Origin of the sequence: Micromonospora sp. NPDC047740, assembly GCF_043204735.1 — a bacterium.
Lineage (GTDB): Bacteria > Actinomycetota > Actinomycetes > Mycobacteriales > Micromonosporaceae > Micromonospora.
On sequence record NZ_JBIDCT010000004.1, the window covers coordinates 114915 to 171367 of the forward strand.

Below are 56453 nucleotides of genomic sequence, written 5' to 3' on the forward strand. Positions count from 1 at the left end.
TGGTCGCCGACGGGCGGCAGATCGTCCTGCCGGCCGGCGCCACCCCGGTCGACCTCGCCTACGAGCTAGGCCGGGAGCGGGGCGACCACTGCCTGGCCGCGCGGATCAACGGGCGGCTGGCCCCGCTCTCCTCCGAACTGGAGGAGGGCGACGTCGTGGAGATCTTCACCGAGAGCGACGCGGAGAGCGGCTTCGAGGCCGACGCGGCGCCGCGCGGACCGCGCCGGGAGTGGCTGCGTTTCGTGAAGTCGCCGCACGCGCAGATGCAGATCAACCGCTGGTTCGCCGAGCACACCGAGCCGGGCATCTCGATCGCCGACAAGGTACGCCTCGGCCGGGCCAGCATCGGCCTGGCGCTGCGCAAGCACAACCGGGGCCTGGCCAGCGACCTGCCGCTGCTGCGGCTCTCCGAGGAGCTGGGCTACCCCGACCTGGAGACCCTGCTGGTGGCGGTCTTCGACCGGGCCGTCGAGCCGGACACGGTGGTCCAGCAGCTGATCGATCTCGTCGACCATCGGCAGTAGGTGAACGCCGCTCATCCGGCGGGGCCGTCCGGCCACTAGCCTGAAGGCATGATCCCCCGCGCGCGTGCCACCGGACGGGCCATCGGCTACCAGATCTTCTACCGGCTCCCCGTCCCGCTGCGGCGTCGCCTGGTGCGGCTCGCCGTGCCGAAGTACGTCGTCGGCGCGGTCACCCTGGTCCGGGACGCCGAGGCCGAGGGCCCGGGGCGGATCCTGCTGCTGCGCCAACCGCCCGGCTACAGCTGGACCCTCCCGGCCGGCCTGCTGCAACGTGGCGAGGCGCCGGTGGTCGGCGCGGCCCGTGAGCTGTACGAGGAGTCGGGCGTCCGGCTCTCCCCCGACCGGCTCCGCCCGGCCGTGCCCAACGCCGTGGTGCACGCCAAGGGCTGGGTGGACGTGGTCTTCGAGGCCGAGGTGCCGGCCTCGACCACGGCACTGACGGTGGACGGGGCCGAGGTCTTCGAGGCGGCCTGGCACCCGCTGGACGACCTGCCGCGGCTGAGCCGCGCGACCGCCAACCTGCTCGCCCACTACGGCATCGGCCCGCGCGCCGGCGAGGTCCCGCCGGCGGCGCCACCGGCCCCGTGACCGACCTCGGCCCGCGTCCCGGCCCGGCCGGCACCGGGCGTCCCACCGGTCCGACCGGCGCCGGCTGGCGGGCGGCGGTGGACGTCTGCGCCGTGGTGCTCGCCGCGGGCGAGGGCACCCGGCTGCGCCCGCTCACCGGGCGGCTGCCCAAGGCGCTCTGCCCGGTCGGCAACGTACCGCTGCTGGACCGGGCCCTCGATCGGCTGGCCGGACTCGGCCTGGCCGGTCCGCAGCGCGTCGCGGTGAACGCCTGCTACCTGGGCGACCAGGTGGTCGCGCACGCGGGCGGACGGGCCCACCTGTCGGTCGAGCCGGGCGACCCGCTCGGCACCGCGGGCGGGCTGGGCAACCTGCGGGACTGGATCGCCGGCCGGGGCGTGCTGGTCGGCAACGCCGACGCGTACCTGGCTGATCCGGATGCCCCACCGGGGCCAGACGTGGCGGCGCTGCTGGACGGCTGGGACGGGCGGAGCGTACGCCTGCTCGGCCAGCCCGCCGCCGACCCGGCGGCCCCCGGCACCTTCAGCGGCCACGTGTTCGTCGGGTTCTCGCTACTGCCCTGGCGGCTGGTCCGCGACCTGCCGGCGGCCTTCGGGGACCTGGTCCGGTCGGTGTGGCGGCCGGCGGAGGCGGCCGGCGCGCTGACCGTGGTGCCTTACCGGGGCACCTTCTACGACACCGGCACCCCCGCCGACTACCTGGCGGCGAACCTGCATGCGGCCGGCGCCGGCAGCCTGGTCGATCCGACCGCCACGGTCACCGGGCGGTTGGCGCGGTCGGTGGTCGGGGCGGGTGCGGTGGTCCGGGGTGCGGCCACCCGGGTGGTGGTCTGGCCCGGGGCGACGGTCGGCCCGGAGGAGCGCCTCACCGACGCGATCCGGGCCGGCACCGACCTGACCGTCCCGGCCGGATCCCCGAGCCGGGGGAGGCCTGACCGGGCTAACCTCTAGCATGGGCCACGACGCCGACGAACGGAGAAATGTCCCGTGATCACCGCGATCGTGCTGATCGACTGCGCCACCGACTCCATCCCCGAGGTGGCCGAGACCCTGGCCAACCTCCCCGGCGTCAGCGAGGTCTACTCGGTGGCCGGCCACGTCGACCTGATCGCCATGGTCCGGGTCCGCGAGTTCGAGCAGATCGCCCAGGTCATCGCGGGCAGCATCTCCAAGGTCCCCGGCGTGATCAACACTGAGTCGCACATCGCGTTCCGGGCCTACTCGCAGCACGACCTGGAGGAGGCGTTCGCGATCGGGCTGGCCGGCGCGGACTAGCCCGACACGCCGGATGGCCGGCCCACCCCGGAGGGGCGGACCGGCCACCGTCGGCCGTACGGCGTCAGCTGGTGCTCGGCGCCGGGGTCTCCGTGGTACCCGGGGCCGGGGTCTCGGTGCTGGTGCCGCCCGGAGCCGGGGACTCGGTACCGCCCGGAGCCGGCGACTCGGTGCCGCCCGGACCCGTGGTGGCGCTGCCGCCCGGGCTGGGCGTGCCGCTGCTGGCGCTGGTCTGCGGCACCGGGACGCCCAGGGTCTGGGCCAGGGCCGTCAGCGCGTCGAGGTGCGCCTGGAGCACCGGCAGCGCGTCCTGGGCCACGGTGATCACCGACTGCTCGGAGCCCTGCGAGATCTCGGTCTGGGTCGCCTGGATGGCCTGGACGTGGCCGGCCAGCTCGGCGGTCACCCACGCCTTGTCGAACGCGGCGCCGCTGAGGGTGTTCAGGTGGTCGAGGACCTTCTGCTGGTCGGCGGTCGGGTTGTTCGGCAGCTGGACGTTCAGCTGCTGCGCGGTGGACTTCACCGTCTGGTCCAGCTGGGTGTGGTCCGTCACGAACTGCTTGCCCAGGTCCTTCACCTGCGCGTTCTGGCCCTTCTGCTGGGCCAGGTTGCCCGAGGTGATCTCGAACAGGTTGACCTGGTGCAGCGCCTGCAGGTACTGGGTGTCCTGCGTCGACGGCTGTGCCGCGGCCTGCGCCGCCGCGGCGGGCGCCACCCCGACCACCACCATGGCGGCGAGCAGTCCGAGGCGTTTGATACCCAACATGTTTCCCCCCCTTTTTCGTTGGACCGCACGGATACCCGGCTGACCGGGGTTATTCCTGCGATTCCACCCGTCCGTGTCGGGGGGTGGCGGGCCGCCGGAGCGGGAGCGTCCGGCCCGCGGCGGGCGGGACGGGACACCCGGCCCGGAAACGGCCGTGGCGCCCGCCGGGGATTCCGGGGGCGCCACGGTCAGTCGTGCGCGAGCGGGTCAGCGGCGGCTCTCGCCGCTGGTGATCTCCTCCCGCTCCGGTCGGGTCTCGACCGGCGGGTGCCCGGGCGACACCGGCGCCTCGGCCGGCTTCTCGATCGGGTAGAAGAAGCCCCGGATCGCCGGGCCCAGGGCACCGAGCCGGTTCATCTTCTTCGGGACCACCCAGCCGACGTAGTCCAGCGCGCCGTGCCCGTCGTGGTCGGCCTCGCTGAGCGGCTGGTGGACCTCGACGAACCGGCCGTCGGGCAGCCGCTTGATGATGCCGGTCTCCACACCGTGGGCCAGCACCTCCCGGTCGTGCTGCTGGAGACCCAGGCAGATCCGGTAGGTGAAGTAGTACGCCAGCGGCGGGAGGATCAGCAGGCCGATCCGGCCCGCCCAGGTCATCGCGTTCAAGCTGATGTGGAACTTGTCGGCGATGACGTCGTTGCCGCCGGAGAGGGTCAGCACGATGAAGAAGGCCACGGCCATCGCGCCCGCCGCGGTCCGGGCCGGCACGTCCCGGGGCCGCTGGAGCAGGTTGTGGTGGCGGTAGTCCTTGAGGCGGCGGGCCTCCAGGAACGGGTACAACAGCGACAGGCCGACCAGGATGCCGGGCAGGACGACCGTCGGCCAGAACAGCGGCGGGATGACGTAGCCGTCGCCGATCGGGATGTTGATCTCCCAGGCCGGCATCAGTCGAGTCGAGCCGTCGAGGAACATGACGTACCAGTCGGGCTGGCTGGCCGCCGACACCACCCACGCCTCGTACGGGCCGAAGTACCAGATCGGGTTGATCTGGAACAGGCCACCCATCAGCGCGATCACGCCGAAGACGACCATGAAGAAGCCGCCCTGCTTGAGCGCGTAGCGGGGGAACATCCGCTCGCCGACCACGTTCTCGTTGGTCCGGCCGGGACCGGGCCACTGGGTGTGCTTCTGCTTGAAGACCAGGCCCAGGTGGACGCTGATCAGGGCGACCAGCAGACCCGGGATGAGCAGCACGTGGGCGATGAAGAACCGGCTGATGATGATGGTGCCGGGGAACTCCCCGCCGAAGATGGACGAGGTGACCCAGGAGCCGATCACCGGAATCGACAGCATGATGCCGGAGGCGATTCGCAGACCGGTGCCGGAGAGGCCGTCGTCCGGCAGCGAGTAGCCGGTGAAGCCGGCCAGGAAGCCGACCCAGAACAGCAACGAGCCGATGATCCAGTTCGTCTCACGCGGCTTGCGGAACGCGCCGGTGAAGAAGACCCGGAGCATGTGCACCACGATCGAGGCCATGAACAGCAGGGCCGCCCAGTGGTGCATCTGCCGCATGATCAGACCGCCCCTGACGTCGAACGACAGGTTCAGGCTGGAGGCGTAGGCGGCCGACATCGGGGTGCCCCGCAGCGGGGCGTAGCTGCCGTTGTAGATGACCTCGGTCATCGCCGGCTCGAAGAAGAAGGTCAGGAAGACGCCGGTCAGGATCAGGACGATGAACGAGAAGAGCGCGATCTCGCCCAGCAGGAACGACCAGTGGTCCGGGAAGACCTTGTTCAGCAGCTTCCGCAGCGGGGTGGCCGCCTGGAAGCGGTCGTCCAGTGCGCCCGCGCTCCTGGCCGGCACCGCGGCTACGTCAAACTTTCGGCGCTTCATGGCCGCTCCCAGAAGTCGGGACCGATGGTCTCGGTGTAGTCGGACCTCGCCACGAAGAAGCCCTCCTCATCCACCTCGATCGGCAGCTGCGGCAGCCGCCGGCTCGCCGGGCCGAAGACCGGCTTGGCGTTGTCGGTGATGAGGAACTGCGACTGGTGGCACGGGCAGAGCAGCCGGTTGGTCTGCTGCTCGTAGAGGCTGGCCGGGCAACCGGCGTGCGTGCAGATCTTGGAGTATGCCGCGAAGTTGCCCCACATGTAGTCGCCGTGGCCGATCCGGGCGTTGGCTTCGCGCGACTTCTGCGCGTCCTCCTCACGCAGGTGGATCAGCAGGGTCGGCGAGTCGGCGTGCTTGTTGCTCACGCCGCCGTTGATGCCCGGGAAGACGGTGAGCTGGCCGCCGACGCTGACGTCCGCCGGGCGGAGCGGCCGGCCGTCCTCGCGGACCAGCCGGATCTTCTTCCCGTTCTCCGGCTTGAAGCCGGTGGTGAACATCTGGTTGTTCTTGTGCGGGTCGGAGATCAGGCCGCCGACCAGCGGCGCCGCGACGACCGCGCCGACCGGCACCAGGCCGGCGAGCAGCGAGACGCCGAGCAGCGGCCGACGCCGGACGCCCATCTCGTCGGCCAGGAAGAGCATGGTCTCGCCGGTGATCTTACGATCGTCCGGGGAACTCGGCTGGTCGTGCCGGTCCTGGATCGAGACCTCCTTGGGCAGCAGCTTCTTGCCCCAGGTGAGGATGCCGAAGCCGATGCCGAGGAGCGCGATGCCGAGGCTCAGGCCGAGCAGCGGGGTGAAGTACTTGTCGCCGCCGCGGCCCGGCGCCCACTCCCACGGCCACCAGATGTAGATGATCAGGAACGCGGTCGCGGCCGCACCGGTCAGCAGGAACATCAGGGCGACCGTGCGGGTCAGCCGGCGCTCCGCCTTGCTGCCCGGAACCACCTGCGGCTCGTAGTGGACGATCTCGATGTCGTCCCGCCGCGCGCCCTCCTGCACCACCTCGAACCGGGAGAGCCGGGGGTCGTGCACGTCGAGCGGCTCCCGGCCCGCCGGGGCCTGGTGCTCGGTGTGGGTGCTCATGCCGTCACCTCGCTACGGGTGGCGCCGGGGGTCGACGCCACAGCACTGAAACGAATGATCCGCTCGGTCACGACTTGCCCGCAATCCACAGGCTCGTGAAGACCAGCGCGACGATGCCGACCAGGAAGGCCGCCAGACCCTCGGTCGACGGGCCGTACCGGCCCAGGTTGAAACCGCCCTGGTCCTGGGTGTCCTTCAGGTTCTCCTGGATGTAGGCGATGATGTCCGCCTTCTCCTGCGGAGAGATCTGGTTGTCGCCGAACACCGGCATGTTCTGCGGGCCGCTCAGCATGGCGGCGTAGATCTGCCGGTCGGTGGCCGGGTACAGGCTCGGCGCGTACTTGCCCGAGGAGAGGGCACCGCCGCCGGCGCTGAACGCGTGGCACTGCGAGCAGTTGATCCGGAACAGCTCACCACCGGTGGCGAGGTCGGCACCCTCGCGCAGGTTGCCGTGGGGGACCTGCGGGCCGCCGCCCAGCTCCTGGATGTACTGGCCGAGCTGGCGCACCTGCTCGTCAGTGAACTGAGGCTTCTTGCGGGGGGCCTGGGCCTCCTGCCGAGCCATCGGCATCCGACCGCTGCTGACCTGGAACTCCACCGAGGCCGACCCGACGCCGATCAGGCTCGGACCGCGTCCCGCGACGCCCTGGGCGTTGCGACCGTGACAGGTCACACAGCTCACGTCGAACAGCGCCTTGCCCTCGTTGGCGGCGGCGCTCAGGGGCGGGTTTTCCTGCGCCTGCACGCCCGGGGCGAAGAGGGTGTAGGCACCGCCGGCCAGCATCAGCGCGGCGGCCAGCCGGACCGCGGCACCCAGCCGGCGGCGGCCCCTGCTGCGCGCTACGGGCCGCCCGCGCAGCCGCGCGAGCAGACCGCGTCGGCGGTCGTTGTCAGAAGTCATGACCTGTGTCCTTAACCGGTTGGACCTTGTCTCAGGGGACGAAGCAGCGGCGCGATACGTGACGCGCCAAGATCACTGGAGCCAGTAGATCATGGCGTAGAGCCCGATCCACACGACGTCGACGAAGTGCCAGTAGTACGACACGACGATGGCCGACGTGGCCTGGGCCGGGGTGAACCGGCCCATGGTGGTGCGGATCATGAAGATGATGAAGGCGATCAGACCGCCGGTCACGTGCAGACCGTGGAAGCCGGTGGTCAGGTAGAACATCGACCCGTAACCGTCTCCGTTGATCTTCACGCCCTCGTGCACCAGGGTCCGGTACTCGTTCGCCTGGCCGAGCACGAAGATCAGGCCCATCACGAAGGTGATCGTGAACCACCGCCGCAGGGCGTGGACGTCACCCTTCTCGGCGGCGAAGACACCGAGCTGGCAGGTCACCGAGGACAGCACCAGGATCACCGTGAAGGTGGTCGCGTAGGGGATGTTCAGAACCTCGGTGTGCTTCTCCCACTGCTCCGGCGCCGCCGCGCGGATCGAGAAGTACATCGCGAACAACGCCGCGAAGAACATGAGTTCACTGGAGAGCCACACGATCGTCCCGACGCTGACCATGTTGGGGCGCGTCAGGGAGTGGATCCGGCTCTTGTCAATGGCTGGGGCCGCAGTCACGCGGTCATTATTGCCCTTGACCGGGACCGACGATCAGCGGGGTGGCAATCCCGTGCCATCAGTGGCCCGATCGGGGACGTCCGCTTCGCCTGACCTACCCTGAAAAGCGTGCTGCACGTCGATCCGATCTTCGCCGCCACCTCGGCCGCTCCGTCGACCCTGGCCGCCGGGGGCGAGGGCGTCCCGCCGCCCTTCACCATCGCCCGGGTGTTCACCGAGACCCGGCTGGACAACTGGCTCGCCGTCGGGCTGGTGCTGGCCGCCGGCCTCTACCTCTACGGCGTGTACCGGCTGCGGCTGCGCGGCGACCACTGGCCGGTCCTGCGCACGGTCTGCTTCCTCGGCCCGGGCCTGGGCGGCATCGCGGCGGTGACGGTCAGCGGGCTGGGAGCGTACGACACCACCCTGCTGTCGGTGCACATGGTGCAGCACATGGTGCTGTCCATGGTCGCGCCGATCTTCCTGGCGCTGGGCGCCCCGGTGACGCTCGCCCTGCGTACCCTGCCGCTGCGCCCGCGGAAGCGGCTGCTGGCGGTCGTGCACAGCCGGATCGCGCGGATCTACACCTTCCCGCTGGTGGCGTTCGCCATCTTCGTGGTGAACCCGTTCGTGCTCTACTTCACCAACCTGTACGAGTACACCCTGCAGCACGGGTGGGCGCACGAGCTGGTCCACGCGCACTTCATCGCCACCGGGTGCGTGTTCTTCTGGCCGTTGCTCGGCCTCGACCCGCTGCCCGGCCGCTGGCCGCACCCGGCCCGCGCGCTGCTGATGGTGCTCTCCGTGCCGTTCCACACCGTGCTCGGGCTCACCATCATGCAGAGCACCACGCTGCTCGGCGGCGACTGGTACCCGTCGCTGCACCTGACCTGGTCGGACCCGGCGAACGACCAGGTGGTCGCCGGCGGGGTGCTGTGGGCCGGCGGCGAGTTCGTCAGCGTCACCATGCTGGCCGTGCTGGTCGTCCAGTGGATCAAGCACTCCGAGCGCGAGGCCCGCCGGCTGGACCGCGAGCTGGACCGCCAGGAGGCCCGCGAGCGCGCCGCCGAGGCCACCGCCTGAGCTGCCCCGGCGGCAAATCCAGCTCGGCGCGTCTGACGCCGTGCCGCCACCTGGAGCCGTCGGGCGGCACGCCAGGGCGGGCCGACCGGCCGAATGTGATGCCCGCTACGATCAGCGGGCAGCTACAGAGGTGGGAGCTAGTCAGCCAATGAGTGAGCGCAGCGAGCGAATCAACAGGCTCAGTGCGACGGTGCCTCATGACGGCACGAAGCGAAGCGGAGTGCCGGCATGAGCGATCGTCTTTACACCGTCCTGCTCTACAGCGACGACCCGAAGGTCCGCGACCGGATGCGACTCGCCGTCGGCACCCGGCCCGCGCCCGGCCTCGAGATCGAGTTCGTGGAGGCCGCCGACTACGCCGGGTGCGTCCGGCTGGTCGACGACTACGAGATCGACCTGCTCCTGCTGGACGGTGAGGCCAGCCCGGGCGGCGGCCTCGGCATCGCCCGCCAGATCAAGGACGACCGGGACGACGCCCCGCCGACCTGCGTGGTGCTGGCCCGCGCCGCCGACCGCTGGCTGGCCGCGTACGCCGAGGTCGACGCCACGCTGACCCACCCGCTCGACCCGGTGACCACCGGCACCACCGTCGCCGAGCTGCTGCGGCGTACGCACGCCGCGGCCTGAGCGACCCCTTCGGCGCCACGGCAACGAGGCCGTGGCGCCGTTCCACCCCCGCTCTCACCCGACACGGGAGGGCCGCCATGGGCGACCGGACCTGGCCGCTGCTGCTCAACGCGCTGCTGCGCGGCGAGGAGCTCTCCACCGCCGACACCGCCTGGGCGATGGACGAGATCATGACCGGCTCGGCCAGTTCGGCGCAGGTGGCCGGCTTCGTGGTGGCGCTGCGCGCCAAGGGTGAGACCCCCGCCGAGCTGGCCGGCCTGGTGCAGGCGATGCTCGGCCGATCGGTGCAGGTCGAGCTCCCCGAGGAGATCCGGGCCACCGCGCTGGACGTGGTCGGCACCGGCGGCGACCTCGCCCACACGGTGAACATCTCCACGATGACCGCGCTGGTGGTGGCCGGGGCCGGCGTCCGCGTGGTGAAGCACGGCAACCGCGCCGCCTCCTCCTCGTGCGGCACCGCCGACCTGCTGGAATACCTGGGTGTCCCGCTGGACCTGGCCCCCGAGCAGGTGGCCCGGTGCGTCACCGAGGCCGGCATCGGCTTCTGCTTCGCGGGCCGCTTCCACCCGGGGATGCGCCACGCCGGCCCGGTACGCCGGGAGATCGGCGTGCCGACCGCGTTCAACTTCCTCGGCCCGCTGACCAACCCGGCCCGTCCCCGGGCCGGCGCGGTCGGCTGCTTCGACCTGCGGATGGCGCCGGTGATGGCGGCCGTCTTCGCGGCCCGGGGCGACTCGGTGGTGGTGATGCGCGGCGAGGACGGGCTGGACGAGTTCACCACCGCCGCGCCGACCCGGGTCTGGGCGGCCCAGCAGGGCACCGTCAGGGAGGCGCTGCTGGACGCGGCGGAGCTGGGGGTACCCCGGTCCACCCTGGCCGACCTGCGGGGCGGGGACGCCGCGTACAACGCCGGGGTGGCCCGGCGGCTGCTGGCCGGCGAGACCGGCCCGGTCCGGGACGCGGTGCTGGTGAACGCCGCGGTCGCGCTGGCCACCCAGGGCCCGCTCGACGGTGACCTGCACGAGGCGCTGCGGGCCGGCCTGGCCCGGGCAGCGGAGTCCATCGACTCGGGTGCCGCCGCCGGCGTACTGGACCGCTGGCTCGAGGTGGCCCGCTCGCTCTGACGCCCGGCCCCGGGCGCTGTCACACCCCGCTGGTACGCCTGAAGGCGTCCCGGGACGGCAGGCCCGGGCCCACGCCCGGAAGTGTCAGACCGGCGTGCCAAACTACACGGGAGTAATTTTCCGTTTTCCGCCAATGCGGGCACCGCCCCACAGCGGGCAGCGCCCCGCGGCGGGCACCGGATAGGAGAGGAGACGCCCGTGTCGGACCGCGAGTTCCACTGCGACACCTGCGAGGGCGTTGCGTTGTTCGAGGCCCCGCCCTGCGTCGACGGTCACGGCGCCGACTGCCCCGACGACTGTTCCGAGTCGCGGCGGGGCGTCAGACACGCCGAGCCGAAGTGGTCGGAGCTGGTCTGCACCGGCTGTGGCGCGGCCCAGCTGATCGCCACCTTCGCCTTCCACGCGCCGCGCCTGGAGCAGCGTCGCCGCGGCACCCGCCCGGTGCACCGCCGCGCCGCCTGACCCAGCGACCGCTCCCCCGCCGCCGCGCCGCCTGACCCAGCGGCCACTCCCCGGCCGCCGGATCGCCGACGTGGGGTGATTCCGGGTAACCCGACACCGCCAGGTCGCCGAAGCGGAGTCGATCAAGCAGCGAGACCCGGGCTCGGCGCCCGGGGCGGGACCCGCCCGCACACCTGGACCCATGCGTCGAGGCCCGCGTCCCGTTGGGACGCGGGCCTCGGGACGAGCCGCTAACTCAGTGCTCGGCGGTCCGGCGGGTGCCGGAGTAGTACTCGAAGAGCAGGCCGCAGGCGGCGAAGATCACCGCGACCAGACCCACGCCGAGCAGCCACATCTGCCAGTAGACCAGCCCCAGGCCGGCGATCGACGCGGCCAGGGCCAGGCCGAACGGCCAGTAGCTGCCGGGGCTGAAGAAGCCGACCTCGCCCGCGCCGTCGGCCACCTCGGCGTCCGGCCGGTCCTCGGGGCGCAGGTCGATCCGGCGGGAGACGAACCAGAAGAAGCCACCGCACATCGAGCAGAGCAGGAAGGACAGCACCAGCGCCACCGTGCCGACCCACTCGACCCGGCCGCCCTCGCCGTACGTCCAGGCGGCGTAGAGGATGCTGACGCCGAGGAGGAACGTCGCGACGGTCAGGAAGATCTTCCACTCGGTCTTCATGCCGGCCTCCTCAGCTGCCCGCGCCGGCGTTGGCGCCGCTCGGGTTGAAGTTGTTCTTGTCGCGCCGGGTGTCGAACGGCTTGGTCGTCTCGGCGGTCGGCTTCTCGCCGATGGCCGTGAGCGCCTCCTGGGTCGACTTGCCGGCCTTCTTGGCCGCCAGGAACTGCTCGTACTTCGCTGGCGAGACGACCCGCAGCTCGAAGTTCATGAAGGCGTGGTAGGTGCCGCACAGCTCGGCGCAGCGGCCCACGTACGCGCCCTCCTGGTCGAGGCTGGTGACCTCGAAGACGTTCCGGATGCTGCCCGGGAAGACGTCCCGCTTGAACAGCAGCTCCGGCACCCAGAACGAGTGCACGACGTCGCGGCTCTGCTCCTCGAACCGGATCGACTTGCCGGTCGGCAGCACCAGGATCGGGATGACCTCGCTGGTGCCGAGGACCGAGGCGACCGTGTTGGCGTCGCGGCCCTGGCCGTCGCGGTAGTTGAACTGCCAGTTCCACTTGAAGGCGACGACCTCGACCGTGACGTCCGGGTTCTTCGTCGTCTTGTCCACGCCGGTCTGCACGATCGCCGTGTAGTAGAAGAGCACCGAGACGATCAGGATCGGCGCGATCGTGTAGAGGAACTCCATCGGCATGTTGTAGCGGGTCTGCACCGGCAGCGTGTTGCCCCGCTTCCGGTAGCGGATCACGCACCAGAAGATCAGGCCCCAGACGAAGATGCCGACCGCCAGGGCCGCGATGCAGGACGCAATCCACAGGTCGTACATCCGGTGCGACTCCGGCGTGATGCCGCCCTGCGGCCAGCCGAAGCCGGCAAACGTCTTGCCGACGTCGCAGCCGGTGAGCAGCATCAGCAGCGCAGCTCCGCCGAGACCGAGCCCGGCGAGCCGACCAGCACCACGCCGCCGGTGCCCACCGGCTCCCGGGGAAGCGCTGTGCCGTACGGCCGACGACCGTACCTCCGAACTCCTTGCGACCACCTGGTCCTGCCTCCCTAGCGCGCCGCGGTGGGGGTTTCTCTCCGTACCGACGGCAAAGGCGTCACCGACGGTCGCAGATTACTCGACCATGAGGGGCCTGACCGTGTTGGGGTCACTGTCCGCCCCCATCGGGGGTGCCGCGGGCGGGCGACGCGATAGCGTCGGCAGTCGTGAGCGAGCGAACCATCAGGCTCAGTGGCGCGGCGCCGCGCGCCGCCGCGGAGCGGAGCGAGGCGGTGGCGTGAACCCGTCCCCGGTCTACCTGGACGCGGCCACCGCGGCCCCGCTGCACCCGGTCGCGCGGCAGGCGTTGCTGGCCGCGCTGGACGACGGCTGGGCCGACCCCGGCCGGCTCTACACCCAGGCCCGCCGGGCCCGCCAGCTCCTCGACGCCGCCCGCGAGGCCGCCGCGCAGACCCTCGGCGTTCGCGCCGACGAGCTCTCCTTCACCCCCAGCGGTACGAGCGCCGCGCACGCGGCCGTGCTGGGCGGGCTGGCCGGGCGGCGCCGGGTCGGGGCGACCCTGGTGCACTCCGCGATCGAACACTCGGCGGTGCTGCACGCCGCGGAGCGCCACGTGGCGGCCGGCGGCGACGCGGTGCCCGTGGCGGTGGACCGGCTCGGCCGGCTGGACCTGGACGCCTGGACGGCGGCGGTGGCCGCGCCGGGGGTGGCCCTCGCGGCGCTGATCGCGGCCAGCCACGAGGTGGGCACCGTGCAGCCGGTGCCGGCGGCGGCCGAGGCGTGCGCCCAGGCCGGGGTGCCCTTGTACGTCGACGCGGCGCAACTGGTCGGTCGGGCGCCGCTGCCGGCCGGCTGGTCGGTGCTGAGCGCCAGCGCGCACAAGTGGGGCGGGCCACCCGGCGTCGGGCTGCTGGTGGTCCGCAAGGGCACCCGGTGGGAGTCGCCGTTCCCGGCCGACGAGCGGGAGTCGGGGCGTACCCCGGGGGTGTTGAACCTGCCCGCGGTGGTGGCGGCGGCGGCGAGCCTGCGCGCGGCGGCGGCGGAGGCGGCGGCCGAGACGGCCCGGCTGGCGCCGCTGGTGGACCGGATCCGGGCCCGGGTGGCGGCCGAGGTGCCGGACGTGGAGGTGGTCGGCGACCCGGTGGACCGGCTCCCCCACCTGGTCACGTTCTCCTGTCTCTACGTGGACGGCGAGGCGCTGCTGCACGCGCTGGACCGGCGGGGCTTCGCGGTCTCCTCCGGCTCCTCGTGCACCTCGTCGACGCTGCGGCCGTCGCACGTGCTGGAGGCGATGGGGGTGCTGTCGCACGGCAACGTCCGGGTGTCGCTGCACCGGGACACCACGGCGGCGGACGTGGACCGCTTCCTCGCCGAGCTGCCCGGGATCGTCGCCGACCTGCGCGCCGAGGCGGGGGTCACCGGCCTGTGAGCGAGCGGAGCGAGCGAACCATCAGGTTCAGTAGCGTGGCGCCTCGCGCCGCCGCGAAGCGGAGCGTGGCGGTGTGAGCGAACCGGACGAGGTGCTCGACTGCCGGGGGCAGCGCTGCCCGCTGCCCGTGATCAACCTGGCCCGCCGGCTGCCCGAGCTGCCGGTCGGCGCGGTGGTCCGGGTGCTCGCCGACGACCCGGCCGCCGCCGTCGACATCCCCGCCTGGTGCCGGATGCGCGACCAGGAGTTCCTGGCCGCCCACCCCGATCCCCCCGCCTACGACGTCCGCCGCACCCACTGACCCGGCCGGCCCACCCCGGTGGTCAAGAGGTTTGCGTCACGCGCCCGGGCCGGTGGGCCGGAGGTCACGGCAGCAGGTACGGCCGGACGTCCTCGGCGGCCGCGTCCCCGTAGGACTCGGCGAGCCGCTTGACGAACAGGTCCCGGCGGACCTCGTACTCCTGGCCGCCGAAGTTCTCCAGCACGAGGGTGGCGAGCAGGCAGCCCACCTGGGCGGCCCGCTCCAGGTTGACGCCCCAGTCGAGGGCGGCGAAGAAGCCGGCCCGGAAGCCGTCGCCGACGCCGGTCGGGTCGACCGCCTGCATCTCCCGGGCAATCGGCACGTGGATGGTGCCGATGTCCCGGCCGGCGATCTCCACGCCCTGCTTGCCCAGCGTGGTGACCCGCACCCGCACCCGGTCCAGCAGCTGCGCGTCGGTCAGCCCGGCCTTGCTCTGCAGCAGCGACTTCTCGTACTCGTTGGTCATCAGGTAGTCGGCGCCGTCGACCAGGCCGAGCACGTCGCCGCCGTCCATCCGGGCGAGCTGCTGCGACGGGTCGGCCACGAAGGCGTACCCCCGCTCGCGGCACTCGGTCGAGTGGCGGATCATCGCGGCCGGGTCGTTGGCGCTGACCAGCACCAGGTCCAGGCCGCCGAGGCGGTCGGCCACCGGGGCCAGCTCGATGTTGCGGGCCTCGCTCATCGCGCCGGCGTAGAACGAGGCGATCTGGCACATGTCGGTGTCGGTGGTGCAGACGAACCGGGCGGTGTGCGCCACCTCGCTGACGTGCACCGAGTCGCAGTCCACGCCGTGCCGTTCGAGCCAGGAGCGGTAGTCGGCGAAGTCCGCGCCGACCGCGCCGAGCAGCACCGGACGCAGGCCGAGCTGGGCCATGCCGAAGGCGATGTTGGCGGCGGTGCCTCCGCGCCGGAGCACCAGCTCGTCGACGAGGAAGGACAGCGACACCTTGTCCAACTGGTCGGCGATGAGCTGGTCGGCGAACCGGCCGGGGAAGCTCATCAGGTGGTCGGTCGCGATCGAGCCGGTCACGGCGATCTTCATGTCAACCCTCGCGGTCGGGAGCACGGCGCGGGTCAGCCTACCGGTCACTCAGCCCGGGCGGACCGGGGTCGGTCGACAACCGGCCATACTCCGCACGTACGAAGGTCACCGCGTGGACACCTGCCGGAGGCGGAGACAGCACGGCGGGACCACCCGGTGAGGGGCGGTCCCGCCGTGTCCGTATGTCAGCCGTCGCGGCCCGTCCGGGCCGGCCGGCGTCGACTCAGCTGAACGAGTCGCCGCAGGCGCAGGAGTTGCCGGCGTTGGGGTTGTCGATGGTGAAGCCCTGGGCGTCGATCCGGTCGGCGAAGTCGATGGTCGCGCCGGCCAGGTAGGGGGCGCTCATCCGGTCGACGACGACCTCGACACCGTCGAAGTCGGTGACGATGTCACCGTCGAGCGACCGCTCGTCGAAGAAGAGCTGGTACCGCAGGCCGGAGCAGCCGCCCGGCTGCACCGCGACCCGGAGCCGCAGGTCGTCGCGGCCTTCCTGCTCGATCAGGGCCTTGACCTTCTGCGCCGCGACGTCGGTGAGGACGACGGTGCTGGGGGCCTTGGCCTCGGTCGACTCGGTCTGCGCTGGCGTGGTCACGTGGAAATCTCCCTGCGCGTGTGGGTCCGGACGCACTGGCCAACATCTCCCGTCGCCCAGGCATTCCCGGTGTGGTCCAGATCCGATCGTACGCCGCCCCGCCGCGCGCCACCCCCGGTGGCGTGATCCGCGGCGGGTGAGCCGCGCCGCAGGCCAGGCAGCGGTCAGCGGCTCCACTGCCGGGCCAGGCGGGCGCCGAGCGTACGCAGCCCCTCGGCGGGCCGGTCCAGCGCCGCCGCCGCTCCGCCGCGCTCGTCGCCGCCGAAGTGCTCCACCAGGCTGTACGCCTCGGTCACGCCCGCCGCGGCGGCCTCCCGCCGCCCGGTGCTCACCCGGCCGGCCAGCACCACGCAGGGCACCCCGCGGTCCCGGGCCGCCCCGGCCACCCCGGCGACCACCTTGCCGCGCAGCGACTGGTGGTCGAAGGAGCCCTCCCCCGTGATCACCAGGTCGGCGGCGTCCAGCGCCGCGTCCAGCCCGATGGCCCGGCTGACCAGCCCGATGCCGGACTCGCACCGGCCGCCGAGGGCGAGCACCGCCGCGCCGAGCCCGCCGGCCGCCCCGGCGCCGGGCCGTGCGGCGAACCCGGGCGGGCAGTCGGGCAGCTCGCGTTCCAGCACCTCGGTCCAGCGCTCCAGAGCGCCGTCGAGCAGCAGGACATCCTCCCGCGTGGCGCCCTTCTGCGGGCCGTAGACGTTGCTGGCGCCGTGCAGCCCGAGCAGCGGGTTGTCGACGTCGGTGGCGGCGATCAGGGTGGCGCCGCGGACCCGGGGCGCGCCGTCCAGCGCGGCCACCGCGGCCAGCGCCGCTCCGCCGTACGGCAGCGCCCGGCCCGCCTCGTCCAGCGCGGTGACGCCGAGCGGGATGAGCATCCCGGCGCCCCCGTCGTTGGTGGCGGAGCCACCCAGCCCGATCACCAGGGTCCGCGCCCCCGCCTCGACCGCTGCGGCCACCAGCAGCCCCAGCCCGTACGAGGTGGTGGCCTTCGGGTCCCGCTCGGCGGCCGACAGCAGGTGCAGCCCGCATGCCTGGGCACTCTCCAGGTAGGCGGTGCCGTCGTCGGTGAGCAGGATCTCACCGGCGGCGGGGCGGCCGAGCGGGTCGACGGTCGGGACCGGCAGCCGCCGCCCGCCGAGCGCCTCGGCGAGGACGGCGACGAACCCGGGCCCGCCGTCGGCGAGCGGCCGGAGCAGCAGCTCGTCCCCGGGGGCCACGGTCCGCCAGCCCTCGGCCACCGCGGCGGCCACCTCCTGAGCCGGCAGCGTGCCGGCGAACTTGTCCGGACAGAGCAGCACGCGCATGCCGAGCAGTGTGGCAGGCCACACCGACGGTGGTCGTACGCCGGGCGCGCTGTGGGACCATGGGGGACGTGACTTCGACCTGGGTTGAGCCCTCCAACACCGCCACCGCGCTGCTGCTCCTCGGCCGCGGCAGCGACCCCGCCACCGAACGCGGCGTGGAGTGTCCGGGTGACCTCCCCGCGCCGAGCGACCCGGACCTGGTGGCCCGGGCGGCGGCCGCCAAGGCCGCGCTGGGCACGAAGGTCTTCGTGCTGGGCCACCACTATCAGCGCGACGAGGTGATCCAGTTCGCCGACGTGACCGGCGACTCGTTCAAGCTGGCCCGGGAGGCGGCGGCCCGCCCCGACGCGGAGTACATCGTCTTCTGCGGCGTGCACTTCATGGCGGAGAGCGCGGACATCCTCACCTCGGACAGCCAGCAGGTGATCCTGCCCGACCTCGCCGCCGGCTGCTCGATGGCCGACATGGCGGTGCTGTCACAGGTCGAGACCGCCTGGGACGTGCTGACCGAGCTGGGGGTGGCGAAGGACACCGTCCCGGTGACCTACATGAACTCCTCGGCGGACATCAAGGGCTTCGTCGGCCGGCACGGCGGCGTGGTCTGCACCTCGTCGAACGCGAAGCGGGCGCTGGACTGGGCGTACCAGCAGGGGTCGAAGGTGCTCTTCCTGCCCGACCAGCACCTCGGCCGCAACACCGCCGTGCTGGAGATGGGCTACTCGCTGGACGACTGCGTCCTCTACGACCCGCACAAGCCGAACGGTGGGCTGACCCCGGAGCAGCTCCGCGACGCGAAGATGATCCTGTGGCGCGGGCACTGCTCGGTGCACGGCCGGTTCACGCTGGACAGCGTCAACGACGTCCGGGAGCGGGTGCCGGGGGTCAACGTGCTGGTCCACCCGGAGTGCCGGCACGAGGTGGTGACCGCCGCCGACCACGTGGGCTCGACCGAGTACATCATCAAGACCATCGAGGCGGCTCCGGCCGGCTCGGCGTGGGCGGTCGGCACCGAGCTGAATCTGGTCCGCCGGCTGGCGCTGGCCCACCCGGACAAGCAGATCATGTTCCTGGACCGGGCGGTCTGCTACTGCTCGACGATGAACCGGATCGATCTGCCGCACCTGGTGTGGGCCCTGGAGGAGCTGGTGGCCGGCCGGGTCGTCAACCAGATCACCGTCGACCCGGACACCGCGCGACACGCCCGGGCGGCGCTCGACCAGATGCTCGCGCTCCCCGGCGCTTGATCACCCTCGGTCACATCACTGGTACGGAAACGCACCGGACACCCCGGTTCGTGCCCTCGCTGGTGATGTGACCGATTCCATTCTCGTCACGGAGGGCTATGCTGCCGGGGCGACGAAAGACGCGGGTCGTTTTCCTGCGGCCCCATTGTGGGTAGCGATGCACATCGTGAGCCCGATCATCTGCACGGAAGTACCAACGCGCTGGAGGTTGCGTTGACCGACGACGTCCTGGTCGTACACGGAGGCACTCCGCTCGAAGGGCGGATCCGCGTGCGCGGCGCGAAGAATCTCGTGTCCAAGGCGATGGTCGCCGCCCTCCTGGGTGACACCCCCAGCCGGCTGTTCGACGTGCCGCGGATCCGGGACGTCGAGGTGGTCCGCGGGCTGCTCGGCCTGCACGGGGTCAAGGTCAGTGACGGCGAGGAGGACGGCGAGCTCATCTTCGACCCGTCCAACGTCGAGAGCGCCAGCACCGACCAGATCAACGTGCACGCCGGCTCCAGCCGGATCCCGATCCTGTTCTGCGGCCCGCTGCTGCACCGGCTCGGCCACGCCTTCATCCCGGACCTGGGCGGCTGCCACATCGGGCCGCGCCCGATCGACTTCCACCTGCAGGCCCTGCGCGAGTTCGGCGCGACCGTCGACAAGCGGCCGGAGGGGCTGCACCTGTCCGCCCCGAACGGGCTGCACGGCACGAAGTTCGCCCTGCCGTACCCGAGCGTCGGCGCCACGGAGCAGGTGCTGCTCACCGCGGTGATGGCCGAGGGCGTCACCGAGCTGCGCAACGCCGCCGTCGAGCCGGAGATCATCGACTTGATCTGCGTGCTGCAGAAGATGGGCGCGATCATCAAGGTGCACACCGACCGGGTGATCGAGATCCAGGGCGTACCGAAGCTGCACGGCTACAACCACCGGCCGATCCCCGACCGGATCGAGGCGGCGAGCTGGGCGGCGGCCGCGCTGGCCACCCGCGGCCACGTCGAGGTGCTGGGCGCCCAGCAGGCCGACATGATGACCTTCCTGAACATCTTCCGCTCGGTCGGCGGCGAGTACGAGGTGACCGACCTCCGACCGCCGCGGGCCGACCGGCCGGGCCAGGAGGGCGGCATCCGGTTCTGGCACCCGGGTGGCGAGCTGAAGTCGGTCGCCCTCGAGACCGACGTGCACCCCGGCTTCATGACCGACTGGCAGCAGCCGCTCGTGGTCGCGCTGACCCAGGCCCGGGGGCTGTCGATCGTCCACGAGACGGTGTACGAGCAGCGGCTCGGCTACACCACGGCACTCAACTCGATGGGCGCCAACATCCAGGTCTACCGGGACTGCCTGGGCGGCACCCCGTGCCGCTTCGGCCGCCGCAACTTCAAGCACTCCGCGGTGATCGCCGGCCCGAGCAAGCTGCACGCGGCCGATCTGGTCATCCCGGACCTGCGGGCCGGTTTCAGTCACCTGATCGCGGCGCTGGCCGCCGAGGGCACCTCCCGGGTGTACGGCGTCGACCTGATCAACCGGGGCTACGAGGACTTCGAAGCCAAGCTGGCCAACCTCGGCGCACACGCAGAGCGTCCGTAACATCACACCGCGCTTTCCGCGCCCGGTGCACCCGCGATGTGCACCGGGCGCGGCTGTTTGGCTACCCTTCACGACGTGCCGTCGCTGTTTCGTCGTAAGCCCGCCGACCTCGTCGAGGAATCCGTCACCACGGTGACGACCGACGAGGCGTCCGCCGCTGCCCCGTCCCGGGGCCACACCCCGAGCAAGAAGGAACTGGGCGTGGTGACGCCCAAGCGGCCCACCGCCGGCCGCCGGCCGGGCGCGCCGAGCAAGCCGCTGACCAAGGAGGAGGCGCGGGAGCAGCGCCGGGCGGCCCGCGCCGAGGCGGCGGCCGAGTTCCGCCGCGAGGGCGGCCCGCGCGACCGGGGCCCGGAGCGGCTGCTGGCCCGCAACGTGGTGGACTCCCGGCGTACCGTCGGCACCTGGTTCTTCGGCGGCGCGCTGATCGTGCTGCTCGGCTCCAACCAGGCCATGCCGCCGATCGTGCGGCTGATCTCCAACCTGCTGTGGGGTGCGCTGGCACTCGGCGTGGTGATCGACTCGATCCTGATCTCCCGCAAGATCAAGAAGCTGGTCCGCGAGCGCTACCCGAAGAGCACCGAGAAGCTCGGCTCGCTCTACTTCTACGCGATCATGCGGTCGATCACGTTCCGCAAGATGCGCGCCCCGGCGCCGCAGGTGAACGTCGGCGACAAGATCTGAGCTGTTCCGGCCCGGACGCGGCCCCTTCCCGCCCCGCGGGGAGGGGCCGCGTCATGCCACCCCGAGCAGGCGCAGCAGCGCGGTGGTGCCGGCCGCCGCGACCACGACCAGCACGAAGGGCGCCCGTCGCCAGGCGAGCAGCAGCCCGACCAGCACCCCCGCAGGCCGGGCGTAGCCGGCGAAGCGGCCGGCCTCGGTCAGTGCCGCGGTCGCGGCGAGGGCGGCCAGCAGGGCGGCGGCAGCCACCGGCAACAGGTGCCGGGCCCACTCGGGCAACTCCAGCCGGTCGCGGAGCAGCACCCCGGCGACCCGGAAGCCGTACGTGCCGACGGCCAGGGCGAGGATCACGGCGATCAGCACGACGCCTCCCCGGCCCGGACCACCGGCCCGGCATGGTGGGCGGGGTCCGGTGCGGCCCCGTCCGGGCCGGGCGAGCCGTGCTGCTCCGGGCCGGCCACGGCCGTCCCGCCGGGCACCTGGTCGGCGCTGCGCGCGCCCCGGCCACGGAGTGCGGGCACGATCAGGGCAGCGAGCGCGAGCAGCACCGGCACCCCGGCCGGCAGCACCGGGGTGGCCAGCACCGCCAGCCCGGCGCCGGCCAGCGCGACCCGGCGGGTGTCCCGGTCGCGCAGGCTCGGCAGCAGCAGGGCGGCCAGCCCGGCCGGGAAGGCGGCGTCGAGCCCCAGGGCAGCCGGGTCGCCCACCGCGCCGCCAGCGAGCACGCCGAGCACGGTGCCGGCGTTCCAGGCCAGGAAGAGCAGCGCCCCAGCGAGCCAGAACGCTCGACGGCGCCCGGGACCGGCCGGTCGGGCCAGGGCGAAGGCGGTCGCCTCGTCGGTCATCAGGTGGCTGCCGAGCAGCCGCTGCCAGCGCCGTCGCCCGAGGGCGCCGCCGAGAGCCAGGCCGAACGGCAGGTGCCGGGCGTTGAGCAGGAGACCGGCGAGAACCGCGGCGACCGGACTGCCGGCGGCGACCAGACCCACCGCCATGAACTGCGCGCCGCCGGCGTAGAGGAACACGGACATGGCGAGGGTCGCCCAGACCGGGAGGCCGGCGGCCACCGCCACGGCGCCGAACGAGGCGCCCACGGCGAGCATGGCCGCGCCGATGGCGGCGACGTCGCGGAGCACCGCCCGATCGGCCGTTCGATATGCCGTACGCATGTCCATTATCCTGAACACGACAGCACGCGTTCGTCAAACCGAACAAACCGACCTCTGGAGCGAACAATGGCCGTCGACCCCGCTCCCCCGCTGGCCACCATCGCGGCCGCGCTGCGCCGCGAGCGCGACCGGGCCGGGATCTCGCTGACCGAGCTCGCCCGCCGGGCCGGCATCGCCAAGTCCACCCTGTCCCAGTTGGAGTCCGGGGTCGGCAACCCGAGCGTCGAGACGCTGTGGGCGCTGGGGGTGGCGCTGGGCGTGCCGTTCAGCCGGCTGGTCGAGCCACCCACGGCCGCCGTCCGGGTGGTCCGCGCCGGCGAGGGCCCGCGGATCCGCTCCGAGCACGCCGACTTCAGCGCCACACTGCTCGCCGCCGGAGCGCCGCACGCCCGCCGCGACGTCTACGTGATGGAGCTGGAGCCGGGTGCGGTGCGGGTGGCCGAGTCGCACACCCCGCGCAGCGTCGAGCATGTCGTGGTCGCCGCCGGGCGGATGCGCCTCGGCCCCGAGTCCGACCTGGTCGAGTTGGGTCCGGGCGACTACGCCACGTTCCCCGGTGACACGCCGCACCGGTACGAGGCCCTGGTCCCGGGCACTTTCGCGGTGCTGGTGATGGAGCACCCGTGAGCCGGCGACGGCCCGGCCGGCACGACCCGGCCCACCGACGCCGGCCACCGGGCCGGGGCGCCCGACGAGCGGCTCCGGGGGCGCCGGCTGACGTGCGGCGCCTGGGGCGCCGGCTGACGTGCGGCGCCGGTCGCGCACCGACCGCGATCACGTCGAGTGACAGCAGGCCGGCCCCGCAACCTCCACCCACCCCGCCTTTGCTCTGCAGCCACGCACGCAGCGGTCACGCACGGTTCTCGGATGCGTATATGGCTGCAGAGCAAAGGCGGGCGACGGAGGGGTCTGCTGAGGCCCCTGCTTCACGGCTTTCCGCTGGTCATCCAGCTGAGGCGGCAGCAGCCTCGCGCGGGGGCCGCCGCTATCGCCGTCACGCCGCGTGACATCAGGCCTCCGACGGCGCCTGTCACCCGCAGTTGTCGAATCACACCAGGCGCGCACCTGCCGGCGCGCCGGCAGGCCCTTGCGGCTCGGTCACCCATGCTCACCGACCTCGGCCGGAGCGCGGTAGAGCCGGGCGACGACCTCCTCGATGTCCGGCTCGACGATCGCGATGTCCCGCAACGCGGCCAGGTCGGCCAGCCCGGCCACCACCTCGGCGACGGTCGCCGACTCCAGCACGAAGACCAGCCGGTGCCCGTCCGCCTCCACCCGCTGCAACGGGGCACCGGGCAGTGCCGGCGGCTCGGGCAGCGCGGTATCCAGCTCGGCGACGACCATCCGGCGGGAGCCGTACCGGCTGTGTAGGGCGGCGATCGAGCCGTCGTGCACCACCCGGCCGTGGTCGATCACCACCAGGCGCCGGCAGAGCCGCTCGATGTCGGCCAGATCGTGGGTGGTGAGCACCAGCGTGGTGTCGCCCGCCCGGCCCAGCTCGGCCAGGAAACCGCGGACCGCCTGCTTGCTCACCACGTCCAGCCCGATGGTCGGCTCGTCGAGGAAGAGCACCTCCGGGCCGTGCAGCAGCGCGGCGGTCAGCTCGCCACGCATCCGCTGGCCGAGGGAGAGCTGCCGGACCGGGGTGTCCAGGAACTCGTCGAGGTCGAGCAGGCTCCGGCACCGGGCCAGCCGGGCCGCATGCTCGCCCGCGGGCACCCGGTAGACGTGCCGGAGCAGCTCGAACGAATCGCGCAGCGGCAGGTCCCACCAGAGCTGCGAGCGCTGGCCGAAGACCACGCCGATGCGCAGCGCCAGCCGGGTACGCTCGGCCACCGGGCGCAGCCCGCACACCCGGGCCTGTCCCGCCGACGGCATCAACACGCCGGTGAGCATCTTCAGCGTGGTCGACTTCCCGGCGCCGTTCGGGCCGATGTAGCCGAGCATCTCGCCGCGCTCGACCCGCAGGTCGACCCCGTCGACCGCGGTGACCGTCCGCTTCTCCCGGCGCAGCCGGCCCGCCTTGACCCGGACCGTGAACTCCTTGCGCAGCCCGCGCATCTCGATGACGCTCAAGATCCCGTACTCCGGTAGTGACGGATCCCGACCCGCCAGGCCAGGGTGGCGATCGCCGCGGCGACCACCGCGACGCCCGGCGCCACCCAGCCGACCCAGCCGGGCAGGCCGAGCGGGTCGGCCCGGCCGAGCAGCGCCAGCGCCGGGTGGTAGCTGACGAAGGCGAACCCCATCCCGTACGCGAAGAGCGCCCGGAACCAGCTGCCGTAGACGGTGACCGGGTACGAGGTGAAGTCACGCCCGCCATAGGTGACCGAGTTGGCCAGCTCGCCGGAGTCGATCCAGTAGAACGACACGGTGGCCGTGGTGACGAAGACCGAACCGAAGAAGACCACCGCGGCGAGCGGGGCGACCACCGCCAGCGCCACCCGCCCCGGCGTCCACTGGATGCCGGCCGAGGCGAGCGCCACCACCAGCACGGCCAGCCCGAAGACCGCCCGGGACACCTTGCGCAGCGGCAGGTCCATCAGCAGCAACTGGGGCAGCGCGGCCAGTGGGCGGACCAGCACGGCGTCGAAGAGGCCGGTGCGGACGTACCGGGGCAGCCGCTCGATGTTGCCGACCAGCAGGTCCGCGGTGGCGAACGCGAACGACGACAGGCCGACGATCACCAGCGTCTCGCGGAGCGTGAAGCCGCCGAGCTCGCGGGTGACCCCGAACAGCACCAGCACGGTGACCACGTCGAACACCGTGGCCCCGACGTTGCCGACCAGGTCCACCACGAACGACGCCCGGTACGCGGCCTGCGACCGGGCCTGCGCGCCGAGCAGCGCCCGGTACGCGGCCAGCCCGGGCGGTCGCCGGTCCGCACCGCCCGGCCACACCGGTCCACTCTCCACGGTTGACCGGCCCGGGCCGGTCAGCGTCCCCGGCTCAGCCACCCCGCACCGCCTGCCGCGGTTCAGCCACCCTGCACCACCAGGCGGCGCTCGGCTCGGCGCTGCACCAGGCGGCACAGGGCGAGCAGCGCCACGGCCCAGCCGAGCTGCACCCCGACCAGGCCGAACTGCATCGCTGCCGGGTCCCGTTCGACCAGCACGTCGAGCGGGATCTGGAGCAGGCTCGGGAACGGAGTCCCGTACCGCAGCCCGGCCTCCAGCCAGCCGGGCAGGAAGCCCAGCGGGAAGTAGAGGCCGGCGAGCACGCCGGAGCAGAGCGTCCACAGGATCAGCGGACCCCGGACGTCCTGCAACCAGTACGCGGTGGCGTTGACCAGGTATCGGCAGCCGAAGCAGACCACCACGGCGAGCAGCACGGAGAGCGCGAAGAGCGGCAGAGTGGCCCAGCGGCGGGGCAGGTACACGTCGAAGAAGAGCAGGCCGACCAGCACCGGCGGCACCAGCCGGGACAGCGAGGCGAACCCGGCGCGGCCCAGGTCGGTGGCGAAGTAGCTGGTCACGGGGTGGATCGGGCGGAGCAGGTCGGCGGCGATCTCGCCGGTCCGGATCCGGTCGGCCAGCTCGGTCCAACCCCAGATCGCGACCACCGCCAGCAGCCCCTGCCCGACCCAGACGAAGGTGGCGAGCTGGGCGCGGTCGTAGCCGGCGACCCGGCCCGCCGCGCCGGCGGCCGCGACGAAGATGTAATAGCGCAGGAAGCCGAAAACGCTGTTGGTGACCACTCCCGCCACGGCGGCCTGGCGGTAGGTGGCGTGACGCCGAAACCCAGATCCCACTATGGCGCCGAATGTCCGAAACCATCGGGTAACGTTTGAGTCCGTGGGCGGTGCCACAGTGGCGGTGACAGAGCCCACGCCGCTACCCTCCTTCCGCAGCCACGACGTGCCGGACCGGGCGACTCTACCGGCGCGCCGGGGCCCCGGCGCGACAATTTCCAACGAGGTGACATCGCCGTGAGCGAGCGACGCGAGCCGGCCCGGGGGCCGCGCCGCGCCGGCGGCGACGGGACCTGCCGATGAGCGGCTGGGACCAGTGGCGCGAGCCGGCCGAACCGTCCTGGGCCGCCGAACCCACCCACGAGTGGCGTCCACAGTTTCCGGGCCAGCGCTACCCCGGTGACATCGGCATCGAGTACCTGACCTCACCCGCGCCGCGCGGCCGGGCCGTCGTCGGCCGGGCCGAGGTGCACCCCGTCAGCCCCGGGCCAGCCGAGGACTCGTACCCGGTCAGCCCGGCGGGCCCGGACGGCCGGCGCGGCGCGTACCCGGTGAGCCCAGCGGGCCCGGACGAGCGCCGCGGCGGCCACCCGGTGAGCCCGGCAGGCCCGGACGAGCGGCGCGGTGGCTTCCCGGGACCGCGCGGTTCGGGCGAGCGGCACGGGCACCCGGAGGGCCGCGGCGCGGAGGAGCCGCACCCGGACGGGCGGCGGGCGTGGGCGGACCGGCGCGCCCCCGGCGACGGACCCCGGCGCGGCCCGGTACCGCACCCCGGCGACCGGTACGACCCGCACGAGCGGATCCCGGAGCGCGCCGCGGGCCGGCCCGACGACCGGTACGACCCGCACGAGCGGATCCCGGAGCGCGCCGCGGGCCGGCCCGACGACCGGTACGACCAGCGCTGGGTGCACCCCGAGCCGGGACGGCGGACGCCGGACGCGCAGCGGCCGGTCTCCCCCGCGCCCGAGCCCGGCTGGCTCCCGGAACCCGGCGAGCTCCCGCCCCGTCCCCAGCCGCGACCGCCCTGGTCTGAACCGCGCCGGGGCCCGGCCGACGGGCGACCCAACGGCACCCCGCCCAGCCCAATGGACCGGCGGCAGCCGGGGTACGACGGCCCGGCCGACCAGCGGCGCCCGGCATCCGACGGCCCGGTCGACCGGCGGGAGCGCGGCTTCGAGCGCCCCACCGACCGGCGCGACCCGAGCTTCGGGCCCCACACCGACCGACGCGGCCCCGCCTTCGGGCCGCCGGCGGACCGGCCCGACCCGGGCTTCGACGGTCCGCCCCGCCGCGAACGGGACCCCGGCTTCGACGGGCCACGCCGCCAGCCCGACCCGCGCCGGGAGGCCGCCGCGCGGGCCGAGACGTACCGGGACGCGCCGGACGGCCCGCGCCGACCGGTGGATCCGTACCGGCCGGAGCCCGGCCGGTACGACGAACCGCAGCCCGCCGCTTTCGGACCGGGCGACCGGTGGGACGGCCGGCGCCCCCCGAGCGACCCCGCGCGCCCACGGACCGAGGAGCCGTCGGCCGGCGAGCGCCGGCCCCGGACCGAGCCGGCCGCGTACCGGCCCGACGAGCGACACCGCCCGCCGGCCGTCCCCGACCGCCCCCGCCCGGACGGGCCGCCGCCGCGCCCCGGCGACGAGGCCCGGTACGACGCCCGCCGTCCCGACCCGGCCGCGCACCGTCCGCACCCCGAGCCGGTCGGCCCGCGGGCCGAGGACGGGCCGGCGTTCCGCCCGGAGCCGCGGCAGGGCCGCCCGGCCGAGCCCGGTCCGGCACGCCTCGGCGACGGCTGGCGTCCGTCGGCACCCGCCCAGCCCCGGCCGGTCTCCGGCGTGCCCGCGCACCCGGCCCCACCGCCCCCGGCCGCCACGCCGGCCACCGCCGCGACCCCTCCCACCGAGGCTCCGGTCTCCAGCCCGCCCGTCGGCACTCCCGCCGCCGGACCGGCTGCTCCGACCGAGGCCAGGAGCGCGGCGGCACGCCCGCCCGTACCGGCGCCACCCGTCTCCCCGGCACCAACCGGACCCGGCACGGCCACGCCTCCGGCAGCCGGCCCAGCCCCGTCCACTGCCGCGCCTCCGGCACCGGCCACCGACATGCCCCGGCGGCCGGCACCCACCGCCGAGGCGCGGCCGGCGGGCACCTCGACGTCCGGGGAGGCGGCCGACGGTGTGGCCGCGACGCCGACCACGGTGGAGGACGGCGGCGACCGCCCCGAGGCGGCGGGGCCGGACCGGCCGGGCCACGACGGGGCCAGCCGGGTGGTCGAGGAGGTGGAGGCCTGGTTCCGGCCGAGCCACCCCGTACCGCCGCCGACCGCCCCGGTGGACGAGGCTGCCCCGGAGGCCGCCGCGGAGCCCGAGTCCGGAACGCCCGCCGCCCCCGCGCCGGAGGGCGCTGCGCCCACCGCTCTGGAAGCAACTGCTCCGGAGGCCGCCCCCCAGGCGGAGCCGGAAGCCCCCGCAGCCGCCGCTCCGCCCGGGTCGGCGCCAGCCGCTCCGGAGGCTGCCGTCCAGCCCCGACCGGAACACCACGCACCGTCCGCCCCGGCCGCCGACGCTTCCGCCCAGACCGGTTCGGAGGATGCGGCACCCTCGCTGCGGCCCCGGTCGGGCTCGCCTGCCGAGCCCGGCACACCGCCGGTGTCGGCGCCTCCGGCCCAGGTCGCCGCGCCCTCGGCGCCTCCGGTCCCGGCCGCCGCGCCCTCGGCGTCGGCAGGTCCGACCGATGGGCCCGCACCGGCAACGCCACCCGTGTCGGCGCCACCGGCCCAGGTCTCCGCACCACCCGCCGAGGTGTCCGCACCACCCGCGCAGGTCTCCGCACCACCCGCGCAGGTCTCCGCACCACCGGCCCAGGTGTCCGCACCACCGGCCCAGGTGTCCGCACCGCCCGCGCAGGTCTCCGCACCGCCCGCGCAGGTCTCCGCACCACCGGCCCAGGTCTGCGCACCAGCGGTACAGGCTTCGGTGTCGGCGGAGCGGCCGACGGCGGAGACCGAACCGCGGGAGCCACGCCCGGCGGACCCGGAGCAGGCGCTGGCCGCGTTCCGGTGGCGGCTGCACCCGGAGACGCTGCGTGAGGAGGCTCCCGATCCGGAGGCGCTGCGCGAGGTCCGGGAGGGGCTCACCACGAAGCTCGGCAGCGCGCTGGACAACCGCAGCCGGGCCCGGCTGCTTAGCCTGCGGTCGGTGGCGTCCCGGATCCTCGGCGAGCTGGACGACGCCGTCGCCGACGCCCGGCTCGCCCTCACGTACGCGGACGCCACCGGCGAGCTGCGGCGGACCGCGCTGGCCCGCGCGCGGCTGGCCGAGGTGCTGCGCTGGCGGGGCGAGCACGCGGAGGCCGACCGGCTCTTCGCCGAGGCCAACTCGCCGGAGCTGCCCGACCGGCTGCGCGCGGCGCTGCACGAGCACGCCGGCCGGTCCTGCTACGACCAGGGCCGGCTGACCGAGGCGTGCCTGCACTTCGAGCGCGCCCTGGACCTGCGCCAGGCCGAGGACGCCGAACTGAACGCGCGTACGGCGATGGCGCTGGACGCGGTCGCCGCGCGGGCCGCGACGGACGGCTTCGGGCCGAAGCCGCGGAGCCGGGAGGCGATCCTGGGCCGCGAGCGGTACCCGGTGCCGACCTTCGACGAGCAGCAGGAGCTGTGGGGGTACGCGGACGAGGCGGGCGAACTGGTGGTCGAGCACCGGTACGCCGAGGTGCAGCCGTTCCGCGAGGGTGTGGCCTGGGTACGGCGGCCGGAGGCGTCCCGCTGGGCGCTGATCGACACCACGGGCGCGGCGCTGATCGAGGCGAACAACGGCTACCGGGCGGTCGGCTCGTTCTCCGAGGGCCTGGCCTGGGTGTCGATGGACGGCAAGGGCCGGTGGATGGCGGTCGACCCCACCAACATCGTGAAGATCCCGCCAGGGTTCGAGGACGTGCGACCGTTCCGGGCGGGCCTGGCGGCGGTCCGCCAGAACGGCGCCTGGGGCGCGGTCGACCTGACCGGTCAGGTCGTCGTGCCGACCCGCTACCACGGCTTCACCACCGCCCTGGCCGACGGCCGCCAGGTGGACGGCTTCACCGAGGAGGGGCTGGCCGTGGTGGAGCTGGCCGGCCGTCGAGGGGTGGTGGACCGCAGCGGCCGGGTGCTGGTCCCGCCGGCGTACCCGGCGCTGGTCGTGCACCCGGTCGCCTTCCTGGTCGGCGACGGGTCGGGCCGCTGGGGCGCGCTGGACCGCCGGGGCGAGCCGCTGATCGACCCGGTGCACCCCGGCCCCGCGGCGGTGATCGCCGAGATCGACCGGCTGCTCGCCGACACGACACCGGTGCTCTGACCCTCGGATCACGCCGCCTGCCCGGCCGAGCATCACACCCGCGTCGCGCCTCGGCGCGGCCATGATCCGGCGGGGCTAGGGTCGAGGCATGGAATTCCGACACCTAGGCCGCTCGGGCCTGATGGTCAGCGAGATCTCGTACGGCAACTGGATCACTCACGGCTCCCAGGTCGAGGAGCAGGCCGCGGCCGCCTGTGTGCGGGCCGCCCTGGACACCGGCATCACCACCTTCGACACCGCCGACGTGTACGCCGGCACCAAGGCCGAGGAGGTGCTCGGCCGCGCGCTCAAGGGCGAGCGCCGCGAGGGGCTGGAGATCTTCACCAAGGTCTTCTGGCCGACCGGCCCGGGGCGCAACGACCGCGGCCTGTCCCGCAAGCACATCATGGAGTCGATCAACGGATCGCTGCGCCGCCTGCAGACCGACTACGTGGACCTCTACCAGGCCCACCGGTACGACTACAGCACCCCGCTCGAGGAGACGATGGAGGCGTTCGCCGACGTCGTGCACTCCGGCAAGGCGCACTACATCGGCGTCTCGGAGTGGAAGGCGTCGCAGATCCGCGAGGCCCACCAGCTCGCCCGCGAGCTGCGCATCCCGCTGGTCTCCAGCCAGCCGCAGTACTCGATGCTGTGGCGGGTCATCGAGACCGAGGTGATCCCCACCTGCGAGGAGTTGGGCGTCGGCCAGATCGTCTGGTCGCCGATGGCGCAGGGCGTCCTGTCCGGCAAGTACCTGCCGGGCCAGCCGCCGCCGGTCGGCTCCCGGGCCACCGACGAGAAGTCGGGTGCCGGGTTCATCGCCAAGTGGCTCGGCGACGAGGTGCTCACCCGGGTGCAGCGGCTCAAGCCGCTGGCCGAGCAGGCCGGGCTGACCATGCCACAGCTCGCCATCGCCTGGGTGCTGCAGAACCCGAACGTCTCCTCGGCGATCGTCGGGGCGTCCCGGCCCGAGCAGGTGCACGACAACGTCAAGGCGGCGGGCGTGAAGCTCGACGCGGACCTGCTCAAGGCGATCGACGAGATCGTCGAGCCGGTCACCGAGCGGGACCCGGCGAAGACCGAGAGCCCGGCGCAGCGCCCGTGACGCTCTCCCCGGGCCGGCACGGCCACCGCGCCGGCCCGGGCCCCTTCCCGGGCACGCCGAGGCATGGCCGCCCCGCCGCTGCGCGGCGGCTCCCGCCGCCCGGTCAGCCCCGCCAGAAGCGGATCAGCTCGAACCCGAGTGCGTAGAGCTGGGGCGGCAGCCCGAGGAAATCCGCCACGCTGAAGAGGGCGCCGAAGAACCAGCCGTTGATCCGCGGACTCCACAGCAGCGCGAACAGCAGGATGAAGCCGTACGGGGCGAACAGGTCGTACATCCGGCGGTACTGCGGGCTGAGCCACGGCTGGATCATGTTGCCGCCGTCCAGCCCGGGCACCGGCAGCAGGTTGAGCACGCTGGCGGTGAGCTGGAGGAACGCCAGCAGCCCCACCCCGGCCCAGAACTGCAGCGGCCCGACGTTGCCGTACCCGAGCCACAGCGCCGCCACCAGGACCAGAGTGAACAGCACGTTGGTGGCCGGACCGGCCAGGCTGACCAGGGTGTGCCGCAGCCGGCCGGGGATGGCGTGCCGGTCGACCCAGACCGCCCCGCCGGGCAGGCCGATGCCGCCGAGCAGCACCACCACCACGGGCAGCACGATCGACAGCAGCGGGTTGGTGTACTTCAGCGGGTTGAGCGTCAGGTAGCCGCGGTGGGCGATGTCCCGGTCGCCGGCGCGGTAGGCGACCACCGCGTGGGCGTACTCGTGCAGGCAGAGCGAGACCAGCCAGCCCGAGACCGCGAAGAGGAAGACGTCGAACCGGACGTTGCCGTAGCCGTGCCAGGTCATCACCCCGCTGACCACGAAGAGCGCGACCAGGGCGAGGAAGATCGGGCTGGGCCGGAACGCCGCGCGGGGCACCCCGAGCACCAGCGGTTCGCCCGGGCGGTCGTAGCCCATCACTGGGCCGGGGGCAGCAGGCTCATCCGGTATTCCACCCGGTCGTCCTCGACGAGCGCGACGGAGGTGACGCCGGATTCCGCGAGCTCCCGCCAGGTCTGGCCGATCCACGACTCGGCGTCCGCCTGGCTGCTGAACGACTCGGTCGGCCCGTCGACCGATTCGCCGTTCGCGCCCTCGTACCGCCAGCTCCACGCCATGCCGCGTCTCCCCTCGCCGCCGTCGTTCCTGGGACGGAACCCCCGCAAGCGTAGTCGGCCGCACGCGGGCACCACGTTCCGGACAGGGCCGCCGCTGGATCATGGCGCGAGCCGGCCGGCCGGTACGGTGGCCCGGTGCTGACTGAAGGAGTCGTGCTCCGCGACCGCTACCGGCTGAACGAACGCATCGCGACCGGCGGCATGGGGGCCGTCTGGAAGTGCACCGACACCCTGCTGGGTCGCGAGGTCGCGGTGAAGGTGCTGCTGCCGTCGCTGGTCGCCGACCCCGAGTTCACCACCCGCTTCCAGGCCGAGGCCCGGATGCTGGCCGCGCTGCGGCACCCCGGCATCGTGCAGGTGCACGACGCCGGCTCCGCCACGCTCGCCGACGGCAGCCAGGTCAGCTACCTGGTGATGGAGTACGTCGACGGCGATCCGCTGGTGACCTGGATCCGCCAGGCCGGCCGGCTCGACCCGGCGTCCACCATGTCGGTGGTGGCGCAGGCCGCCCACGCGCTGCACGCCGCCCACCTCGCCGGAATCGTGCACCGGGACGTCAAGCCGGGGAACCTGCTGGTCAAGCGGGACGGCACGGTGGTGCTGGTCGACTTCGGGATCGCCCGGGCCAGCACCATGGCGGGGATCACCGCCGCGCACATGGTGCTCGGCACCGCCTCGTACATGTCGCCGGAACAGGCCACCGGCCAGGCCGTGTCGGCCGCCACCGACGTGTACGCGCTCGGCGCGGTCGCCTACTACTGTCTGGCCGGCCGACCGCCGTTCGACGGCGACAACCCGCTCCAGGTGGCGCTGCGGCACGCCCAGGACGAGCCGCCACCGCTGCCGGTGGGCACGCCCCCGGCGGTGGTCGAGCTGGTCCGCCGGGCGCTGGCGAAGCGCCCCGCCGACCGGCACCCGACCGCGCTCGCCCTGGCCGAGGCCGCCCAGGACGTCCGGGACGCCACGCTGGCCAGCGTGCCCGTGCCGGCCCGCCCGCCGTGGGCGGTGGCCGGCCCGGCCGTGCCGGGGCCCGCCGTGCTCCCGACGCCGGACGCCCCGGCCGCTCCCGATTCGCCCGCCACGGCCGGTCCCGGTGCCGCGGCCCCCGGCCTCGCCGGCGGTACCCCGCCCGGCGGGCCGGCCCACGCCGGGTTCCCGGCCGGCCCGGGCCCGGTGTCCGCCGCCCCTGCCGCCCCGGGCGAGGCGGAGCGCCCCGCCGCTGGTCCGGGGCGTGGCATCGGGCCGGCCGCTCCGGGTGCCGCCCCACCGCATACCGGCCCGGCCGCGACAGGCGGCCCGGGACCGGCACACCCCGGCCCGGTCGGCGGGGTCAGCCCGCCCGCCGGCGCGGGCCCCGGCCCCGATGGCTGGTCCGGACCGAGCACCCACCCCACCGCCGGGCAGCCCGCCGGGGCCTCGGGTCCGGCCCCGGCCGGTCCGGCCTGGTCGGTCGGGGCCGCGCACCCCGGTCCGCGCCCCGGCGGGTACGGCCCGGAGCAGGACCGGCATGCCGGCTCAGGCGTACCGCCGACGCTGGAGGAGCCGACGGGGCGCCGCAGGCGGAGGCGGCTCCTCGCCCTGGCCGGCGCGGCCGGCGTCGTCCTCGTCGCGCTGGCGACCGCCGGGGCGGTGGCGGCGCTGCGTCCCGAGGACCAGGCCCCGTCGGGCGGCCGGACGGCGCTGACCGGCGAGTCGGCCCCCGCCGACTCCGGGCAGCCGGAGCCGTCGGCCACCGGGGCGGCCCCCGAGTCGCCGGCGAGCCCCACCGGGCGGCCCGGCCGGTCGCCCTCGGCCACGCCGAGCCGCTCCGCGCCCGGTGCCACGGTTCCGTCGGCCGGCGGATCGACGGCACCGACCGCCGGCACCACCGGTGCACCGAAGCCGACGAAGACCACGACCGCCCCGCAAAAGCCCAACCCGTACACGGCCGGACAGGTGTGCGGCAGCGGGTACCAGGTGATCGACTCGGCGACGCTGACCGCGAACGGCGTCCGCAAGGGTCGGGTCTACCTGCTCTACAACACGGCCAGCGGGGCCAACTGCGTGGTCACGCTCAAGGACACCGACGTCGGCCGGGCCACCACGGTGTCGGCCTACCTGGAGGTGCAGGGGAAGACCCGCAAGACCGACCGCGGGGCGTTCGAGTACTACGCCGGGCCGGTCGAGGCCGGTGCCGCCGGGGCCTGCGTGAAGTGGGGCGGGTCGCTCGGCGGGGCCAGCTACGGCAGCGCCTTCGAGCACTGCGACTGAGCCCGCCCGGCCGGCCGGGCGACCCGCCGGTCACCGTCCGGGCCGGCAGGCGGTGACCGGCCGGGCGGCCGTAAGGTACGGGCATGTCCGTTGACGGGTGGAACACACTCCTGGTGCTCGGCGGTATCCGGTCCGGCAAGTCCGAGTTCGCGGAATCGCTGGTCGCCGACGCGCCCACGGTCCGGTACGTGGCCACCGCCCCCGAGGGGGACCCGGAGGACACCGAGTGGGCGACCCGCCTCGCGGCGCACCGGGCCCGCCGGCCGGGGAGCTGGACCACCGAGGAGACCGCCGCCGACCCGGGCCGGCTGGCCGAGGTGATCGCGGCGGCCGGGCCGAACGAGACGCTGCTCGTGGACGACCTGGGCGGCTGGGTGACCGTGCTGCTCGACCCGGCCCACCAGCCCGCCGACGACTCCGCCACCATCGCCGAGCTGGCGGCGGCGGTCCGGGGCAGCGCCGCCCGGCTGGTGCTGGTCAGCCCGGAGGTGGGGCTCTCCCTGGTGCCGACCACCCCGCTGGGCCGGGCGTTCACCGACGCGCTCGGCGCGACCAACCGGGCGGTCGCCGACGCCTGCGACGCCGTGGTACTGGTGGTGGCCGGTCAGGCCGCGTGGCTGAAGCCGGCCGGCGCGCCGCGCCCCACCGTGCCGGCGCCGGCCGGCCCCGGCCAGGCGGGCGCCCCCGCCGCGCCGGCGCAGCCGGACGAGGCGCTGCCCGAGGTGCTCACCCCGGCCGTGGCGCCCGCACCGAGCCCCGCCCCTGCGGGGGAGCCCACCGCCTGGGCCGCCCCCACCATGGCGCTGCCGATGATCGCCACCGGCCTGGTCATCCAGCCCGGCATGGAACTGCCGATGCCCGACGAGTACGCGGGCCCGCAGGCGATCGACCGGCTCGCCACCCTGGACCTCCCCGGCGCCGGCCTCGGCGTGCTGGACCGGGTGGTCGGCTTCGCCGCCGCCACCCAGGGCACCCCGACCCCCGCGCCGTGGAACTCGGTGCGCGTCCTGCTGCTGCACGGTGACCACGCCGGCGGGGCGTCGGCCGGGGTGCCCTCCGGCGAGTCGGCCCGCCGCGCCCGGCAGGCCCGGGCCGGCCAGGGGGCGCTCGCCCGGCTCGCCGCCGAGTGCGGGGCCAGCCTCCAGGTGGTCGAGGCGCCCGCCTCCGCCGCCATGGAGGACGGGCCGGCGCTCTCCGCCGAGCAGGTCGAGTCGGCCCTGCGGTACGGCTGGCGGCTGGCCGAGCAGGCCGCCGACGCGGGCGTACACGTCCTGGTGCTGGCGGCGTGCGGCGCGGGCACCGAGGCGGCGGCCGCGGCGGTGCTGGCGGCGACGGCCGGCGCGGAGCCCCCGGCGGTGCTGGGCCGGGTGATCAGCGAGCAGGGCCTGATCGACGACGCGGCCTGGATGGCCCGCTGCGCGGCGGTCCGGGACGCCCTGCACCGCACCCGCCGCAGCTCGCGCGACGCCAAGGAGGTGCTGGCCGAGCTGGGCGGCGGCGACATCGCGATGGCCACCGGCGTGCTGCTCGGGGCGACCGCCCGCCGCATACCGGTGCTGCTGGACGGGCCGGTCGGGGTGGCCGCCGGCCTGGTCAGCCGCGACCTGGCCGGGCAGGCCCGGCACTGGTGCCTGCTGCCCGACCACGGCGGGCAGCCCGCCGTGCGGCTCGCCGCCGACGTGCTCGGCCTGACCCCGCTGGTGGACCTGCGGCTCAACCTGGGCGAGGGGGCCACCGCGCTGGCCACCCTGCCGCTGTTGAACTCGATGCTGGCGCTCGCCGCCGGCCTGCCGGTGCACCCGTCACTGCGCAGCGGCGCGGACGACGAGGAGTTCGCCGAGCCGGAGCCGGCCGGCCCCGGGCCCACCACCACCGAGCCGGAGCCCGTTCCGCCCCCTTACGAGCCGGAGTTCGCCGAGCCGGAGCCCGCCGGGCCGGGACCCAGCAGGCCCGCTACCGCGGAGCCGGACGAGCCGGTCGCGGTGCCGGAGTCCGCCGACCGGCGTGCCGACTGAGCCCCGGCTCGCGGACGGGATCCGGCTGGCGGTCACCACCTTCACCACGCTGCCGGTGCGCGCCGGTCGGGTCGACCGGGCCGCGGCCGGCACCGCGATGGCGCTCGCCCCGGCGGTCGGGGCACTGCTCGGCGCGCTCCTCGCGGCGATGCTGCTGCTGACCGCCGCCCTCGCTCCCCCGCTGGTCGCCGCCGGGGTCACCGTCGGGCTCGGCGCGCTGCTCACCCGGGGCCTGCACCTGGACGGGCTGGCCGACACCGTGGACGCGCTGGGGTCGTACCGGCGGGGCGCGGCGGCGCTGGAGATCATGAAGAAGCCGGACGTCGGCCCGTTCGGGGTGGTCGCGCTGGTGGTCGTACTGCTGCTGCAGGCGGCGGTGCTCGCGGAGCTGGCCGGGCGGTCGTGGCCGGCGGCGCTCGCCGCGGTGGCCGCCGCCACCGCCGCCGGCCGGCTCGGGGTGGCCCTGGCCTGCCGGCGCGGGGTGCCGGCGGCCCGGCCGGAGGGGCTGGGCGCGCTGGTGGCCGGCACGGTGGGGCCGGTCGCCCTGGTGGTCGGCGCGGCCGCCGTCGCGCTGCTGGCCGTGCCGGCGGTGCCGGACCGGCCGTGGCAGGGGCCACTCGCGGTTGTCGCGGCGCTCGCCGTCGCGGCCGGGCTCCTCAGCCACGTGGTACGCCGGCTCGGCGGGATCACCGGGGACGTGCTCGGGGCCACCGTGGAGATCGTCACCACGCTGGTCTACCTGGGACTGGCGCTGTCCGGCTGAGCGTCACCCGTCCGGGCAGGTAGCGTTCGGGACGAGGCACCGGCACGGTCGAGGGGGACGACATGCTCATCACGGACGACTTCCTGCCCGTACCGGTGCCGGAGTCGCTGGACGCGACCTATCTGGTGCCCATCGCGGGGCTGCCGAAGGTCAGCCCGAAGACGGCGGTGGAGCGCCTGACCGGGCGGCTCGCCGAGCCGGTGCACGGGCTGGCGCGGCAGATGCTGGACAGCCCGCTGATGAGCGTCGACACCCGGCCGATCGGCGAGTTCCCCGAGCTGCCGCCGGACCTGCTCACCGCGTTCGGCGCCACCGAGGCCCAGCTGGCCCGGCTGGCCGCCGCCACCCACCTCGTGGTGGTCCAGGCCGAATACCGGCCGGGCTGGCCGCCGGCGCACGAGTGGGCGGCCCGGGCGGTGGCCGCGGCGATCGCCGAGACGGTCGACGGGGACGTGGTGGACGTCTTCGGCCTCCAGTTCCTCGAGCCGGCGGCCGCGCTGCGCTCGCTCCCCGACGAGCAGGGCCGGATCCGGCTGGTCGACTGGGTGCTGGTGCCGTACTCGTCGGACGCCGACGGGCTGTGGTTCACCACCAAGGGGCTGCGCCGGTTCGGGCTGCTGGAGCTGCAGGCCCAGGGGGTGCCGGACCACCTGACCCGGGCCTGGGGCGCGGTGATGACCGGTGCCGCCCGGCGGCTGCTGCGGGACTGGACCGAGGGGCTGGCCGGCGAGGAGGTGCCCGCGTTCGTGCAGCTCCCGGTGCTGGCCACGGTGACCGGGCATGACATCGCCGTGGCGTACGGCAATCCGGAGCAGCACGGTGCGACCGCGCCGGTGCTGCTGCGGCTGGAGCTGGACCCGGCCACCGACCCGGACGCCGATTCGTTCCTCAGCCTCAACCCGCCGCCGGGGCATCCCGGTCCGGCCGGCCGCTACTTCGCCGCCGCCTGCGCCACCCTGTTCAACGGCATCCAGCCGGACGTCCGGTACGCCCGGCCGGGCGACGCGATGAGCCGGGCGATCGCCACCGCCCGGGCCGGCCTGGGCGACATCCGGGCCCGCTTCCTCGCCGGTCAGTTGCCCACCGAGACCCAGCTCGTGGTCAAGTACGGCCTGCCCGGCGACGAGGGGCCCGAGTTCGTCTGGGCCGGGGTGACGTCCTGGGAGAGCCCGGAGCGGATCGTCGGGGCCAGCGCCAGCGACGCCAACAGCGACCCGAGCGTCCGGATCGGCGCCCCGGTGGTCGTGGCGGCGACGGATGTCGTCGACTGGGCCCTGCTCGACGGCACCGGCGTCATCGAGGGCGGCTGGACCCAGGCGGTCCTGGACGCCGGCGAACCCCCCACCGCCGACTGACGCCCATTTCTCCGTCGATCATGAGGGTGGCGGCGTCGACGGAGATCGACATCGCCGCCAACCTCATGATCAACACATCAGGTCAGCGGACCGAGGGCTGGACGAAGGGTGGGCGGTGGAGGCGCAGGGGGGCGCGGCGGCCACGGATGTCGACCTCGAGGACCTCGCCGTCGGCGAGCTTGGGCTCGGTGTCGATCAGGGCGAGCGCGATGCCCTGCTTCTTCGTCGGGCTGAACGTGCCGCTGGTGACCGTGCCGACCCGGGAGTCGCCGGCGTACACGGCCATCCCCGGGCGCGGAATCGCCCGGTCGACCGCCTCCAGCCCGCGCAGCGTACGCCGGGGGCCGGCGGCCTTCTCGGCGAGCAGCACGTCCCGGCCCCAGAAGGCCGGCTTGTCCCAGCCCACCGCCCAGCCGGAGCGGGCCTGCACCGGGGTGATCTCCAGCGAGAGGTCCTGCCCGTGCAGCGGGTACCCCATCTCGGTGCGCAGGGTGTCCCGCGCGGCCAGCCCGCAGGCCCGCAGCTCGTACGCCGCCCCGGCGGCGAACAGCGCGTCCCAGACGGCGAGCGCGTGCTCGGCCGGGATCACCAGCTCGTAGCCGAGCTCGCCGGTGTAGCCGGTGCGGCACACGGTCAGCTCGACGCCGTCCAGCGTCGCCGCCGAGAAGCTCATGTAGTCGTGCTCGGTGGGCAGGCCCAGCGCGGCCAGCAGGTCCGCCGAGCGCGGCCCCTGCACCGCGAGGATCGCGTACGCCTCGTGCTCGTCGGTGATGACCACCCCGGCCGGCGCGGCGGCGCGCAGGCGGCGGACCACTTCGGCGGTGTTCGCCGCGTTCGGGATCAGGAAGACGTGGTCGTCGGCGTGCAGGTAGGCGATGATGTCGTCCACCACGCCACCGGTCGCCTCGTCGCAGCAGAGGGTGTACTGCGCCTTGCCGGGGGCGATCCGGCCGAGGTCGTTGGTGAGGCAGGCGTTGACGAAGTCCGCGGCGCCCGGCCCGGTGATCCGCGCCTTGCCGAGGTGCGAGACGTCGAAGACACCCACCCCGGTACGCACCGCGGTGTGCTCCTTGAGCACGCCGCCACCGGCGTACTCCAGCGGCATCTCCCAACCCCCGAAGGGGGCGAACTTGGCGCCGGCGGCGGCGTGCCGCTCGTGCAGCGGGGAACGGCGCAGCCGGGTCGCGGCGGCGTCGGAGGTCACCTCGGTCATGGGTGGCAACTTACCGCCACCTGAACGCCTGGTTAGCATCGGCGGGACCCGTCGAGGCCCATCGGCGGGACAGCCACGCGTCCGGCGGGTAGGTTGCCGCCGGAGACCTTCATCGCCGGTACGCGACCACGCGACCGGCCCGGCCCGCCCGGAGTAGCTTCAGTGACATCGCCCCGCACCACCCTCAGCCTGGTCGACACCGACCCCGCCGAACTCGCCGTCGACGCGATCGTGATCGGCGTGCACAGCCAGACCGCGGAACAGGGCTCGGGTTCACCCGCCGGCGCCCTGCTGCTGGCCAGCGGCGCGGAGAGCATCGCCGCCGCGTTCGACGGCAAGCTGACCGAGACGCTGGCGCTGCTCGGCGCGACCGGCGGCCCCGGCGAGGTGATCAAGCTGGCCACGCTTGGCACCATCACCGCCCCGCTGGTCACCGCCGTCGGCCTCGGCCCCGAGCCGTCCGGCGCGGCCCCGGCGCCGGAGACCCTGCGCCGGGCCGCCGGCGCGGCGGTACGCGCCCTGGCCGGCGCGCCGCGCGTGGCGCTCGCCCTGCCGCTGCCCGACGACGCCGACGCCCCGGCGGCGCTGCGCGCGGTCGCCGAGGGCGCGCTGCTCGGCGGGTACCGGTTCGCCGGCTACAAGACCAAGCCGCAGCCGGGACGGCGCGAGCCGGTGGCCGACGTGCTGATCGCGGTGCCGGACGCCGCCGACGCGACCGCGCAGGCGGAGGTCACCCGGGCCCAGGCGGTCGCCGGCGCGGTGCTGACCAGCCGGGACTGGGTCAACACCGCCCCGAACGAGCTGCGCCCGCCGGCGTTCGCCGAGGCCGTGGCCGCCGCCGCCCGGGAGGCCGGGCTCGGCGTCGAGGTGCTCGACGAGGCGGCCCTGTCCGCCGGCGGGTACGGCGGCATCCTCGCCGTCGGGCAGGGCTCGGAGGCGCCGCCGCGGCTGGTGAAGCTGACCTACACCCCGTCCGGTGGCGGCAACGGCAAGCGGGTGGCGCTGGTCGGCAAGGGCATCACCTTCGACACCGGCGGCATCTCGATCAAGCCGGCCCAGGGCATGTGGGAGATGAAGTCCGACATGGCCGGCGCGGCGGCGGTCGGCGCGGCCATGCTGGCGGTCGCGGCGCTCAAGCCGTCGGTGGCGGTGACCGGCTACCTGCCGATGGCGGAGAACATGCCGTCGGGCACCAGCTACCGGCCGGGCGACGTGATCACCATGTACAGCGGCAAGAAGGTGGAGGTGCTCAACACCGACGCCGAGGGCCGGATGATTCTCGCCGACGGCATCGCCCGGGCCTGCGAGGACGGCGCCGACTACCTGTTCGAGACCTCGACCCTGACCGGCGGCCAGGTGATCTCGCTGGGCAAGAAGATCGCCGGCGTGATGGGCACTCCGGAGCTGTGCGAGCGGGTGAAGGCGGCCGGTGAGGCCACCGGCGAGCCGGCCTGGCCGATGCCGCTGCCGGATGACGTGCGCAAGGGCATGGACTCCGACGTGGCGGACATCTCGCAGGTCAATGCCGGCATGGACCGGGCCGGTCACATGCTCCAGGGCGGCGTCTTCCTGCGCGAGTTCGTCACCGAGGACGTGGCCTGGGCGCACATCGACATCGCCGGCCCCGGTTACCACTCGGGCGAGGCGACGGGCTACTGGACCAAGGGCGGCACCGGCGTCCCGGTCCGCACCTTGGTCCACCTGGTCGAGGACGTCGCCGCCAACGGCTGACCCGCACCTCTTGTCGACGGGGTGCCCCTTCCGGGGGCACCCCGTCCGCGCGTCTGCCCGCTGGAGGAGCCGCGCAACTTCGGGGGAGGTTGCCGGGTCCGGACGCGCTGCGGCAGCGACTTCCGCGACGTTGCCGCCGCACGGCCCGAGAGGCGGGCGTCAGAAGAGTTCGGGGCGGCGCTTGCGGCGTTCGTTGTAGTCGCGCATGCGCTGCGGATAGCCCATCAGCCGGACGTCGTAGATCGGGATGGCGAGCTTGTGGGCGAAGCGGCGCGCCTCCTCCGGGCTGCCGACCCGCCGCCGGGTCCACTCGCCGTCGCCGGCGACCAGCATGACGGTGGTCTCGGTGACCGTGGTCCGGGGCTCGATGTACGCCTCGACGCCACGTCGGGTGCGGACAAAGTTCTCAAGGTGGTCCAGATCGGCGCGCTGAGCGACCCGGTCGCGACTCACCGCGTCCGTCCGCTTGCGTCGTCGGAACAGTCCCACCGCGCCCAACCCCTCCCCGTACGTCATCGAAGACGGTGCCAAGCGTACGTGGCGGCGACGTGTCGTTGGGCACCTCACTACGCGCTTCGTCGGCGGTGGTGACAAGATGACCGAGGTGGGGTGTGCCTGTTACTCCACCGTAACCCCCGAAGCAGTGACGCGACCTGGGAGTTGGACGTGAGCGAGCCGAACGACGCAACCTTCGACATCGTGATCCTCGGAGGTGGTAGCGGCGGCTACGCGACCGCGCTGCGCGCCGCCCAGCTGAACCTGTCCGTGGCCCTGATCGAGAAGGGCAAGCTCGGGGGCACCTGCCTGCACAACGGCTGCATCCCGACCAAGGCTCTGCTGCACGCCGCCGAGATCGCCGACCAGACCCGCGAGTCGGAGCAGTTCGGCGTCAAGGCCGAACTGGTCGGCATCGACATGGCCGCGGTCAACTCGTACAAGGACGGGGTGATCTCGCGGCTCTACAAGGGCCTCCAGGGCCTGGTGGGCGGCGCCAAGAACATCACCTTCGTGGCGGGCGCCGGCAAGCTGGTCGCGCCGAACACCGTCGAGGTCGACGGCAAGCGCTACACCGGCCGCAACGTCGTCCTGGCCTCCGGCTCGTACGCGAAGAGCCTGCCCGGCCTGAAGATCGACGGCGAGCGGATCATCACCAGTGACCACGCCCTGGTCATGGACCGGGTGCCGGCCTCGGCGATCGTGCTCGGCGGCGGCGTGATCGGCGTCGAGTTCGCCAGCGTGTGGAAGTCCTTCGGCGTCGACGTGACCATCGTCGAGGCGCTGCCCCGCCTGGTCGCCGCCGAGGACGAGGAGTCGTCCAAGGCGCTGGAGCGGGCGTTCCGCAAGCGGAAGATCAACTTCAAGGTCGGCAAGCCGTTCGAGAAGGTCGAGAAGACCGAGAACGGCGTCCGGCTGACCATCCAAGGTGGCGACACCGTCGAGGCCGAGCTGCTGCTGGTCGCCGTCGGGCGCGGGCCGAACACCGCCAACCTCGGCTACGAGGAGCAGGGCGTCAAGATGGACCGCGGCTACGTGCTGACCGACGAGCGGCTGCGCACCAGCGTGCCGAACGTCTACGCGGTCGGCGACATCGTGCCCGGCCTGCAGCTCGCGCACCGCGGCTTCCAGCAGGGCATCTTCGTCGCCGAGGAGATCGCCGGCCAGACCCCGGCCGTGATCGACGAGGCCGGCATCCCGCGGGTCACCTACTGCGACCCGGAGCTGGCGTCGGTCGGCCTGACCGAGACGAAGGCCAAGGAGCAGTACGGCGCCGACAAGATCAAGGCCTACAACTACCCGCTGGGTGGCAACGGCAAGAGCCAGATCCTCAAGACCACCGGCCACGTGAAGCTGGTCCGGGTCGAGGACGGCCCGGTGGTCGGCGTGCACATGGTCGGCGCGCGGGTCGGTGAGCTGATCGGCGAGGCGCAGCTCATCTACAACTGGGAGGCGTACCCGGCCGAGGTGGCGCAGCTCGTGCACGCCCACCCGACGCAGAACGAGGCCCTGGGCGAGGCGCACCTGGCCCTCGCCGGCAAGCCGCTGCACGCGCACAACTGACCACGACAACCGCGGCGTCCGGCGACGGGCGATGATCCCACCAGGGGAATGAAGGAGTCTGGAGAACATGCCGGTATCGGTCACCATGCCCCGGCTCGGTGAGAGCGTCACCGAGGGCACCGTCACGCGCTGGCTCAAGCAGGAGGGCGACACCGTCGAGGTCGACGAGCCGCTGCTGGAGGTGTCCACGGACAAGGTGGACACCGAGATCCCGTCGCCCGCGGCGGGCGTGCTGAGCCGGATCGTGGTCGGCGAGGACGAGACCGCCGAGGTCGGCAGCGAACTGGCGGTCATCGCCGGCGAGGGCGAGCAGGCCGGCGGGGCGGTCGCGCCGCAGGCGGCCCCGGCGGAGGAGGCCGAGGAGGCCGCCGCCGAGCCCCAGGCCGAGGCGGAGCAGCCGGCCGTCGAGCAGCCGGCGGCCCAGGCGGCCCCGGCGCCGTCGGGCGCGGGCACCCCGGTCAAGATGCCAGCCCTCGGGGAGAGCGTCACCGAGGGTACGGTCACCCGCTGGCTCAAGCAGGTCGGCGACAGCGTCGAGGTGGACGAGCCGCTGCTGGAGGTGTCCACCGACAAGGTCGACACGGAGATCCCGTCGCCGGTCGCCGGCACGCTGCTGGAGATCAAGGTCGCCGAGGACGAGACCGCCGACGTCGGCGCCGACCTGGCGATCATCGGTGCGGCCGGCGCGGCCCCGGCTGCGCCGCAGCCCGAGGCCAAGCCCGCCCCGCAGCCCGAGGCCAAGCCCGCCCCGCAGGCCGAGGCCAAGCCCGCGCCGCCGGCCCCGGCCCAGCCGGCGCCGAAGGTCGAGGAGCCGACCCCGGGCGTGTCCTACAACCAGCCGGCCCCGGAGGCGGAGACCGCCGCCCAGCCAATGCGGGCCGAGCAGGCCGCGCAGCCTGCCGCGCCGACCCCCGCCCCGCAGCGTCCGACCGCCCCCGTCCAGGGTGGCGGCGAGGAGGCCGCCGGTTACGTGACCCCGCTGGTCCGCAAGCTGGCCGCCGAGCACGGGGTGAACCTGTCCTCGGTGAACGGCACCGGCGTCGGCGGGCGGATCCGCAAGCAGGACGTCCTCGAGGCGGCCGAGAAGGCGAAGGCCGCCAAGGCCGCGCCGGCACCGCAGGCCGCCGCTCCGGCCGCTGCGGCTGCTCCGGCGAAGCCGGCCGCAAAGCCGCAGCCGAGCGCGAAGCGCGGCACCACCGAGAAGCTGCCCCGGATCCGCGCGGCCATCGCCAAGCGGATGCAGCAGTCGCTGCACGAGATGGCGCAGCTCACCACGGTGATCGAGGTGGACGTCACCAAGATCGCCAAGCTGCGGGCACAGGCGAAGGACTCCTTCCAGCAGCGGCACGGCGTGAAGCTGTCCTTCCTGCCGTTCTTCGCCCTGGCGGCCGTCGAGGCGCTCCAGACCTACCCGATCGTCAACGCCGGGATGGACCTGGAGGCCGGGACGATCACCTACCCGGACGCGGAGCACCTCGGCATCGCCGTGGACACCGAGCGGGGCCTCCTGGTGCCGGTCATCCACAACGCCGGCGACCTGAACCTGGGCGGGATCGCCAAGCGGGTCGCCGACCTGGCCGAGCGGACCCGGACCAACAAGATCAGCCCGGACGAGATCGCCGGGGCGACCTTCACGCTGACCAACACCGGCAGCCGGGGCGCCCTCTTCGACACCCCGATCGTGCCGTCGCCGCAGTCGGCGATGCTCGGCACGGGTGCCGTGGTGAAGCGTCCGGTCGTGGTCAACGACCCGGAGCTGGGCGAGGTCATCGCGGTCCGCTCGATGGTCTACCTGGCCATGTCGTACGACCACCGGCTGATCGACGGCGCGGACGCGGCCCGCTTCCTCGTCGCGGTCAAGGAGCGGCTGGAGGCCGGCAACTTCGAGGCCGAGCTGGGGCTCTGACGCCCTGACGACGAAGGGCGCGCGGCTTGAGCCGCGCGCCCTTCGTTGTACCGGAATCCGGCGCGCAAGCGTCCGGCCGCTGAAAGACTCGTCCGGTGAGCGGCTTCGGGAGGCGCCTCGGGCCTGCGGTGCCGATGGCTCCCGCGGCCCGGGTGGACCGGTTCGAGATCTTCTTCGACCTGGTTTTCGTCTTCTCGTTCTTCATCATCACCCGGTCCACCGCGCGGGATGTCAGCGGCGGGGCGCTGCTGCACGCCCTGCTGGTCCTCGCGGTGCTGTGGTGGTCGTGGGTGTTGCACAGCGTGGTCGCCACCCGGGTCCGGCTCGGCGAGGGCTTCGTGCCGGTGCTGATGACGGTCGGCATGGCGGCGCTGTTCACCTTCGCCCTGTCGCTGCCGCAGGCGTTCCACGACGTGCGGGGCAACGCCGCCGGGCCGGTCGTGGCGGCGGTCAGCTACATCGTGTTCCGTCTGGTTCACGTGCTGCTCCTCCTGCAGGCGACGCGGGGCAGCCCGGGCGAACGCCGGCAGTTGACGAAGTTGACCCCGGAGTTGGTCGGCAGCACCCTGCTGCTGCTCGCCGCCGCGCTGATCCCTGGGGCGATACACGACTCCGCCGCGGCGCCAGTCGTCCGGGACGGGCTGTGGGGCCTGGCCGTGCTGCTCCAGTACACCACCGGCCAACTCGCCAACGCCTCGGGCTGGGGCATCGCCTCGGCCGAGCACTGGACCGAACGGTACGACCTGATCCTGATCATCGCCCTGGGCGAGTCGGTCATCTCGGTCGGCGTCGGGAGCAACCTGATCGGGCAGCCACCCACCCTGCCAGCGGTGGGTGCAGCGGTGCTCAGCATCTTCTTCACCGCCGCGCTCTGGTGGGCGCACTACGACATGATCGGGCCGGCCGCCCGGATCGCCCTGCACTCGGCGCAGGGCAAACCCCGGCTCACCATGGCCCGGGACGCGTACGCGTACTGCTACCTGCCGATGATCGCCGGCATCATCCTGTTCGCGCTCGGTGCCGAGCAAATCGTTCACCAGATCACCAGCCCGAACATCTCCAACTGGGAGCCGGCCCGCGGCCCGGCCGAGCCGCTGCTCTTCGGCGGGGTGTTCCTCTACCTCTGCGGCGACATGCTGTTCCAGCTGCGGACCCTGCACACCCTGAGCTGGACCCGGGTCGGCACCCTCGGGCTGCTCGCCATCTGCCCCCCGCTGGTCGACCAACTGCCGGCGCTGGGCACCCTGGCACTGCTGACCGCGATCTGCGTGGGCATGGTTGCCGCCGAGGTGGTGATCTTCGAAGAGGGCCGGACGGCGCTGCGCAAGCTGGTCTTCGAGGAACGGACCGCCCACGAGGCGCACGAGGCCGCCTACCGGGCCCGCTGGCACGAGCCGGACGAGCGGGACGAGGGCGAGTGACGTGGGCGGCGTACGGCAGCCGGGTCGCGTAGGGTGCGGCGTAGCGTCGCGGTGCACCCGGCACGAAGGCCGCCGAGGGCATGGAGGCGCGGGACAGCAGGGGACCATGTGCACCCATCCCACTCACCGGCCGGGCGACTGACCGCCCTCGGCACCCAGTTGATCGAGATCCACCACTGGCTCCGCGAGGAGCTGGCCCGGCTCCGCGCGAGCCTCGACTCCCCCGACCGCGCCGGCCTGTCCCGCGAGCTACGGGCCCACTGCGTCGGCTTCTGTGCAGCCCTGGACCGGCACCACACCGGCGAGGACGCCGGCGCGTTCCGCGTCCTGGCCGAGCAGGTGCCCGAGCTGCGCCCCGTCCTCGCCCAACTGAGCGAGGACCACCGGGTGGTGGCGGACCTGCTGCGCCGGGTCGACGCCCTGCTCACCGGGGCGGCCGACGGGCCGGCGGTCCGGGCCGAGCTGGACGGCCTCGCCGCGCTGCTCGAGTCGCACTTCAGCTACGAGGAGCGGAAGCTGGTCGGCGCCCTCGACGCGCTGACCGCCGGCACGCCTCACGAACTGTTCGGCATGGAAGTCCCGACAGTCGCGGATTGACCTCGGCGGCGCAACTTCGGGGAGTTGCCACCTCCGGGCGCCGGTAGGCAGCGCTTTCCCCGAAGTTGCTCCCCGAAGGGGCACGCGCCACGCGGCGGATTCGCCCGTTGGCAGAATCGGCCCGGGCGCGCTGGCCGGCGCGGGTGGGGGCACAGCATGCTGGGGCGATGGTGACCTTCTCCGTCCAGGCCCGACCGACCGACGCCGCGAGCTGGCTCGACCTGGCCCGCCGGGTCGAGGCGGCCGGCTTCGACGCCCTGTTCGCCGCCGACCACCCGGGCCACGGCGCGTCGCCGTTCGTGGCCCTCGCCGCCGCGGCGGCGGTGACCTCGACGCTGGGCCTCGGCTCGTACGTCTCCAACGCCGGGGTCCGGGAGCCCATCCTGCTGGCCACCGACGTGGCCACCCTCGACGTGGTCTCCGGCGGGCGGGCCCGGCTCGGCGTCGGCGCCGGCCACACCCCGGCCGAGTGGCGGGCCGTCGGCCGCGAGCGCCCCGACGTGCCCGGCCGGGTGCGCCGCTGCATCGCCGTGGCCGAGGCCGTGCGCGACCTGCTGGCCGGCAAGGAGATCACTGTGGACAGCCCAGACCTGGTCGCCCACGCCGCGCGCCTCACCGAGCTGAGGCCGGTGCAGGACTCGGTCCCGCTCACCATCGGTACGTCCAACTCGACGCTGCTGCGCTGGGCCGGCGCGCACGCCGACGTGGTGGGCCTGTTCGGCGCCGGCCGTACCCTCCCCGACGGCCACACGCACGAGGTGCGGTGGCGGGCCGACCAGATCGAGGCGCAGCTCGCCCACGTGGCGGCCGGTGCCGCCGGTCGCGACACGCCGCCTGTGCTGGAGGCGCTGGTCCAGCAGGTCACCGTGACCGACGACGCCGAGGCCGCCGCCGTGCAGTTCGCCGAGCACGCCGGTCTCACCACCGCCGAGCTGCTCGCCACGCCGTTCGTGCTGATCGGCACGGCCGAGGAGATCGTCGCGGCGGTCGCGCAGCACCGGCGCCGCTGGGGGATCACCCGCTTCGTGGTACGCGCCGATGCCGTCGACGCCCTGGCCCCGCTCCTCCCCCACCTGGCGTCCCTGTCCTGATCCACCCCCCGATTCGCCGATGTGGCGGTGTCCCACCTGCCCAGACACCGCCACATCCCCGCACTGGCGTCTGACCGGCGGCCACGTACACGAGCCGCCAAACTGGCTTCGTAGCACCTCGTAGCACACGGGGTTAGATTGTCGCTGTGGCTGAGCACGCTCCTCGCGAGATCACGCAGCGCGAACTGCGCAACGATTCGGGTGCCATCATGCGTGGCGTTGAGCGCGGAGAATCGTTCACGATCACCCGAAACGGCACTCCGATCGGTCGGCTGATCCCAATCCGGCGACGCACCTTCGTTCCCCGAGCCGAGGTCATGGCGGCCTTCGCGACAGCTCCGGTACTCGACGAATCCAGATTCCGTAGGGACCTCGACGCGGCGATCGGGCAGGACCTTCTCGACCGTGAGTGGTGAACTTTCCTTCGCGGCTTGATCGACACCAATATCGTCATCCACCTCGCTGGCCTGTATCCGGCAGAGCTACCCGAGGAGATGGTGATCAGCGCCGAACCGTGATCCTGGACCGGTCAGGCTGCCCGCAACGCGCGAGATGGACGCAGCCGCGCAGCGGGGCGGGGGCCGACGCGAACCCGGCCGTGGTTCGCCGACCGGCCCGTGGTCAGCGGCGGGACCGCTGACCACGAGAAGCCGAACCCGTCACACGGCCCGGGCGAAGGTCGGGTAGTAACCGCCGGACTGCCCGGCGGCCGTCGGGTGGTACGAAATGCTCGTGTCGGCCCAGTTCAACGCGTGCAGCCACTTCTCGCCGTAGGCGCAGAGCTCGTTGCCACGGAAGATCGGGCGGACATCGGCGAAGACGAAGCTGTTCTGGACAGCGGCATTCTTGGTGATGTCGTCCAGGAGGTTGATGCCTTCGTTGATCTTCGCGCGGGACATGTCGCTGAGGCCGGGGCAGTAGGTGTCGATCCGGTAGAAGACCGGGTAGGCGATGACCACCACGCGGGCGGACGGCGCACGTGCGCGGATCGCCTGGTACAGGTTGTTCAGCTTCGGCGGCAGCTCCGTCCGAGCCTTGTCCTCGGCCGCGTTGACGGCCGCGATGCACGCCGACTCGCCGTACACCACGCAGGTGGTCATAACGTCGCTGAACCCGACGTCGTTACCACCGACGGTGATGCTCACCAGCGTGGTGCTGGTCGACAGGTAGCCCAGCTGGGTGTCGCGCACGCTCGTCGTGGTCGCACCCGAGCAGGCCACGAAGGTGTACGACGCGGGAGCGTTGGCCGTGGCCCACAGCGACGGGTAGGCGTTGGGGCTGCGGCGGCACGAGCCGCTTTCGTTGCCGGCGCCCACGCCGGAGGCGTACGAGTCGCCGAGGGCGACGTATCGGACGGTGGAGGCCGCTTGGGCCGGCGTGGCCAGCGCGATAACGCTGGCAAGCGCCGTCGCCAGGCTCATGGTGAGGGTTGCGAGGCGGGATCTGAGCACGGGATCCTCCGAGGGGGGCGAAGGAACGATTCGGATCTATATAGATATCACTGGATACATCTGCCTCGGAAGACCTGTCGGGAAATTCGGGCAAGCCCGCCGGCGGGGCAACGGCACCTCGGCTGGCAGGGGTTGCCACGGCGGGAGGGCCCACAGCCAGGCCGGCATGGGGACGCCTGCTAGAAACTCCGGGTGGCACGCGATGACGAAATCTCCGCCCGGACCGCTGCGGAGGAACTGGCCGGATCCGTTGTGGACATCGTCGACGGGGCGCTCCGGTCGGTGATCCTGCACGGATCACTGGCGGCGGGCGGCTTCCGCGTCGGTCGCAGCGACATCGACCTGCTCGTCGTCGTCGACGGTGGACTGTCCGACCCGCAGCTCGATGCCCTGGCGGACCGGGTGCGCCACGCCCGGATCGACGGTGCCGCCGGCATCGACCTGCACGTCGTGACCGCCGCGGTGGCCGGCGCGCCGACGCCGGCGCCTCCGCTGGAGCTGCACGTCGGCCGGTACGACGGCTCGTCCGTCGGGTTCGAGGTCGACCGCCGGGTGCCGGCCGCCCCCGACCTGCCGGCCGAACTGTCGATGGCACGGGCCGACGGGCACGCGCTCCGCGGCGCTCAGCCGGGCGAGGTGCTCGCGCCGGTGCCGGGCGAGTGGCTCCACGAGCGCGGCCGGTACTGGCTGACGACCTGGCAGTCGCGCACCGACGACGCGGAGGACGCGGCCCTCATGGTCCTCACCGCATGCCGGATCTGGCGCTTCGCGGTCGAGGGCCGGCACTGCGCCAAAGCCCAGGCCGCCGGGTGGGCACTCGACCGCGACCCGTCGCTGACCGCGGTCCGGCAGGCGCTTCACCAATACGAGGTGAATCCGGCGGCGCCGATCGACGCGGACGGCGTCGCCCAGGTGCTCGACACCGTGCTGCGCGAAACCGCTCCAGCACGGTGAACACGCACCCAGTCAGAAGCTGAAACTCCGGATCGCGGCGCCGCCGGAGGCGGCGGTCGCCACGAAGAACCGGACCAGTTCCTCGTGGTGGTCCCGCAGGTAGTCGAGGTCGTCGTCGTCCCACACCCGCCGATGCGGGTAGATCTCCTCCGCGCTCAGCTTCGCCGGGTCGTAGTGGCCGGCCAACGCCTCGAACGGCGTCGCGCTCAGGGCCCGGGCGGCGTCGGCGACCATGCCGTCGTCCCAGCCCAGGAGGGTGCACTCCTGGTCGATGAGGAAGCCGTCCTCGTACAGGTCGACGCCCACCTCGGCCGCGTCCAGCAGGAACTGGATGCCGGCCCAGGACTTCTCGAGGTAGCAGATCGGCAGGTTCTCGCCGTCCAGATATTCCGCCGCCCACTCCGGGTCCGCGATCGCCCGGTCCAGTTCCTGCGGGGTCACCCTGGTGAACCACAGGGTCATGCCCATGAATCCACCGCGCTCACCGGTCAGGCGCGTTCGGCAACTCCTCGGCGACGAACACGCCGACGCCTTGGACGCCCTCGACCAGGCCCTCGGTCCTGAGCGCGAAGATGGCCTGGCGGACGACGATGGTCGAGACTCCGTGCTCCTGGCAGAGCTGAGCCGTGGACGGGAGCTTGTCTCCCGGAGCGAGTTCACCGGACGCGATCTGCCCACGGATGTGGTCCGCAAGCTGCGCCCATTTGGGCTTGGCGGGCATCTGTTCTCCCTGGTCTGCACCGCCATTTGAGCACGAGGCAGCTTGTTATGGCAACCAATGCCCAGCCATACCCTTGCTTTATATAAGCGCCTATCCTAGGCTTGGCTCGACCGGCTCCTCCTGGTCTGCAAACCCGGAGCTGGTCGTCCCGTAGGACCACCTGGCCGGCTGCTCCCCCGGTAGTCGGCCGGGTGCCACCCCATGCCCGCGACCCGGTGTCGACGGGCTCGTGAGCAGGCCCGGGGCGGGTGCCGGGCTCCGGCCGGCCATGCGCGCGCACGGTCGACCCCGCCCGTCTCGGCGCCGCATCCAAGAGAGGCGGAGCAGCGTGCGGACAGTGGTCGACCAACCGGTGGACGCGATGGAGAAGGTGCTCGGCGAGCTGCCGATGCCCTGGGTGATCAACGAGCTGCGGGTCCACGGTGAGCTGCCGGTCCGCGTACCCGATGGGGGGTGCTGACGATGTGGCCGCGACGGAACGCGGCGTCGGTGCCGCTCGCGCCCCGACACCGGCGGACCTGGCGACGCGGGCGGCGCTGGTGCTCGTGCGGCCTGCGCTGGACCGCCTGCCCGGACCGGCACGCGCCGATCCCCACCGAGCCGCCCGCGCCGCCGCCGAACAGCCGGTGGTGGGACGAGGCCACCCGGGCGAACCCGCAGGTCGGGCGGGCCGGCTGGCTGACCCCGGCGCAGACCTGGCGGGCCAACGGCGGCCGGTGGTGAGTCGGCCGCACACGCCGCTCCGGCCGCTCTGGCTCTGCCGGGCCTGCGCCGCGCCCTGGCCGTGCCCGACGGCGCGGCTCACCCTGCTCCGCGAGTACGTCGATGACCGGGTGGCGCTGCTGGTCTACCTGGGCGGGATGCTGCACGACGCGGCCGCCGAGTTGCACCTCCTGCACCCGCAGGACGGGCCGACGCCGGGGCAGCTCTACGCCCGCTTCCTCGGCTGGGCAGTCGGCTCTCGACGCGATCCATTCACGTCATCAAGTTCGTAGCGGCCGAACAGTTCACTCCGCCTTCGTCAGGGGCGACGGGAGGGGCAGCGCATGCCTTGACTTGGAGAGCGCTCGAAGTCGAACACTGGACCGCATGACGATGACACGGACACTCGGCCGCAGCGGCATCACGGTCAGCGCGGTCGGCATGGGATGCTGGGCGATCGGCGGGCCACTGTGGGGCGACGGCGGGCAGCCGTTCGGCTGGGGCGAGGTCGACGACGACGAGTCGGTCCGCACCATCCACCGGGCGCTCGACCTGGGCGTCACCCTCTTCGACACGGCCAGCAACTACGGCGCCGGCCACAGCGAGCGGATCCTCGGCCGCGCCCTCGCCGGGCGGCGCGACGACGCGGTGATCGCCACCAAGTTCGGCAACCGCTCCGACGAGGCCAGCCGGCGCTGGACCGGCACCGACGCCAGCCCCGCGTACGCGGTGGCGAGCCTGGACGAGTCGCTGCGCCGGCTCGGCACCGACCACGTCGACCTCTACCAGTTGCACATCAATGACCTGCCGGCGTCCGCCGCGCTCGATCTGATCGACGCCCTGGAGGGCCTGGTCACCCAGGGCAAGATCCGAGCGTACGGCTGGAGCACGGACAATCCGTCGTCGGCGCGGGCGTTCGCCGAGGCGGGACCGCACTGCACCGCGATTCAGCACGACGAGTCGGTGCTCCACGACAACCTCGACATGCTGGCGGTCTGCGACTCGCTCGACCTGGCCAGCCTCGACCGGGGCCCGCTCGCGATGGGCCTGCTCACCGGCTCGACCCGGGCGGTCGGCCGGGACGACGTGCGGGGGGTGGCCCCGGAGTGGCTGGTCTGGTTCACCGACGGGCGGCCGACCCCGGAGTGGTCGGCCCGGGTCACGCAGATCCGGGACGCGCTGACCGCCGACGGTCGTACGCTCGCCCAGGGCGCGCTGGGCTGGCTGCTGGCCCGCAGCCCGCGGACGGTGCCCATCCCGGGCTGCCGGACGGTGGCCCAGGCCGAGGAGAACTTCGCGACGCTCGCGCTCGGCCCGCTGCCCGCCGAGGCGTTCGCGGAGGTGGAACGACTCCTGGCCGACCTGCGCCCGGCGGCCCCGGTGCGTTGACTGCGGGCGGCGGGACCGGCGAGTGACGCATGCCGCTCAACGCATCCGGCGCCGGGTCCGTACCCGAAGATATGAGCATGCGGATCCTCATGGCCGGAGTGTCCGGCTTCCTCGGCACCCGACTGGTCGACCGGCTCACCGCGGACGGGCACCAGCTCACCCGTCTCGTCCGCCACCCGCCGCGCACGCCGGACGAGCGGCAGTGGAATCCGTCCGCCGCGCAGCTCGACCCGGCGGTGGTCGCCGACGCCGACGCGGTGGTCAACCTGGCCGGCGCCGGGGTGGGTGACCGGCGCTGGAACGACGAGTACAAGCGGCTGATCCGGTCCAGCCGGGTGGACACCACCACCACGCTGGCGATCACCATCGCCGGTCTGGCCGCCGCCGACCGGCCCGCGGCGATGCTGAACGCGTCGGCGGTCGGCTGGTACGGCAACACCGGCGACCGGGTCGTGGAGGAGGACTCCCCGGCCGGCGAGGGCTTCCTGGCCGACGTCTGCCGGGTCTGGGAGGCCGCGACCCGGCCGGCCGAGGACGCCGGCGTACGGGTGGTGCGGCTGCGCACCGGCCTGCCGCTGGACCGCGTCGGCGGGATGCTCAAACCGCAGCTGCTGCCGTTCCGGCTAGGCGTCGGCGGGAAGCTGGGCAGCGGCCGGCAGTGGCTGCCCTGGATCTCGATGCGGGACTGGCTGGACGCGGTGGCCTTCCTGCTGGCCCGCGACGACCTCGCCGGCCCGGTCAACGTGGCCAGCCCGAACCCGGTCACCAACGCCGAGTTCGCCCGGGAACTGGCCCGCCAGCTGCACCGGCCGGCGATCATGCCGGTCCCCGCGCTGGCCCTGAAGATCGCCCTCGGCGGCTTCGCCCACGAGGCCCTGACCAGCGCGCGGGTCCTGCCCGGCGTGCTGACCAAGGCCGGCTTCACCTGGACCCACCGCGACCTGCCGAGCGCGCTGCACGCCGCCCTCACCGAGTGACCCGGCGAGGGCGACGGCGGGCGGTCAGCAGCCGATGACCCAGTAGTTGGGGCCGGTCTGCTTGAGGGTGGTCGTGTTGAAGGTGTTGTAGAGGCCCATCTTCTGGTTGCTGCCCAGGGCGTAGGCGTAGCCGCCGGACTGGTAGGCCCGGCCGGCGCTCACGTGGGCGTAGTTGCTGGCGGTCACGCAGGCCGGCGGCGCCGTCGGGGTCGGCGACGGGGACGCGGTCGGCGTCGGGCTGGGCGTCACCCCGCCGTCGAGGCCGAAGAAGAGCGCGTCCCGGTACGTCGAGCAGATGGTGTCCAGGAAGTACGCGGCGGCGGTCCCGCACTGGTCGGTGGCCGAGCCCGGGTCGACCGGGGTGCCGTGGCCCATCCCGGCGACCCGGTAGAGCCGGACCTGGTCGCTGCCGTACACCTCGAGGCTGGTGCCGGCGGGCAGCGTGGCGGTGCTGGTGGGGGTCTGCGACACCCCGAGCACGTTGGTCCACTGGTCCCGGGACTCGACGGCGTTCGCCACGGCGACGGTGTAGTCGCCGGTCCCGTGCCAGATCGCCACCCGCGGCCGCTTCCCGGCGTACCCGGGGTAGGCGTTGCGGACCAGGTCACCCCACTGGGCCGGGGTCTTGTCGACGCCGGGGTTCATGCAGGAGTACGCGCTGGTGCTGCTGGTGGCGCAGCGGTACGGCAGGCCGGCGATGACCGAGCCAGCGGCGAAGATGTCCGGGTAGGTGGCGAGCATGACCGCGCTCATCGCCCCGCCGGCGGACAGGCCGCTCACGTACACCCGGGCGGCGTCGGTGCCGTAGTTGGTCCGAGCGTAGTCGACCATCTGTTTGATCGACAGGGCCTCGCCCTGGCCGCGCGCGGTGTCCCCGGTCTCGAACCAGTTGAAGCAGGAACTGGAGTTGTTGGCAGCTGGCTGCTGCGCCACGATCAGCGCGAACTTCCACAGGTCGGCGTACTTCTGCCAGCCGGAGTTGGCGAAGTAGCCGCCGGCGTTCTGGGTGCAGCCGTGCAGCAGCACCACGGCCGGCGCGTTGGCCGGCAGGCCGTCCGGCCGGTACGCGTACATGGCGAGATTGCCCGGGTTGGAGCCGAAGCCGGTGACCTGGGTGAGCGAGGCGGCCTGGGCGGGGAGGGCGGCGGTGAGCGCCGCGGCCGCGGCCAGCAGGATCCCGGCCGCCGCCCCGGCGAGGCGGGTGAGGATGGATGAGGAGCGGCGCACGGCGACCTCCCGACGGCGAACTGTGAACTGAGTCACGCTGAAGTTGCCGAGACGTTACGTCCGGGTTGCGCGGCCCGACATGGCCGCCGCTCACACATTCACCGAGATCGAAGTGTGTCGCCGCGGGCGACGGAAGCGGCCGCGAGGTTTCGTGTCTGACCGGCGTGTCCAGTTCCGGTTGGTAACGTCCGCTGCGTGCCGACCTCCCCGACCCTGGTCACCGACCGGTCCCCCGAGCCCGCCAACCGGAGCTGGCGGGCCGACCTGGTCGTGGTGCTCGCCGCGGTGGCCCTGGCCTTCTGGGTGACCAGCGGCCTGTGGTGGAACCCGGACACCCGGGCCATCACCGTCAACTCCAGCGACCAGGCGCTCTTCGAGTGGCTGCTGGCCTTCGGCGGGCACGCCGTCAGCCACGGGGAGAACCCGTTCTACACCCACCTGATCAACAATCCGGACGGGGTGAACCTCGCGGTCAACACCTCGATCACCGTGTACGCGGTGCTCTTCGCGCCGCTGACGTACCTGATCGGGCCGCCCGCGACGTTCCTGGTGATCCTCACCCTCAACCTCGC

The 56453-nt window shown here is 73.6% G+C and carries 57 protein-coding genes (2 of these 57 cut by a window edge); 34 read left to right on the plus strand and 23 right to left on the minus strand.

Features of this window, described 5'->3' with window-relative positions:
• The 4 genes from ACGF4F_RS09700 to ACGF4F_RS09715 form a co-directional block, all read left to right on the plus strand.
• Positions 1–524 carry the final stretch of a RelA/SpoT family protein gene (locus ACGF4F_RS09700; RefSeq protein ID WP_357435085.1) on the plus strand. Its footprint begins 1267 nt before the window's first position, so 524 of the gene's 1791 nt are visible here — the last part of the coding sequence; its start codon lies off the left edge, out of view; it ends in the stop codon at positions 522–524.
• 48 nt (positions 525–572) lie between these two features.
• Positions 573–1112 (plus strand): NUDIX domain-containing protein, encoded by a 540-nt coding sequence (locus ACGF4F_RS09705; RefSeq protein WP_357435084.1) that lies wholly within the window; start codon positions 573–575, stop codon positions 1110–1112.
• Between the two features lie 92 nt (positions 1113–1204).
• The gene (locus ACGF4F_RS09710) at positions 1205–2062 is read left to right on the plus strand and encodes an NTP transferase domain-containing protein (RefSeq protein WP_393076825.1); all 858 of its coding nucleotides are present in this window, start codon (positions 1205–1207) and stop codon (positions 2060–2062) included.
• A 36-nt stretch (positions 2063–2098) separates the two neighbouring features.
• Complete coding sequence (locus tag ACGF4F_RS09715) at positions 2099–2386, plus strand: Lrp/AsnC ligand binding domain-containing protein (RefSeq protein ID WP_357435082.1); 288 nt, start codon at positions 2099–2101, stop codon at positions 2384–2386.
• A 64-nt stretch (positions 2387–2450) separates the two neighbouring features.
• Here the strand turns inward: ACGF4F_RS09715 and ACGF4F_RS09720 are convergent, their stop codons facing one another.
• From ACGF4F_RS09720 to ACGF4F_RS09740, 5 genes are all read right to left on the minus strand, one after another.
• On the minus strand, positions 2451–3152 hold the full coding sequence (locus tag ACGF4F_RS09720) for a DUF4142 domain-containing protein (protein ID WP_387272201.1): 702 nt from the start codon (positions 3150–3152) through the stop codon (positions 2451–2453).
• A 207-nt stretch (positions 3153–3359) separates the two neighbouring features.
• Positions 3360–4985, minus strand: coding sequence for a cytochrome b N-terminal domain-containing protein (locus ACGF4F_RS09725; RefSeq protein ID WP_073833634.1), 1626 nt, complete (start codon positions 4983–4985; stop codon positions 3360–3362).
• The gene (locus ACGF4F_RS09730; RefSeq protein WP_357435078.1) at positions 4982–6067 is read right to left on the minus strand and encodes a Rieske 2Fe-2S domain-containing protein; all 1086 of its coding nucleotides are present in this window, start codon (positions 6065–6067) and stop codon (positions 4982–4984) included. The genes ACGF4F_RS09725 and ACGF4F_RS09730 overlap by 4 nt, the downstream gene beginning before the upstream one ends.
• 67 nt (positions 6068–6134) lie before the next feature.
• Complete coding sequence (locus tag ACGF4F_RS09735) at positions 6135–6968, minus strand: cytochrome c (RefSeq protein ID WP_357435076.1); 834 nt, start codon at positions 6966–6968, stop codon at positions 6135–6137.
• A 72-nt stretch (positions 6969–7040) separates the two neighbouring features.
• Positions 7041–7640, minus strand: a complete 600-nt coding sequence (locus tag ACGF4F_RS09740) for a heme-copper oxidase subunit III (protein WP_073833637.1) — start codon at positions 7638–7640, stop codon at positions 7041–7043.
• A 108-nt stretch (positions 7641–7748) separates the two neighbouring features.
• Here ACGF4F_RS09740 and ACGF4F_RS09745 point away from each other — a divergent pair, with 108 nt between their 5' ends.
• The 4 genes from ACGF4F_RS09745 to ACGF4F_RS09760 all read left to right on the plus strand — a co-directional run bounded on the left by ACGF4F_RS09745 (position 7749) and on the right by ACGF4F_RS09760 (position 10915).
• Entirely contained in the window at positions 7749–8702 is a 954-nt protein-coding gene (locus ACGF4F_RS09745) for a cytochrome c oxidase assembly protein (RefSeq protein WP_387422411.1), read from the plus strand.
• A 228-nt stretch (positions 8703–8930) separates the two neighbouring features.
• Positions 8931–9329, plus strand: coding sequence for a hypothetical protein (locus tag ACGF4F_RS09750; RefSeq protein ID WP_357435074.1), 399 nt, complete (start codon positions 8931–8933; stop codon positions 9327–9329).
• 77 nt (positions 9330–9406) lie between these two features.
• Positions 9407–10453, plus strand: a complete 1047-nt coding sequence (gene trpD, locus ACGF4F_RS09755) for an anthranilate phosphoribosyltransferase (protein WP_357435072.1) — start codon at positions 9407–9409, stop codon at positions 10451–10453.
• Positions 10454–10651: 198 nt separating this feature from the next.
• The gene (locus ACGF4F_RS09760) at positions 10652–10915 is read left to right on the plus strand and encodes a hypothetical protein (RefSeq protein ID WP_357435071.1); all 264 of its coding nucleotides are present in this window, start codon (positions 10652–10654) and stop codon (positions 10913–10915) included.
• A gap of 235 nt (positions 10916–11150) precedes the next feature.
• Here ACGF4F_RS09760 and ACGF4F_RS09765 read toward each other — a convergent pair whose 3' ends face one another.
• A complete protein-coding gene (locus ACGF4F_RS09765; protein WP_393076321.1) occupies positions 11151–11576 on the minus strand; it encodes a cytochrome c oxidase subunit 4 in 426 nt (141 codons plus the stop codon).
• Positions 11577–11586: 10 nt separating this feature from the next.
• Positions 11587–12558, minus strand: a complete 972-nt coding sequence (gene coxB / locus ACGF4F_RS09770) for a cytochrome c oxidase subunit II (RefSeq protein ID WP_393076324.1) — start codon at positions 12556–12558, stop codon at positions 11587–11589.
• Between the two features lie 241 nt (positions 12559–12799).
• Here coxB and ACGF4F_RS09775 point away from each other — a divergent pair, with 241 nt between their 5' ends.
• Together ACGF4F_RS09775 and ACGF4F_RS09780 are read left to right on the plus strand one after the other, a co-directional pair.
• Positions 12800–13951, plus strand: coding sequence for an aminotransferase class V-fold PLP-dependent enzyme (locus tag ACGF4F_RS09775; protein WP_357435067.1), 1152 nt, complete (start codon positions 12800–12802; stop codon positions 13949–13951).
• 73 nt (positions 13952–14024) lie between these two features.
• Positions 14025–14252 (plus strand): sulfurtransferase TusA family protein, encoded by a 228-nt coding sequence (locus ACGF4F_RS09780; RefSeq protein ID WP_357435065.1) that lies wholly within the window; start codon positions 14025–14027, stop codon positions 14250–14252.
• Between the two features lie 64 nt (positions 14253–14316).
• On the opposite strand, the gene ACGF4F_RS09785 is transcribed toward ACGF4F_RS09780, so the two are convergent.
• The 3 genes from ACGF4F_RS09785 to ACGF4F_RS09795 form a co-directional block, all read right to left on the minus strand.
• The gene (locus tag ACGF4F_RS09785; RefSeq protein WP_357435063.1) at positions 14317–15294 is read right to left on the minus strand and encodes a carbohydrate kinase family protein; all 978 of its coding nucleotides are present in this window, start codon (positions 15292–15294) and stop codon (positions 14317–14319) included.
• A gap of 223 nt (positions 15295–15517) precedes the next feature.
• Complete coding sequence (gene erpA, locus ACGF4F_RS09790; protein WP_073833647.1) at positions 15518–15886, minus strand: iron-sulfur cluster insertion protein ErpA; 369 nt, start codon at positions 15884–15886, stop codon at positions 15518–15520.
• A gap of 164 nt (positions 15887–16050) precedes the next feature.
• On the minus strand, positions 16051–17187 hold the full coding sequence (locus ACGF4F_RS09795) for a glycerate kinase (RefSeq protein ID WP_393076329.1): 1137 nt from the start codon (positions 17185–17187) through the stop codon (positions 16051–16053).
• Between the two features lie 68 nt (positions 17188–17255).
• Here ACGF4F_RS09795 and nadA point away from each other — a divergent pair, with 68 nt between their 5' ends.
• From nadA to ACGF4F_RS09810, 3 genes are all read left to right on the plus strand, one after another.
• On the plus strand, positions 17256–18431 hold the full coding sequence (gene nadA / locus ACGF4F_RS09800) for a quinolinate synthase NadA (protein WP_357435060.1): 1176 nt from the start codon (positions 17256–17258) through the stop codon (positions 18429–18431).
• 213 nt (positions 18432–18644) lie between these two features.
• Complete coding sequence (gene murA, locus ACGF4F_RS09805) at positions 18645–20000, plus strand: UDP-N-acetylglucosamine 1-carboxyvinyltransferase (protein ID WP_357435058.1); 1356 nt, start codon at positions 18645–18647, stop codon at positions 19998–20000.
• Between the two features lie 36 nt (positions 20001–20036).
• A complete protein-coding gene (locus ACGF4F_RS09810) occupies positions 20037–20684 on the plus strand; it encodes a DUF3043 domain-containing protein (RefSeq protein WP_393076332.1) in 648 nt (215 codons plus the stop codon).
• A 51-nt stretch (positions 20685–20735) separates the two neighbouring features.
• Here ACGF4F_RS09810 and ACGF4F_RS09815 read toward each other — a convergent pair whose 3' ends face one another.
• Together ACGF4F_RS09815 and ACGF4F_RS09820 are read right to left on the minus strand one after the other, a co-directional pair.
• Complete coding sequence (locus ACGF4F_RS09815) at positions 20736–21044, minus strand: AzlD domain-containing protein (protein ID WP_357435056.1); 309 nt, start codon at positions 21042–21044, stop codon at positions 20736–20738.
• Positions 21038–21847 (minus strand): AzlC family ABC transporter permease, encoded by an 810-nt coding sequence (locus tag ACGF4F_RS09820; RefSeq protein WP_357435054.1) that lies wholly within the window; start codon positions 21845–21847, stop codon positions 21038–21040. Before ACGF4F_RS09820 ends, ACGF4F_RS09815 begins: the two co-directional genes overlap by 7 nt.
• Before the next feature lie 66 nt (positions 21848–21913).
• On the opposite strand from ACGF4F_RS09820, the gene ACGF4F_RS09825 reads away from it, so the two are divergent.
• The gene (locus ACGF4F_RS09825) at positions 21914–22474 is read left to right on the plus strand and encodes an XRE family transcriptional regulator (RefSeq protein WP_357435053.1); all 561 of its coding nucleotides are present in this window, start codon (positions 21914–21916) and stop codon (positions 22472–22474) included.
• A gap of 471 nt (positions 22475–22945) precedes the next feature.
• Here ACGF4F_RS09825 and ACGF4F_RS09830 read toward each other — a convergent pair whose 3' ends face one another.
• The 3 genes from ACGF4F_RS09830 to ACGF4F_RS09840 all read right to left on the minus strand — a co-directional run bounded on the left by ACGF4F_RS09830 (position 22946) and on the right by ACGF4F_RS09840 (position 25676).
• Positions 22946–23923, minus strand: coding sequence for an ATP-binding cassette domain-containing protein (locus ACGF4F_RS09830; RefSeq protein ID WP_393076336.1), 978 nt, complete (start codon positions 23921–23923; stop codon positions 22946–22948).
• On the minus strand, positions 23920–24711 hold the full coding sequence (locus ACGF4F_RS09835; protein WP_393076828.1) for an ABC transporter permease: 792 nt from the start codon (positions 24709–24711) through the stop codon (positions 23920–23922). Before ACGF4F_RS09835 ends, ACGF4F_RS09830 begins: the two co-directional genes overlap by 4 nt.
• A gap of 113 nt (positions 24712–24824) precedes the next feature.
• Positions 24825–25676, minus strand: coding sequence for an ABC transporter permease (locus ACGF4F_RS09840; RefSeq protein WP_393076339.1), 852 nt, complete (start codon positions 25674–25676; stop codon positions 24825–24827).
• Positions 25677–25837: 161 nt separating this feature from the next.
• On the opposite strand from ACGF4F_RS09840, the gene ACGF4F_RS09845 reads away from it, so the two are divergent.
• Positions 25838–29875: a WG repeat-containing protein gene (locus ACGF4F_RS09845; RefSeq protein WP_393076342.1), complete on the plus strand. Its 4038-nt coding sequence runs from the start codon at positions 25838–25840 to the stop codon at positions 29873–29875.
• An 88-nt stretch (positions 29876–29963) separates the two neighbouring features.
• Complete coding sequence (locus ACGF4F_RS09850; protein ID WP_387272250.1) at positions 29964–30962, plus strand: aldo/keto reductase family protein; 999 nt, start codon at positions 29964–29966, stop codon at positions 30960–30962.
• 103 nt (positions 30963–31065) lie between these two features.
• Here the strand turns inward: ACGF4F_RS09850 and ACGF4F_RS09855 are convergent, their stop codons facing one another.
• Both ACGF4F_RS09855 and ACGF4F_RS09860 read right to left on the minus strand, forming a co-directional pair.
• On the minus strand, positions 31066–31860 hold the full coding sequence (locus ACGF4F_RS09855; RefSeq protein WP_073833656.1) for a site-2 protease family protein: 795 nt from the start codon (positions 31858–31860) through the stop codon (positions 31066–31068).
• Positions 31860–32060, minus strand: coding sequence for a hypothetical protein (locus tag ACGF4F_RS09860; protein WP_393076346.1), 201 nt, complete (start codon positions 32058–32060; stop codon positions 31860–31862). The genes ACGF4F_RS09855 and ACGF4F_RS09860 overlap by 1 nt, the downstream gene beginning before the upstream one ends.
• Before the next feature lie 135 nt (positions 32061–32195).
• Here ACGF4F_RS09860 and ACGF4F_RS09865 point away from each other — a divergent pair, with 135 nt between their 5' ends.
• From ACGF4F_RS09865 to ACGF4F_RS09880, 4 genes are all read left to right on the plus strand, one after another.
• On the plus strand, positions 32196–34310 hold the full coding sequence (locus tag ACGF4F_RS09865; RefSeq protein ID WP_393076349.1) for a protein kinase: 2115 nt from the start codon (positions 32196–32198) through the stop codon (positions 34308–34310).
• Positions 34311–34393: 83 nt separating this feature from the next.
• Positions 34394–36325 carry a bifunctional adenosylcobinamide kinase/adenosylcobinamide-phosphate guanylyltransferase gene (locus ACGF4F_RS09870; protein ID WP_393076352.1) on the plus strand — a complete coding sequence of 644 codons (1932 nt, stop codon included), beginning with the start codon at positions 34394–34396 and terminating at the stop codon, positions 36323–36325.
• Complete coding sequence (locus ACGF4F_RS09875; RefSeq protein ID WP_393076355.1) at positions 36315–37088, plus strand: adenosylcobinamide-GDP ribazoletransferase; 774 nt, start codon at positions 36315–36317, stop codon at positions 37086–37088. The genes ACGF4F_RS09870 and ACGF4F_RS09875 overlap by 11 nt, the downstream gene beginning before the upstream one ends.
• A gap of 62 nt (positions 37089–37150) precedes the next feature.
• Positions 37151–38443 (plus strand): DUF2314 domain-containing protein, encoded by a 1293-nt coding sequence (locus ACGF4F_RS09880; RefSeq protein ID WP_393076358.1) that lies wholly within the window; start codon positions 37151–37153, stop codon positions 38441–38443.
• Positions 38444–38525: 82 nt separating this feature from the next.
• On the opposite strand, the gene gcvT is transcribed toward ACGF4F_RS09880, so the two are convergent.
• Positions 38526–39656, minus strand: coding sequence for a glycine cleavage system aminomethyltransferase GcvT (gene gcvT / locus ACGF4F_RS09885; protein ID WP_393076361.1), 1131 nt, complete (start codon positions 39654–39656; stop codon positions 38526–38528).
• Positions 39657–39818: 162 nt separating this feature from the next.
• Here gcvT and ACGF4F_RS09890 point away from each other — a divergent pair, with 162 nt between their 5' ends.
• Complete coding sequence (locus tag ACGF4F_RS09890; RefSeq protein ID WP_387422386.1) at positions 39819–41387, plus strand: leucyl aminopeptidase; 1569 nt, start codon at positions 39819–39821, stop codon at positions 41385–41387.
• A 159-nt stretch (positions 41388–41546) separates the two neighbouring features.
• Here the strand turns inward: ACGF4F_RS09890 and ACGF4F_RS09895 are convergent, their stop codons facing one another.
• A complete protein-coding gene (locus ACGF4F_RS09895) occupies positions 41547–41876 on the minus strand; it encodes a hypothetical protein (protein ID WP_393076831.1) in 330 nt (109 codons plus the stop codon).
• 177 nt (positions 41877–42053) lie between these two features.
• On the opposite strand from ACGF4F_RS09895, the gene lpdA reads away from it, so the two are divergent.
• From lpdA to ACGF4F_RS09925, 6 genes are all read left to right on the plus strand, one after another.
• A complete protein-coding gene (lpdA, locus tag ACGF4F_RS09900) occupies positions 42054–43445 on the plus strand; it encodes a dihydrolipoyl dehydrogenase (protein ID WP_393076365.1) in 1392 nt (463 codons plus the stop codon).
• A gap of 67 nt (positions 43446–43512) precedes the next feature.
• Complete coding sequence (sucB, locus tag ACGF4F_RS09905; protein ID WP_393076367.1) at positions 43513–45351, plus strand: 2-oxoglutarate dehydrogenase, E2 component, dihydrolipoamide succinyltransferase; 1839 nt, start codon at positions 43513–43515, stop codon at positions 45349–45351.
• 134 nt (positions 45352–45485) lie between these two features.
• A complete protein-coding gene (locus ACGF4F_RS09910; RefSeq protein ID WP_393076834.1) occupies positions 45486–46772 on the plus strand; it encodes a low temperature requirement protein A in 1287 nt (428 codons plus the stop codon).
• Positions 46773–46880: 108 nt separating this feature from the next.
• Entirely contained in the window at positions 46881–47369 is a 489-nt protein-coding gene (locus tag ACGF4F_RS09915; protein WP_393076370.1) for a hemerythrin domain-containing protein, read from the plus strand.
• Positions 47370–47536: 167 nt separating this feature from the next.
• The gene (locus tag ACGF4F_RS09920; protein ID WP_393076373.1) at positions 47537–48460 is read left to right on the plus strand and encodes an LLM class flavin-dependent oxidoreductase; all 924 of its coding nucleotides are present in this window, start codon (positions 47537–47539) and stop codon (positions 48458–48460) included.
• A gap of 146 nt (positions 48461–48606) precedes the next feature.
• Entirely contained in the window at positions 48607–48876 is a 270-nt protein-coding gene (locus tag ACGF4F_RS09925) for a type II toxin-antitoxin system prevent-host-death family antitoxin (protein WP_357435023.1), read from the plus strand.
• Between the two features lie 243 nt (positions 48877–49119).
• Here ACGF4F_RS09925 and ACGF4F_RS09930 read toward each other — a convergent pair whose 3' ends face one another.
• Positions 49120–49911: an SGNH/GDSL hydrolase family protein gene (locus tag ACGF4F_RS09930; RefSeq protein WP_393076376.1), complete on the minus strand. Its 792-nt coding sequence runs from the start codon at positions 49909–49911 to the stop codon at positions 49120–49122.
• Positions 49912–50103: 192 nt separating this feature from the next.
• On the opposite strand from ACGF4F_RS09930, the gene ACGF4F_RS09935 reads away from it, so the two are divergent.
• Complete coding sequence (locus ACGF4F_RS09935; RefSeq protein ID WP_393076379.1) at positions 50104–50865, plus strand: aminoglycoside adenylyltransferase domain-containing protein; 762 nt, start codon at positions 50104–50106, stop codon at positions 50863–50865.
• Between the two features lie 12 nt (positions 50866–50877).
• Here ACGF4F_RS09935 and ACGF4F_RS09940 read toward each other — a convergent pair whose 3' ends face one another.
• Entirely contained in the window at positions 50878–51333 is a 456-nt protein-coding gene (locus ACGF4F_RS09940; protein ID WP_393076382.1) for a DUF1877 family protein, read from the minus strand.
• A gap of 13 nt (positions 51334–51346) precedes the next feature.
• On the minus strand, positions 51347–51586 hold the full coding sequence (locus ACGF4F_RS09945) for a winged helix-turn-helix domain-containing protein (protein WP_387272282.1): 240 nt from the start codon (positions 51584–51586) through the stop codon (positions 51347–51349).
• Positions 51587–51923: 337 nt separating this feature from the next.
• Here ACGF4F_RS09945 and ACGF4F_RS09950 point away from each other — a divergent pair, with 337 nt between their 5' ends.
• The 5 genes from ACGF4F_RS09950 (at position 51924) to ACGF4F_RS09970 (ending at position 54654) form a co-directional block, all read left to right on the plus strand.
• Positions 51924–52046, plus strand: coding sequence for a hypothetical protein (locus tag ACGF4F_RS09950; protein ID WP_393076385.1), 123 nt, complete (start codon positions 51924–51926; stop codon positions 52044–52046).
• A gap of 2 nt (positions 52047–52048) precedes the next feature.
• Complete coding sequence (locus ACGF4F_RS09955) at positions 52049–52309, plus strand: hypothetical protein (protein WP_393076388.1); 261 nt, start codon at positions 52049–52051, stop codon at positions 52307–52309.
• Positions 52306–52581 carry a hypothetical protein gene (locus tag ACGF4F_RS09960; protein ID WP_393076390.1) on the plus strand — a complete coding sequence of 92 codons (276 nt, stop codon included), beginning with the start codon at positions 52306–52308 and terminating at the stop codon, positions 52579–52581. The genes ACGF4F_RS09955 and ACGF4F_RS09960 overlap by 4 nt, the downstream gene beginning before the upstream one ends.
• Positions 52582–52675: 94 nt before the next feature.
• Positions 52676–53677 (plus strand): aldo/keto reductase, encoded by a 1002-nt coding sequence (locus ACGF4F_RS09965; protein ID WP_393076393.1) that lies wholly within the window; start codon positions 52676–52678, stop codon positions 53675–53677.
• Between the two features lie 77 nt (positions 53678–53754).
• A complete protein-coding gene (locus tag ACGF4F_RS09970; RefSeq protein ID WP_393076396.1) occupies positions 53755–54654 on the plus strand; it encodes a TIGR01777 family oxidoreductase in 900 nt (299 codons plus the stop codon).
• A 24-nt stretch (positions 54655–54678) separates the two neighbouring features.
• Here the strand turns inward: ACGF4F_RS09970 and ACGF4F_RS09975 are convergent, their stop codons facing one another.
• On the minus strand, positions 54679–55881 hold the full coding sequence (locus tag ACGF4F_RS09975; RefSeq protein ID WP_393076399.1) for a PHB depolymerase family esterase: 1203 nt from the start codon (positions 55879–55881) through the stop codon (positions 54679–54681).
• A gap of 195 nt (positions 55882–56076) precedes the next feature.
• Here ACGF4F_RS09975 and ACGF4F_RS09980 point away from each other — a divergent pair, with 195 nt between their 5' ends.
• Positions 56077–56453: the beginning of a DUF2079 domain-containing protein gene (locus ACGF4F_RS09980; protein WP_393076402.1), read on the plus strand. The gene runs 1441 nt beyond the window's last position; only the first 377 of its 1818 coding nucleotides appear in the window; it begins with the start codon at positions 56077–56079; its stop codon lies beyond the right edge, outside the window.

Bases quoted from the DNA above. Each gene is read 5' to 3' on its own strand.
- ACGF4F_RS09705 (WP_357435084.1), top strand. From the start codon at position 573: ATGATCCCCCGCGCGCGTGCCACCGGACGGGCCATCGGCTACCAGATC.
- ACGF4F_RS09720 (WP_387272201.1), bottom strand. From the start codon at position 3,152: ATGTTGGGTATCAAACGCCTCGGACTGCTCGCCGCCATGGTGGTGGTC.
- ACGF4F_RS09725 (WP_073833634.1), bottom strand. From the start codon at position 4,985: ATGAAGCGCCGAAAGTTTGACGTAGCCGCGGTGCCGGCCAGGAGCGCG.
- ACGF4F_RS09730 (WP_357435078.1), bottom strand. From the start codon at position 6,067: ATGAGCACCCACACCGAGCACCAGGCCCCGGCGGGCCGGGAGCCGCTC.
- ACGF4F_RS09735 (WP_357435076.1), bottom strand. From the start codon at position 6,968: ATGACTTCTGACAACGACCGCCGACGCGGTCTGCTCGCGCGGCTGCGC.
- ACGF4F_RS09750 (WP_357435074.1), top strand. From the start codon at position 8,931: ATGAGCGATCGTCTTTACACCGTCCTGCTCTACAGCGACGACCCGAAG.
- trpD (WP_357435072.1), top strand. From the start codon at position 9,407: ATGGGCGACCGGACCTGGCCGCTGCTGCTCAACGCGCTGCTGCGCGGC.
- ACGF4F_RS09765 (WP_393076321.1), bottom strand. From the start codon at position 11,576: ATGAAGACCGAGTGGAAGATCTTCCTGACCGTCGCGACGTTCCTCCTC.
- ACGF4F_RS09785 (WP_357435063.1), bottom strand. From the start codon at position 15,294: ATGAAGATCGCCGTGACCGGCTCGATCGCGACCGACCACCTGATGAGC.
- ACGF4F_RS09795 (WP_393076329.1), bottom strand. From the start codon at position 17,187: ATGCGCGTGCTGCTCTGTCCGGACAAGTTCGCCGGCACGCTGCCGGCT.
- ACGF4F_RS09810 (WP_393076332.1), top strand. From the start codon at position 20,037: ATGTGCACCGGGCGCGGCTGTTTGGCTACCCTTCACGACGTGCCGTCG.
- ACGF4F_RS09820 (WP_357435054.1), bottom strand. From the start codon at position 21,847: ATGCGTACGGCATATCGAACGGCCGATCGGGCGGTGCTCCGCGACGTC.
- ACGF4F_RS09825 (WP_357435053.1), top strand. From the start codon at position 21,914: ATGGCCGTCGACCCCGCTCCCCCGCTGGCCACCATCGCGGCCGCGCTG.
- ACGF4F_RS09845 (WP_393076342.1), top strand. From the start codon at position 25,838: ATGAGCGGCTGGGACCAGTGGCGCGAGCCGGCCGAACCGTCCTGGGCC.
- ACGF4F_RS09850 (WP_387272250.1), top strand. From the start codon at position 29,964: ATGGAATTCCGACACCTAGGCCGCTCGGGCCTGATGGTCAGCGAGATC.
- ACGF4F_RS09855 (WP_073833656.1), bottom strand. From the start codon at position 31,860: ATGGGCTACGACCGCCCGGGCGAACCGCTGGTGCTCGGGGTGCCCCGC.
- ACGF4F_RS09860 (WP_393076346.1), bottom strand. From the start codon at position 32,060: ATGGCGTGGAGCTGGCGGTACGAGGGCGCGAACGGCGAATCGGTCGAC.
- ACGF4F_RS09870 (WP_393076352.1), top strand. From the start codon at position 34,394: ATGTCCGTTGACGGGTGGAACACACTCCTGGTGCTCGGCGGTATCCGG.
- ACGF4F_RS09880 (WP_393076358.1), top strand. From the start codon at position 37,151: ATGCTCATCACGGACGACTTCCTGCCCGTACCGGTGCCGGAGTCGCTG.
- gcvT (WP_393076361.1), bottom strand. From the start codon at position 39,656: ATGACCGAGGTGACCTCCGACGCCGCCGCGACCCGGCTGCGCCGTTCC.
- sucB (WP_393076367.1), top strand. From the start codon at position 43,513: ATGCCGGTATCGGTCACCATGCCCCGGCTCGGTGAGAGCGTCACCGAG.
- ACGF4F_RS09910 (WP_393076834.1), top strand. From the start codon at position 45,486: ATGGCTCCCGCGGCCCGGGTGGACCGGTTCGAGATCTTCTTCGACCTG.
- ACGF4F_RS09920 (WP_393076373.1), top strand. From the start codon at position 47,537: ATGGTGACCTTCTCCGTCCAGGCCCGACCGACCGACGCCGCGAGCTGG.
- ACGF4F_RS09940 (WP_393076382.1), bottom strand. From the start codon at position 51,333: ATGGGCATGACCCTGTGGTTCACCAGGGTGACCCCGCAGGAACTGGAC.
- ACGF4F_RS09945 (WP_387272282.1), bottom strand. From the start codon at position 51,586: ATGCCCGCCAAGCCCAAATGGGCGCAGCTTGCGGACCACATCCGTGGG.
- ACGF4F_RS09955 (WP_393076388.1), top strand. From the start codon at position 52,049: ATGTGGCCGCGACGGAACGCGGCGTCGGTGCCGCTCGCGCCCCGACAC.
- ACGF4F_RS09965 (WP_393076393.1), top strand. From the start codon at position 52,676: ATGACGATGACACGGACACTCGGCCGCAGCGGCATCACGGTCAGCGCG.
- ACGF4F_RS09970 (WP_393076396.1), top strand. From the start codon at position 53,755: ATGCGGATCCTCATGGCCGGAGTGTCCGGCTTCCTCGGCACCCGACTG.